The 56,928-nt window shown below is 66.8% G+C and carries 52 protein-coding genes and 2 pseudogenes (2 of these 54 running past the window's edge); 34 read left to right on the forward strand and 20 right to left on the reverse strand.

All coding sequences use genetic code 11. From position 1 onward, the window contains the following. Positions 1 to 159 carry the end of a hypothetical protein gene (locus NL1_RS02375; protein ID WP_156094611.1) on the forward strand. 225 nt of this gene lie to the left of the window's left edge, so the window shows 159 of its 384 coding nt (coding positions 226-384); its start codon lies off the left edge, out of view; it ends in the stop codon at positions 157 to 159. 217 nt (positions 160 to 376) lie between these two features. Here NL1_RS02375 and NL1_RS02380 read toward each other — a convergent pair whose 3' ends face one another. Beyond that, entirely contained in the window at positions 377 to 1,297 is a 921-nt protein-coding gene (locus tag NL1_RS02380) for a universal stress protein (protein ID WP_067833718.1), read from the reverse strand. Between the two features lie 363 nt (positions 1,298 to 1,660). Here NL1_RS02380 and NL1_RS02385 point away from each other — a divergent pair, with 363 nt between their 5' ends. Next, positions 1,661 to 1,903 carry a hypothetical protein gene (locus NL1_RS02385; protein WP_067833720.1) on the forward strand — a complete coding sequence of 81 codons (243 nt, stop codon included), beginning with the start codon at positions 1,661 to 1,663 and terminating at the stop codon, positions 1,901 to 1,903. A gap of 71 nt (positions 1,904 to 1,974) precedes the next feature. On the opposite strand, the gene NL1_RS02390 is transcribed toward NL1_RS02385, so the two are convergent. Beyond that, positions 1,975 to 2,442, reverse strand: coding sequence for a pyridoxamine 5'-phosphate oxidase family protein (locus tag NL1_RS02390; RefSeq protein WP_067833723.1), 468 nt, complete (start codon positions 2,440 to 2,442; stop codon positions 1,975 to 1,977). 368 nt (positions 2,443 to 2,810) lie between these two features. On the opposite strand from NL1_RS02390, the gene NL1_RS02395 reads away from it, so the two are divergent. Together NL1_RS02395 and NL1_RS02400 are read left to right on the forward strand one after the other, a co-directional pair. Then, positions 2,811 to 3,707: a universal stress protein gene (locus tag NL1_RS02395; protein WP_084510243.1), complete on the forward strand. Its 897-nt coding sequence runs from the start codon at positions 2,811 to 2,813 to the stop codon at positions 3,705 to 3,707. Positions 3,708 to 4,001: 294 nt separating this feature from the next. Then, the gene (locus NL1_RS02400) at positions 4,002 to 5,036 is read left to right on the forward strand and encodes a hypothetical protein (RefSeq protein ID WP_067833728.1); all 1,035 of its coding nucleotides are present in this window, start codon (positions 4,002 to 4,004) and stop codon (positions 5,034 to 5,036) included. Positions 5,037 to 5,173: 137 nt separating this feature from the next. On the opposite strand, the gene NL1_RS02405 is transcribed toward NL1_RS02400, so the two are convergent. The 3 genes from NL1_RS02405 to NL1_RS02420 form a co-directional block, all read right to left on the reverse strand. Then, the gene (locus tag NL1_RS02405; protein WP_067833731.1) at positions 5,174 to 6,514 is read right to left on the reverse strand and encodes a wax ester/triacylglycerol synthase family O-acyltransferase; all 1,341 of its coding nucleotides are present in this window, start codon (positions 6,512 to 6,514) and stop codon (positions 5,174 to 5,176) included. Then, the gene (locus tag NL1_RS02410; protein WP_162272675.1) at positions 6,511 to 6,882 is read right to left on the reverse strand and encodes a hypothetical protein; all 372 of its coding nucleotides are present in this window, start codon (positions 6,880 to 6,882) and stop codon (positions 6,511 to 6,513) included. Before NL1_RS02410 ends, NL1_RS02405 begins: the two co-directional genes overlap by 4 nt. A gap of 743 nt (positions 6,883 to 7,625) precedes the next feature. Beyond that, a complete protein-coding gene (locus tag NL1_RS02420; protein WP_067833737.1) occupies positions 7,626 to 8,201 on the reverse strand; it encodes a TetR-like C-terminal domain-containing protein in 576 nt (191 codons plus the stop codon). Positions 8,202 to 8,251: 50 nt separating this feature from the next. Between NL1_RS02420 and NL1_RS02425 the strand changes: the two genes are divergently transcribed. From NL1_RS02425 to NL1_RS02445, 5 genes and pseudogenes are all read left to right on the forward strand, one after another. After that, entirely contained in the window at positions 8,252 to 9,586 is a 1,335-nt protein-coding gene (locus tag NL1_RS02425; protein WP_245673054.1) for a carboxylesterase family protein, read from the forward strand. Positions 9,587 to 9,876: 290 nt separating this feature from the next. Then, a pseudogene (locus NL1_RS40105) lies at positions 9,877 to 10,505 on the forward strand (ubiquinone/menaquinone biosynthesis methyltransferase). A 267-nt stretch (positions 10,506 to 10,772) separates the two neighbouring features. Further along, positions 10,773 to 12,578, forward strand: coding sequence for a sensor histidine kinase (locus NL1_RS02435; protein WP_067833963.1), 1,806 nt, complete (start codon positions 10,773 to 10,775; stop codon positions 12,576 to 12,578). Positions 12,579 to 12,755: 177 nt separating this feature from the next. After that, positions 12,756 to 13,076 (forward strand): hypothetical protein, encoded by a 321-nt coding sequence (locus tag NL1_RS02440; RefSeq protein ID WP_156094612.1) that lies wholly within the window; start codon positions 12,756 to 12,758, stop codon positions 13,074 to 13,076. A 309-nt stretch (positions 13,077 to 13,385) separates the two neighbouring features. Beyond that, entirely contained in the window at positions 13,386 to 14,252 is an 867-nt protein-coding gene (locus NL1_RS02445; protein WP_245673055.1) for an IS5 family transposase, read from the forward strand. Between the two features lie 46 nt (positions 14,253 to 14,298). Here NL1_RS02445 and NL1_RS02450 read toward each other — a convergent pair whose 3' ends face one another. After that, positions 14,299 to 14,931, reverse strand: a complete 633-nt coding sequence (locus NL1_RS02450; protein ID WP_067833965.1) for a TetR/AcrR family transcriptional regulator C-terminal domain-containing protein — start codon at positions 14,929 to 14,931, stop codon at positions 14,299 to 14,301. Between the two features lie 78 nt (positions 14,932 to 15,009). Between NL1_RS02450 and NL1_RS02455 the strand changes: the two genes are divergently transcribed. The 3 genes from NL1_RS02455 to NL1_RS02465 all read left to right on the forward strand — a co-directional run bounded on the left by NL1_RS02455 (position 15,010) and on the right by NL1_RS02465 (position 19,245). Beyond that, positions 15,010 to 15,915, forward strand: coding sequence for an alpha/beta hydrolase (locus tag NL1_RS02455; protein WP_067833749.1), 906 nt, complete (start codon positions 15,010 to 15,012; stop codon positions 15,913 to 15,915). Beyond that, complete coding sequence (locus tag NL1_RS02460) at positions 15,912 to 17,459, forward strand: class I adenylate-forming enzyme family protein (RefSeq protein WP_067833752.1); 1,548 nt, start codon at positions 15,912 to 15,914, stop codon at positions 17,457 to 17,459. The genes NL1_RS02455 and NL1_RS02460 overlap by 4 nt, the downstream gene beginning before the upstream one ends. 337 nt (positions 17,460 to 17,796) lie before the next feature. Continuing rightward, positions 17,797 to 19,245 (forward strand): serine hydrolase domain-containing protein, encoded by a 1,449-nt coding sequence (locus tag NL1_RS02465; protein WP_245673056.1) that lies wholly within the window; start codon positions 17,797 to 17,799, stop codon positions 19,243 to 19,245. A gap of 179 nt (positions 19,246 to 19,424) precedes the next feature. Here the strand turns inward: NL1_RS02465 and NL1_RS02470 are convergent, their stop codons facing one another. Further along, complete coding sequence (locus tag NL1_RS02470) at positions 19,425 to 20,429, reverse strand: Acg family FMN-binding oxidoreductase (RefSeq protein WP_067833755.1); 1,005 nt, start codon at positions 20,427 to 20,429, stop codon at positions 19,425 to 19,427. A gap of 142 nt (positions 20,430 to 20,571) precedes the next feature. Between NL1_RS02470 and otsB the strand changes: the two genes are divergently transcribed. The 3 genes from otsB (at position 20,572) to NL1_RS02485 (ending at position 25,764) form a co-directional block, all read left to right on the forward strand. Next, the gene (gene otsB / locus NL1_RS02475) at positions 20,572 to 24,552 is read left to right on the forward strand and encodes a trehalose-phosphatase (protein ID WP_281180763.1); all 3,981 of its coding nucleotides are present in this window, start codon (positions 20,572 to 20,574) and stop codon (positions 24,550 to 24,552) included. A 79-nt stretch (positions 24,553 to 24,631) separates the two neighbouring features. Then, a complete protein-coding gene (locus NL1_RS02480; protein WP_067833758.1) occupies positions 24,632 to 25,108 on the forward strand; it encodes a hypothetical protein in 477 nt (158 codons plus the stop codon). A 161-nt stretch (positions 25,109 to 25,269) separates the two neighbouring features. Further along, positions 25,270 to 25,764, forward strand: coding sequence for a hypothetical protein (locus NL1_RS02485; protein ID WP_156094613.1), 495 nt, complete (start codon positions 25,270 to 25,272; stop codon positions 25,762 to 25,764). A 127-nt stretch (positions 25,765 to 25,891) separates the two neighbouring features. Here NL1_RS02485 and NL1_RS02490 read toward each other — a convergent pair whose 3' ends face one another. The 4 genes from NL1_RS02490 to NL1_RS02505 all read right to left on the reverse strand — a co-directional run bounded on the left by NL1_RS02490 (position 25,892) and on the right by NL1_RS02505 (position 29,832). After that, positions 25,892 to 26,884 carry an Acg family FMN-binding oxidoreductase gene (locus NL1_RS02490; protein WP_245673057.1) on the reverse strand — a complete coding sequence of 331 codons (993 nt, stop codon included), beginning with the start codon at positions 26,882 to 26,884 and terminating at the stop codon, positions 25,892 to 25,894. 316 nt (positions 26,885 to 27,200) lie between these two features. Next, a complete protein-coding gene (locus NL1_RS02495) occupies positions 27,201 to 27,404 on the reverse strand; it encodes a hypothetical protein (protein WP_156094614.1) in 204 nt (67 codons plus the stop codon). Positions 27,405 to 27,426: 22 nt separating this feature from the next. Then, positions 27,427 to 28,230: a ribosome hibernation promotion factor gene (locus tag NL1_RS02500; RefSeq protein WP_084510246.1), complete on the reverse strand. Its 804-nt coding sequence runs from the start codon at positions 28,228 to 28,230 to the stop codon at positions 27,427 to 27,429. A 192-nt stretch (positions 28,231 to 28,422) separates the two neighbouring features. Then, the gene (locus NL1_RS02505) at positions 28,423 to 29,832 is read right to left on the reverse strand and encodes a wax ester/triacylglycerol synthase domain-containing protein (protein WP_084510247.1); all 1,410 of its coding nucleotides are present in this window, start codon (positions 29,830 to 29,832) and stop codon (positions 28,423 to 28,425) included. Positions 29,833 to 30,210: 378 nt separating this feature from the next. Here NL1_RS02505 and NL1_RS02510 point away from each other — a divergent pair, with 378 nt between their 5' ends. From NL1_RS02510 to NL1_RS02530, 5 genes are all read left to right on the forward strand, one after another. Then, a complete protein-coding gene (locus NL1_RS02510) occupies positions 30,211 to 30,471 on the forward strand; it encodes an SHOCT domain-containing protein (protein WP_067833774.1) in 261 nt (86 codons plus the stop codon). Between the two features lie 152 nt (positions 30,472 to 30,623). Continuing rightward, on the forward strand, positions 30,624 to 31,949 hold the full coding sequence (locus NL1_RS02515; RefSeq protein WP_067833777.1) for a phosphoribosyltransferase family protein: 1,326 nt from the start codon (positions 30,624 to 30,626) through the stop codon (positions 31,947 to 31,949). A gap of 183 nt (positions 31,950 to 32,132) precedes the next feature. After that, positions 32,133 to 32,387: a DUF1918 domain-containing protein gene (locus NL1_RS02520; protein ID WP_067833780.1), complete on the forward strand. Its 255-nt coding sequence runs from the start codon at positions 32,133 to 32,135 to the stop codon at positions 32,385 to 32,387. 14 nt (positions 32,388 to 32,401) lie between these two features. After that, positions 32,402 to 33,934 carry a bifunctional aminoglycoside phosphotransferase/ATP-binding protein gene (locus NL1_RS02525; protein WP_067833972.1) on the forward strand — a complete coding sequence of 511 codons (1,533 nt, stop codon included), beginning with the start codon at positions 32,402 to 32,404 and terminating at the stop codon, positions 33,932 to 33,934. A 27-nt stretch (positions 33,935 to 33,961) separates the two neighbouring features. Continuing rightward, positions 33,962 to 34,609, forward strand: coding sequence for a response regulator transcription factor (locus NL1_RS02530; RefSeq protein ID WP_067833974.1), 648 nt, complete (start codon positions 33,962 to 33,964; stop codon positions 34,607 to 34,609). Between the two features lie 508 nt (positions 34,610 to 35,117). On the opposite strand, the gene NL1_RS02535 is transcribed toward NL1_RS02530, so the two are convergent. Beyond that, entirely contained in the window at positions 35,118 to 35,987 is an 870-nt protein-coding gene (locus NL1_RS02535) for a nitroreductase family protein (protein WP_245673058.1), read from the reverse strand. Between the two features lie 142 nt (positions 35,988 to 36,129). On the opposite strand from NL1_RS02535, the gene NL1_RS38050 reads away from it, so the two are divergent. The 4 genes and pseudogenes from NL1_RS38050 (at position 36,130) to NL1_RS36130 (ending at position 40,279) form a co-directional block, all read left to right on the forward strand. Further along, positions 36,130 to 36,276: a DUF5313 family protein gene (locus tag NL1_RS38050; RefSeq protein WP_373862515.1), complete on the forward strand. Its 147-nt coding sequence runs from the start codon at positions 36,130 to 36,132 to the stop codon at positions 36,274 to 36,276. A 238-nt stretch (positions 36,277 to 36,514) separates the two neighbouring features. Beyond that, positions 36,515 to 38,905 carry a phosphoketolase family protein gene (locus NL1_RS02540; protein ID WP_067833978.1) on the forward strand — a complete coding sequence of 797 codons (2,391 nt, stop codon included), beginning with the start codon at positions 36,515 to 36,517 and terminating at the stop codon, positions 38,903 to 38,905. A 229-nt stretch (positions 38,906 to 39,134) separates the two neighbouring features. Beyond that, positions 39,135 to 39,533, forward strand: a pseudogene (locus NL1_RS40110) (DUF6924 domain-containing protein); the annotation flags it as partial. A gap of 65 nt (positions 39,534 to 39,598) precedes the next feature. Next, on the forward strand, positions 39,599 to 40,279 hold the full coding sequence (locus NL1_RS36130; RefSeq protein ID WP_245673062.1) for a DUF1963 domain-containing protein: 681 nt from the start codon (positions 39,599 to 39,601) through the stop codon (positions 40,277 to 40,279). Between the two features lie 8 nt (positions 40,280 to 40,287). Here NL1_RS36130 and narI read toward each other — a convergent pair whose 3' ends face one another. Genes narI through NL1_RS02575 form a run of 5 tightly spaced genes read right to left on the reverse strand, consistent with a single transcriptional unit; the run spans position 40,288 to position 48,349 of the window. After that, positions 40,288 to 41,028 carry a respiratory nitrate reductase subunit gamma gene (gene narI, locus NL1_RS02555; protein ID WP_067833788.1) on the reverse strand — a complete coding sequence of 247 codons (741 nt, stop codon included), beginning with the start codon at positions 41,026 to 41,028 and terminating at the stop codon, positions 40,288 to 40,290. Then, complete coding sequence (narJ, locus tag NL1_RS02560) at positions 41,025 to 41,660, reverse strand: nitrate reductase molybdenum cofactor assembly chaperone (RefSeq protein WP_067833791.1); 636 nt, start codon at positions 41,658 to 41,660, stop codon at positions 41,025 to 41,027. The genes narI and narJ overlap by 4 nt, the downstream gene beginning before the upstream one ends. Then, on the reverse strand, positions 41,657 to 43,342 hold the full coding sequence (narH, locus tag NL1_RS02565; RefSeq protein ID WP_067833793.1) for a nitrate reductase subunit beta: 1,686 nt from the start codon (positions 43,340 to 43,342) through the stop codon (positions 41,657 to 41,659). Before narH ends, narJ begins: the two co-directional genes overlap by 4 nt. Beyond that, complete coding sequence (locus tag NL1_RS02570) at positions 43,342 to 47,040, reverse strand: nitrate reductase subunit alpha (RefSeq protein ID WP_373862514.1); 3,699 nt, start codon at positions 47,038 to 47,040, stop codon at positions 43,342 to 43,344. The genes narH and NL1_RS02570 overlap by 1 nt, the downstream gene beginning before the upstream one ends. 46 nt (positions 47,041 to 47,086) lie before the next feature. Further along, entirely contained in the window at positions 47,087 to 48,349 is a 1,263-nt protein-coding gene (locus NL1_RS02575) for an MFS transporter (RefSeq protein WP_084510251.1), read from the reverse strand. A 563-nt stretch (positions 48,350 to 48,912) separates the two neighbouring features. Here NL1_RS02575 and NL1_RS38885 point away from each other — a divergent pair. From NL1_RS38885 to NL1_RS02630, 10 genes are all read left to right on the forward strand, one after another. Further along, a complete protein-coding gene (locus NL1_RS38885; protein WP_067833802.1) occupies positions 48,913 to 49,110 on the forward strand; it encodes a hypothetical protein in 198 nt (65 codons plus the stop codon). A 46-nt stretch (positions 49,111 to 49,156) separates the two neighbouring features. Beyond that, positions 49,157 to 49,792, forward strand: a complete 636-nt coding sequence (locus tag NL1_RS02585) for an Rv1733c family protein (RefSeq protein WP_067833805.1) — start codon at positions 49,157 to 49,159, stop codon at positions 49,790 to 49,792. Positions 49,793 to 50,093: 301 nt separating this feature from the next. Beyond that, positions 50,094 to 50,996 carry a universal stress protein gene (locus NL1_RS02595; RefSeq protein ID WP_067833811.1) on the forward strand — a complete coding sequence of 301 codons (903 nt, stop codon included), beginning with the start codon at positions 50,094 to 50,096 and terminating at the stop codon, positions 50,994 to 50,996. A 346-nt stretch (positions 50,997 to 51,342) separates the two neighbouring features. After that, on the forward strand, positions 51,343 to 51,804 hold the full coding sequence (locus NL1_RS02600) for a DUF2267 domain-containing protein (protein WP_067833814.1): 462 nt from the start codon (positions 51,343 to 51,345) through the stop codon (positions 51,802 to 51,804). Positions 51,805 to 52,022: 218 nt separating this feature from the next. After that, the gene (locus NL1_RS02605) at positions 52,023 to 52,607 is read left to right on the forward strand and encodes a TetR/AcrR family transcriptional regulator (protein ID WP_067833817.1); all 585 of its coding nucleotides are present in this window, start codon (positions 52,023 to 52,025) and stop codon (positions 52,605 to 52,607) included. Beyond that, complete coding sequence (locus NL1_RS02610; protein WP_067833819.1) at positions 52,604 to 52,981, forward strand: hypothetical protein; 378 nt, start codon at positions 52,604 to 52,606, stop codon at positions 52,979 to 52,981. The genes NL1_RS02605 and NL1_RS02610 overlap by 4 nt, the downstream gene beginning before the upstream one ends. Further along, entirely contained in the window at positions 52,978 to 53,193 is a 216-nt protein-coding gene (locus NL1_RS02615; RefSeq protein ID WP_067833823.1) for a hypothetical protein, read from the forward strand. Before NL1_RS02610 ends, NL1_RS02615 begins: the two co-directional genes overlap by 4 nt. A gap of 228 nt (positions 53,194 to 53,421) precedes the next feature. After that, positions 53,422 to 53,853, forward strand: a complete 432-nt coding sequence (locus tag NL1_RS02620; protein WP_067833826.1) for an Hsp20/alpha crystallin family protein — start codon at positions 53,422 to 53,424, stop codon at positions 53,851 to 53,853. A 76-nt stretch (positions 53,854 to 53,929) separates the two neighbouring features. Then, on the forward strand, positions 53,930 to 54,397 hold the full coding sequence (locus NL1_RS02625; protein ID WP_067833829.1) for a CBS domain-containing protein: 468 nt from the start codon (positions 53,930 to 53,932) through the stop codon (positions 54,395 to 54,397). A 66-nt stretch (positions 54,398 to 54,463) separates the two neighbouring features. Next, a complete protein-coding gene (locus NL1_RS02630) occupies positions 54,464 to 55,141 on the forward strand; it encodes a DUF2267 domain-containing protein (RefSeq protein ID WP_067833832.1) in 678 nt (225 codons plus the stop codon). A 340-nt stretch (positions 55,142 to 55,481) separates the two neighbouring features. Here NL1_RS02630 and NL1_RS02635 read toward each other — a convergent pair whose 3' ends face one another. From NL1_RS02635 to NL1_RS02640, 3 genes are all read right to left on the reverse strand, one after another. Further along, a complete protein-coding gene (locus NL1_RS02635; RefSeq protein ID WP_174553385.1) occupies positions 55,482 to 56,252 on the reverse strand; it encodes an SRPBCC family protein in 771 nt (256 codons plus the stop codon). A gap of 116 nt (positions 56,253 to 56,368) precedes the next feature. Next, the gene (locus NL1_RS37165) at positions 56,369 to 56,533 is read right to left on the reverse strand and encodes a hypothetical protein (RefSeq protein ID WP_156094615.1); all 165 of its coding nucleotides are present in this window, start codon (positions 56,531 to 56,533) and stop codon (positions 56,369 to 56,371) included. A gap of 364 nt (positions 56,534 to 56,897) precedes the next feature. Then, a protein-coding gene (locus NL1_RS02640) for a hypothetical protein (protein ID WP_067833838.1) crosses the window boundary here: on the reverse strand, positions 56,898 to 56,928 show its final stretch. Its footprint extends 626 nt past the window's final position; only the last 31 of its 657 coding nucleotides appear in the window; the start codon falls outside the window, past its right edge — the gene reads right to left on this strand; its stop codon occupies positions 56,898 to 56,900.

Here is a 56,928-nt window from a genome sequence, read left to right on the forward strand (position 1 = left end):
CGTCCCGAACCCGACCTCGCTACCACCGTAATCGCACTCGCGATCACCGGGCCGATCTTGGCCTTCGCCGAGGAAATTGGATGGCGCGGTTACTTGTTGCCCCGCATGACCTGGCTCGGGCGGCGACCAAGACGCCGCCGCCCGCAACCGTGCAGGTGATCCGGTGAGATCCTCCAGACGACGTGTCGTCGGCGAGAGCCCGAGGCTGGTGCTGCCGGGGCGGTCACCCTCACGAAGTTGCCCAGGCGGTCGCGTCGCTGGTGCCGGAGACCGCCTCCTACGCGACGGGCAGCTTCCTCGATTTCGCGGGCGGCCGCTGAAACCGGGCACGCATTCCGAGGGGGCGACAAATGCTGATCGATCCCGAGCGCGTTGGTCAGTCGGGGTGGACGACCATGACCGGGCAATGGGCGTGTTGGACAAGGTGATTGCTGGTCGAGCTGAGCAGCATTCCGCGGAATCCGCCCCGGCCACGGCTGCCGACGACGACGAGTTGTGCGGTCTTGGACCATTCGATCAAGTGTTTGCGGGCTCCGGACAGGTAGACGCGGCGGGTGACCGCGACGGTGGGGTATTTCTTCTGCCAGCCGGCCAATCGTTCCGAGAGCAGCGCGTGTTCGGCGGTTTCCAGTTCGGCGATCGGGATCTGGAGATAGCTGGTTCCGGCGAACTGGCCTTCTGACAGGTCGCTCCAGGCGTGCACCACGATCAGTTCGGCGCCACGCTCACACGCTTCGTCGAACGCGGCTTGGATCGCGGGTTCACCGACGGGACTGCCGTCCATGCCGAGCACCACCGGGCCGCTGCGACGCAGTTGCTGTTGAGTGCCGGTGTGCCGTGCCACCACGATGCGTCCCTGGCCCTGACTGGCCACCGCCAGGAGTGTCGAGCCCAGATGGGCGAAGGACCCGACCCCAGGGGTGGCGCCAAGGACGACCAGATGCGCTGTCGAGGACAGCTCGATGAGCAATGCGGCGGGGTTGCGGTCGGACAGCTCTGTGACGACCTCGAGGTCAGGGTGGTTCTCGTGGGCGATGCGCTGTGCGCTTTCCAAAGCCTGGTGCCCGTGGTCGCGGAGGGTCTCGACGACCGAGGGCACGAACACCTCGGCCGAACCCAGCACCGCGCGGGTGGCGGCAAGGTCGTAGCCGTGGATGATGATCAGCCGGCGTCGCCGGTCGGCCGCGGTCTGGGCGGCCCATACCACGGCGTGTGAGCTGGCGGGTGAGCCGTCGGTCCCGACCACCACCGCTGCCGAGGCCGAGTCGTGTAGGTGGGGAAGGTGTTCTGCGGTCATTGCTGGTGCCTTTCAGTGAGGGCTCATCGCCGACGCGCCCCGCACACCGGCGGGGTAGAGAAAGTCGGAGCCTCGGCGTGCTCGGGCCGCCGCGCTGGACATCAGTATCGATCGCCGCGGTTCGGTGAACCCAGGGCCAATGGGCCTTGGCCGAAAGGCTCAATGTCCCACGCGATCACGGGTCGACCGACCCCAGCGCGGTTGCAGCCGCCGGGTGTGGGGACTTGGGCGCGGCTGGATGCAACCGGTGCGGTTGCTGTGAAACACCAACGCGCAGAACGTAGTCGCGGAGATACTGCTATCAGCAGGTCGGTCGCCTGCGGGGGTGGGCCTGCAGCCGGTCCCGGGCTGGGAGGACCGATCGTGCTGCTGCTCGGTGACCTGCCCCGTGATACCACTGTCGTCGTCGAGGATTTCGACGTGTTCCGCTACTACCTCGACCGATTCTCCCACGACGAGGTGCGGTGGCGCAGCGATCAGGTTGCCGCGGCCATCGATGAGCTCGGACTTTCCGACCTCTACAACGGTCGCCACCAGTTGGCCCGCGCGCTCGGTGAAATCAGGCGCCACTCAACTCATCACACGATCACCGACGGGCCGTTCTAGCCGACGCACGCCCCTACTCGCAAACTCGGATTCCGGAGTCGTGCGTAGTCAGCATGCCGCTCGGTGTGCGGCTACGAGCTGGCGGTGCCTGCGCCATCGGCGGTGTGGTTGCCGATGATTCTGATACCGGAGACGAGCGTGGGCTCGATCTCGATCACACCGTCCATCGGCGAACCGATCCACGGCTGGAGGAGTCGCTCGTAGCGGGCGATCCGCGCGGGATCGGTTACCGGGCGGGCGATCCCGGTGACTACCACCGACCAGCCGGTTCGGCGGTCGACGTCGATGTCGTCGGCCTCGTAGGCCACCACGACCCCGGATCGGCTCTGCACGGCGGTGGAGAACTGCGAGGCGAGCCGGGTGCGCACGATGACCAAGCCGTCGTCGAGCAGGTGGTTGACCGGACGGATCGCGGGCAGCGCGTCGCGGGTGTAGACCACACGGCCGAACGGTGCCTGTGCGAGCAGCGCCAAGGCATGCTCTCGCTCCAATTCGACTACGTTGCAGTCGGTTCGGCCGACAGCGGGGGAGCCGCTCACCGTCGCGCGCCTTGTCCGATGTCGCGGTGACCGGTGAGGCGGGAACGCCGGTTGGCGAATCCCGCTGTGGCGGTCGGTTCGCAAGGTCCCACGTGATGCCCTATCCGTTCGCGCGTGTGCTTACCTCAATGCTGGTCGATCCACCTCACCAGCTTTGCCGAGCCTTGATTAGGGCCGAAGGTCGCCAGTGGAGGGGACCAATCGCTCCTCGCTGCCGGTGTCGCGTCGGTGACCGATCGTGTTGGACGACAACACCGTCGCGCCAGGTGCGCTGAGGTTGCCGCCGGAATGTTGGTGTGCCGAAGGTCCTTCGGCTTGGAGTATCGAGGCCCTGCCAGCGTCGGGGTGGGTTCCCTCATCCTTCAACCATGGGATCTGAGACTTGCGGTGTACCCGCCGAAAGCGTCGTCGGCACCCAGGAGGTGCAGGCGCCGGTCATTGCTGGCATCGACGGATCGGAGGTGGCGGTGCGAGCGGCGTACTGGGCCGCTATCGAAGCCGACGCGCGGGGCGTGCCGCTGCAGCTGGTGCATGTCGCCATGCACGACGAGGTCAGCTTGGAAGGTCTGGAACTGGTGCTGACCGCTCGTCAGACCGTGATCGACAGGTGGGGACGCACCTGCGAGCGTCCGGCGCCGGCGATCGAGCCGCTGGTACTGGCCGGAGACCCCGCTGCCCGGCTGGCCGAGTTGTCCGCGGCCGCGACCCTGCTGGTGCTTGGCGACAACCAGGCCGGTCCGCTGGCCGGACTGTTGTGTGGCTCGGTGGCTGTCACCCTGGCGGGTGCCGCGCGGTGTCCGGTCGCGTTGATAAGGCCGTTGCACAACGCCGCGTCGGCAGTCGGTCCGGTGCTCGTCGCTGTCGAGGAGACCGAATCGCCAGCGCTGCCCGCGGCGTTCCATGCCGCCGCGACCCGCCACAGCACACTGTTGGTGGCCGACATCCGCCGCCGCGCCGTGGCCGACGGCTACCTGGAAGACCTGGTCGTCCGCTACCAACGACAGTTCCCGACCGTGACGGTGCGGTCAGTGACGGTCGCCGGTGATCGCCACACGGCGCTGGAACGCTTCAGCGCCACCGCCCAGCTGCTGGTCATCGCCCGCGACGGGCACCGGAAACTCCGGACACCCCTGAACCCGACGCTGCATTTGGCCCTGCACCACACGCACTGCCCAGTGCTGGTGCAGCCCGAAGCCAAACCAGCCGCGGCCGGAAGCGACCACGTTGACAGCCATCGCACCAGCGCATTACCCGCCTTCGGGTAGCCCGGGCAGGTAGCCCCGCAACCACTGCGAGTGCGCACCGCCCCTGCCGCACCCTGGAGTGCTTCCACACCCATTGGTTCTCGTTGTGGGCCAACGGAGTTCCGCACGGATTCCTGCCCACCACCCGTGAACTCGGCGGCCACGATATGTGGCCCGCCGAGCTAGGCGGTGAATCCGATAAACCTGCCCGAATTCGGTGAGCCGCGAATTTGTCGGTCGGACATGGGAACCTCGAGGCATCGGATCGAGCACATTGATCGCTCGAAAGTTGCACCGGCACAAAGGGGTTCCACCATGGGATACGTCTACGGGTTCCGTCACGGCACCGAGAACCTGTTCGAGATCGGCCAGACCACAGCGACTCCGGAGAGGCACAAAGCCACGTTGCAGACCAACTGCATACACCCGTTGTCGCTGTTCGACGCCATCGAGACCGACGAGTACGAGGCACTCGGAAAGTACGTCGAGGACACCTGGGCCGATCGGCGCGGCGAGGAAGGCGGATCGGAGATCTACCGCCTCACCGAGGACGAGGCCGCGCAGCTGTTCGCGCAGTGCTGGGCCTGGCTCACCGAGGAGCTGCCCAAACTTCGGCAGGTCGAACAGCTCGAGGATGTCGAGCCGGAGACCACCGTGCTGCCACGTGAGCAGACCGCGGAGCGACTGCGACAGCCGTGGATCGAATTGCGGGACCAGGAACGGGATCTACGGGCCGCCTGCGATTGTGTCACCACTGAGAAGCTGCTGGTCGAGACCGAACTCGAACTCAGCGCTGATCTGTTGCTCGATGAACTCCACCCGGTTCCCGGGGCGTCCTTGCGAGGCCAGCTGCGTGATAACCCATCTATCGGCCCTGCTCCGGCACTCACCTGGTTACTGGAAATTCCGGGCTGGCCGGACGGGAACTCCGCGGTGAACGTCATGATCGACCGGATCCCGCTGAATGTACCCTCCTGGCGCGAACTCGAAGGCGCACAGGTCGAATGCACTGAAGCCGACGAGCCGATCGCGGCATACGCCTACGACGGTTGCTGGTTCCAGTTCGAGTATGTGCGCATTCAGGTTCTACGTCAGGTCGGCACAGTGGCACGGTTTGCCATCGAGCTGGACTACAGCGACGAGATGTTCTGGATCGAGCTGGCCGATGGCGAGAAATTCGAAACCGACCGGCTCTGCGCGATAGTGGATGTCGAGTTCGAAGGCATTCGAGTGGAACTGGACGCCGACCGGCAATTGGCCGAGTTCACCGACCCTGCCGATTTGGTGTTCGACGCCGCCTCCGACTTGTACAGGCCGGTGGTGGAGCCTGCGCAACGCGAACGCCCGTGAACAGGCGCACCATCGTCAAGCGCGTTGACATGAAATCACCAGCACAACAACGTGATTCAGCTTGCCCGCTGAGCCCGACATGGTCCGATCGGAGGAGTGGTTGCCGCGCATCTGGCGGCCCGTCGGCTATCGGATGCCTAGTTTTGGGGACAGCGATCCAGGAGCCGGTCGATGGTGGTGGTGATGGTGTCGGCGAGCAGGTCGAGGTCGGGGGTGGTGTCGTAGTCGCCGGTGATGCCGAAGCCGAGGTGGTCGCGGTAGCTCAGGATCGCGATGGAGGTGCGTAGCCGCATCGCGATCGGGGCGTAGGGCAGGATTTCGAGGACCTTGTGGCCCTGCAGCCGCAGGGTGCGGGTAGGGCCGGGGATGTTGGTGGCCAGTCCGGCGATGCTGTGCTGGGGGAACCGCAATGCGGTGCGCACCGCCCACGCCAGGGGTGCGAAGGGTACCCATTTGGCCAGCGACAGGATCGAATTCGCCGCGCCCGCTTCGCCGCTGGCCTTGTGCTTGTTCAGGCGTGCGTGCACGGTACGTAGTTGGTCCACGGGGTCGTCGAGTTCGGTCGGCAGCTGCGGCAGCATCGCCGAGACCCGGTTGTCGAGCACCCGGTTGGCGTCGGTCGTGCGTACCGATACCGGCGCCAGGATCCGTACCGTCTCGGTGTCGGGTTCTTCGTTGCGGGCGAGCAGCATCGCCCGGAATGCGGCGGTCACTGCGGCGAGTGCGACGTCGTTGACGGTCACGTCGAACGCGGCGCCGATCTGTTTGACCTGTGCCAGCGATACCCGTGCGACGGTGTAGCGGCGTTGGCGCCCGATCGGCCCGGTCAGTGAGGACCTGCTCTCGGGGACGATCGCGTTCCACGCCAGCGGTGCTGCGGCGCGCACTGTGCGCAGCAGCGCGGCCGGTGCCTGAACCGGCAGTCGCAGCCCGTCGGCGAGCATCGCCCGCCAATCCCAGCCACTGGCACCGCCGCTGTCCGGTTCGTGGCGGGTCGCCGCGGTGTCGGAGGTCGGGTCGCAGAAGCGTTGGAACAGGGAAATGCCGGAGACGCCGTCGAGCATGCTGTGGTGGGCGGTGACGATCAGCGCCCACCGCTCACCGGCCAGATGCTCGACCACGGTGCAGTGCCACAGTGGGTGGTCGCGGTCGAGGCGCTGCTCCATCACGGTGGCCACCATCTCCCACAGTGCCGGCTCGTCGCACGGTTGCGGCAGCGCTGCCCAGCGCAGATGATGCCCGAGATCGAAGTGCGGGTCATCGACCCACTGCGGTGCGCTCAGATCCCAGAGTGCGCGCCGCAGTTTCTGGTGCAGTCGCGCCTCCACGCTGATCCGCTGGGCCATGCGGGCGGTGAATTCCGCACGCGTGCCGGGGTTTCCGTCGAGGATGGCCACCGCGCCGATACCGGCGTTGACGTGTTGATCGCTGTCTTCGAGTTCCATGAATCCCGAATCCAACGGACCGAGCTCGCTCATCCGCTCATCCCATCTCGAATTCGATTCTCGGGTTGGTGTGGTTGGGCACGCAGCAACCACACCAGGAAGGTTCCGGTGACCGCGGCCATGGTCGCGGCCATGCCCAATCCGCCGAGCACACCGATGGCGACGGTGAGGGCAGCATGCTGACCGGGCTGCCACAACGGTGTGGTCACAGCGGTCAGGACCGTGAGTCCGGCGAGCCATGCCACGGCGGTCGCCTCGATCCAGCCTCCGGCGTCGGCGAGGTGGCGGCGCAATACCAGCCACTGGGCCGCGCCGATCGCCGTCACCATCACTGCTGCTCCGGCGCCGATCGCGGGCACGACCAGCAGCGGTGGCCACCCGGCCAAGCCGTTGGTGACCATCGGGACCATACCCAGCGACCACGCACCACCGCGCCCAGCACGGTCGCCAGAATCCAGTCTCGCCGCGCCAATCCAGGTATTACGGACTCGAGCACATGTCCCTGGAACCAGCCCAGTACTGCTCCTTCGGCAGCTCCTGCAACGAGTAGGGCAGCGGCTGTGAGCAGTGTGGTGGTTTGTGCGGCCGCGACACCGGCCACGGCGGGCATGGCGAATCCCAGCAGTTCACCGGCGGTGACCAGGGTGAACCAGCGCCACCACAACCGTCGACCCGCCGCCGAAGCGGCCGGTGGAGGATCGGCGGCTTCATCCAGGGTGATCACGACCAGGGGGACCATAGCTACTGATACTCCTGCTACTGGGTTGGGCGCGACAGAAGACAAAGCAATCACCTGCCAGGACTTTCGGACACCGAACATGTCGCACACCCAAGCAGTCGCCCCAGCGTCGGCGAGCCCGAACGCCAACCTGCCGCATGGCGCTCCCCGTGGTTTCTGGGTGCATGAACTGTCGGGGTTCACCCCCGGTCGGATCTCCGCCTTCTCCGGACTCCCGCGCTCGACCGCGTACCGGTTCATCGACCCCGAGAACAACACCCTGCCCACGAGCCGCGGCTAGGTCGAAGCGTTCCTGCTGGCCTGTCGGCTGGCTCCCCCGACCCACACCAGTCGGCGACAAGCCAGTTCATGGTCGGTGGGCGAGCGAGTTTCCGGAGTGCCCGGCGGGTGCTCGCCGGCAGTCGGTCAGCGCGGAGTGAGGCCGGCCATGAGCAGGTCGACGGAGGTTTCGGCCAGGTCGTCGGGGATGTCGCCGTTGAGCTGGGTCGTGTATATGTGCACCAGTCCGCCCAGCGTCAGCATGGTGAGCCGTGGGTCGACCGTCGCGGCGATCTCGCCGCGCTCGATTCCGCGCTCGACGATCTGCTGCGAGGCGGTCAGCCGCACCGCCCAGAACTCGCGCCGAACCGCCTCGGCGTCGGAATCAGTGACCGTGGAGCGGATCAGTGCCGCCCCGGCCGGGGTGCGCGCGAAGCCGATGAGCACGGCCATGAATTCCAGCAGGTCCGTGCGGACGGAGCCGGTGTCCGGGATCGGAATCTGGGACTCCATACGGGAGAGCAGTGCGTCCAGCACCAGCCGGGGCAAGGTTTTCCAGCGGCGGTAGATGGAGGTCTCGTGCACTCCCGCAGCGGCGGCGACATCGATGACGCGCACGCCGTCGATGCCGACGGCGTCGATGCGGGCGAGTGTCGCGCACAGCACGGCTCGCCGCAGCCGGGCACCGCGTAGTTGCGGGGCGTGGTTCACCTCTTCGACCATGCGACCAATTATCGCAAGTCTTCTTGCGTTGGCCGGGCAAGGGGCTTAGCGTGGCGATAACGCAAGTCAACTTGCGATATTGGCACGGTAGGAGGAGCGGCATGAACGGCAACGGCGTCGTGGTGTCCCGAGGTATCCCGTTCGCCCGGGCGCGGCGGTTCGGCATACCCGAGCGGGTGCCGTACGCGGGCCCGGACTCGCACCGGCAGCCGGTCGCAGCGCCGCAGCTGCCGGGTCGCCTCGAACCGGTGATGGGTGCGCCCGTGCGGCTGCCGCAATCAGAAGACTGTCTGGAGCTGACCGTCACCGCGCCCGCTGCGGCCGAACCCGGTGGGCGGCCCGTGATGGTGTGGATCCACGGCGGCGCGTATCTGGCTGGTAGCGGCGCGTGGAATCTGTACGACGCGGCACAGCTGGTCCGCGAGACCGGCATCGTGGTCGTATCGATCAACTACCGGCTCGGCGTACTCGGCTATCTACGGCTGCCGGGCGTCTCGCCGGGCAATCTCGGACTCCTCGACCAGATCGCGGCTCTGGAATGGGTGCGCGATCACATCGGCGCATTCGGCGGTGATCCCACCCGGGTCACTGTGGCCGGTCAATCGGCGGGCGCGCATTCGGTCGTTGCGATGCTCGGTATCGAATCCACGCGCGGTCTTTTCGGCCGCGCCATCGTGCAGAGTTCGCCATTCGGGGTCGGCTTCCAGAGCCCGGCGAAGGCGCAGCGGGCGGCGCGGACATTTCTCGCCGCGCTCGGCGCTGACCCACGCGACGCGTCGGTGGCCGATGTGCTGGCGGCACAGGCGGGGGCGGTGAAGAAGCTCGCAGGGCCCGGTGGACTCAACTCGGCACCTGCCTTTCTGCCGATCGCGGGCGTCGATCCGCTACCGGCACAACCGCATTGGCGTGACGCAGTCGTCGACCGTGCCAACGAGCTACAGGTGGTGATCGGAGCGACTGCCGATGAGATGGGCGCGTTCTACGGCGGGCCGCACCCGGTGTTCTCCCGTATCCGATCGGTGCCCGGAGTCGGTCCGCGCCTCGTCTCGAGTGTGCAGAAGCTGGTCGGGCGCAAGGCGTTCGAAGACGGCGCCACCGACTTCGCCGACCTGCTCGCCGCACACGGTGCCGACGTCTACCGCTACCGGGTGAACACGGTGCACCCGGACAACCCGTTCGGTGCCTGCCATTGCCTCGAACTGCCGCTGTTGTTCGGCGACGCCTCCGCCTGGCATGACGCCGCGATGCTTCGCCCCCTCACGCCTGCCCAGGTCCGTGCGCGCGGTGTGCCGACCCGGAACCGCTGGGGCGCGTTCGTCCGTTCCGGCGAACCGGGGTGGTCTCGGCATATGCCGGGTTCGACGGTCATCCACCAGTTTCCGTAGCGCGAATGCTGACCGCTCAGGCCGCGATGCCGAACAGCGCTGATACCTCAGAGCAGGCGCGGCCGCGGCGCGCAGCACCCGCGTTCACAGCCGAGTGCCTGCCTCGATACGCTGTATGCGCCAGGCGTCGGCTCCGACGACTTCGCTTGCGTAGCGCCATGTTTCAGCTACGCCGACAGGTCGGGGACCGGGTCCGAAAGATCACCAGTGGAGACCGAGTGACCATCGATAAGAGCAAAGGCGCCGAAGTACACGGGATCTTCGAGAAGGTCGCCGGATACTACGACCGGATGAACTTCCTCATGACGCTCGGAAGTCACGGACGATGGTGCCGCGAAGTGGCTGCACGCGCCGCACCGCCCGCGGGTGGACAGCTTTTGGATATCGCCACCGGGACCGGTGTGATCGCCTTGGAAGCCGCACGGCGGTACCCCTCCGTCACCGTGACGGGCGTCGACTTCTCGGAGGAGATGCTGACGCGCGCCCGGACCAAGCCCGGTGCACAGTCGGTTCGATGGCAACATGCGGACGCGGCCCGCCTGCCGTTCGACGACGAGTCTTTCGACGGGATCACCCAAGGCTATCTGCTCAGAACGTCGAAGACCTGCAGGGCGTACTCCGCGAACAACACCGGGTTCTCAAGCCCGGCGGCCGGATCGTCGTCCTCGAAACGTGTCCTCCGAGCGGGCCGGTGAAGCCGGTCGTGGAGTGGGGAATGCGCCTCGTCGTTCCGCTGCTCGGCCAGATCGTTGCTCGCGACCGGTCGTCCTACACCTACCTCGAATCCAGCACGCTCGCCTTCGTCACACCGGAGCGCGTCGCCGAAATCCTCCGTGGGCTCGGTTTCCAAGACATCGGGTGGAGTAAGAAGTTCTTCGGCACGAACGTCATTCTGTGGGCCACCAAGTCGGTGCAGTGAGTATTCGCGAATCGCCTCTGCTGGACCAGTGGTCAGAGCGGTCACGGGCGCGGGATGATGTGCTCGGTTCATCGACACACACTTGACACCCGCCCGGCACGAAAGCTGTTGCGTCTGCCGCAGCACGCAAGCCGTGCATGCGCGCACCGTGGAGCCGCGAGCGAACAGCGGCTGGGCCCTAACGCGAGAGCCTCGGCGACCGGCGGCGCTCTTGTACGGGCGGGTATCGCGCTGCCGGGGTAGTGCGGGGATGCCAGAATGCTGGGTATGCAAGGTCCATCGCCCGACTTCGGCCCAGATGCCAGGCCTCCGGTGCTCGGAACGCTGGCTCAGTCTCGTTTGCGGGAGCTGCTGGCCGAGGTTCAAGATCGCATCGCGGAGATCGTTGGTGTGCGTGATCAGATGGATCGGCTCATCGAGGCGATGTTGGTGGTCACCGCTGGTCTGGATCTGGACAACACGCTGCGGACGATCGTTCACACCGCGATCGAGTTGGTCGATGCCCGCTACGGTGCGCTCGGTGTACGGGAAGCCGACAAGAGTTCCAAGCAGCTGGCCGAGTTCGTGTACGAGGGCATCGATGACCGCACTCGGGTGATGATCGGTGATCTGCCTCGTGGGCATGGTGTGCTGGGGCTTTTGTTCGAGCAACCCAAACCGATCCGGCTGGCGGACATGTCCGCGCATCCGTCGTCGGTCGGTTTCCCTCCCAACCACCCGCCGATGAAGACGTTCCTCGGTGTGCCTGTGCAGGTGCGTGACGAGATCTTCGGCAATCTGTATTTGACGGAGAAGTCCGGCGGTCAGGAATTCACCGAAGACGACGAGGTCGTCGTGCAGGCATTGGCTGCGGCCGCTGGTATCGCCATCGCCAACGCTCGCCTGTACGAAGAATCCCGGATCCGCCAGCAGTGGTTGCAAGCCACGCAGGATGTGGCGACAGTCGTGCTGGCCGGCGGGGACCCCGACGAAGCACTCGAACTGATCACCGCGCGCGCGTTGACTGTGACCGGGTCGGCGTGTGCTTATCTCGCCTTGCCCGAGGACCCTGATATGCCTTCGGAGGAAGTCAGCGAACTGGTTGTGGTCTCGGCGGCCGGCCTCGACGCCCGACAGATCATCGGACAGCGGATCCCCGTCCACGGTTCCGGAACCGGCGCGGCGTTCCGCGACGAGCAGCACGTCCCCGCTGACGAACCGAGCACTGCACAGGAGCTGGATTTACCGGGCAAGTACGGCCCAGCGCTGACTTCGCCGCTGCGGGCGGGGCAGTCGGTCATCGGTGTGCTGGTCACGATGCGCTCGGCCGAGATGCCCGCGGTGGATGCCGCGGGGCAAATGATGATGACAGGTTTCGCCAATCAAGCGGCGCTGGCGTTGCAGTTGGCGAACACCCAGCGCCGCATGCGCGAACTCGACGTGGTCTCCGAACGCGACCGCATCGCCCGCGACCTGCACGACCATGTCATCCAGCGGTTGTTCGCGGTCGGACTGTCGCTGCAGGGGACCGCGCAGCGCACCCGAGCCCCAGAGATCAAGTCCCGGCTCATCGACACCATCAACGACGTGCAAACCATCGTCCAAGACATCCGGCACTCGATCTTCGATCTGCACTCCAGCACCGCCGCCGAAGCTCCGGTGCTGCGCAAGCGCCTGCACGCCGTGGTCGCGGAAATGACCGCCGACACCGACCTGCGCACCTCCATCCGCCTGGCCGGACCGGTCTCGGTGCTCAGCCCTGCCATGTTCGACGATCTCGAAGCGGTGCTGCGCGAGGCATTGAGCAATGTGGTGCGCCACGCCCAAGCCACCGCGGTCTCGGTCAAACTGACCATCGGCGACGACGTCGTCCTCGAAGTCACCGACAACGGCATCGGCCTGCCCGAGCACCTCACCCGCCGCAGCGGACTGGCCAACATGGCCGCCCGCACTCACGAAACCGGCGGCAGCTTTCACGCCGGTGCCGACCCCAGCGGAGGCACCGTCATCCGATGGTCGGTACCGCTGCCTTCGGTGAACGGCACCCGTACTCCTCACCCCACGACACCGGACGTCACCACCGATCAGAGCTAGAGATCGCCTGTCGGGTCCTGCGGGGTCGTGGTCGGTTCGTCGCGCCATGCTCAGTGCCTGTGAACAAACTGATCGAATAGCGGCGCTGGCGGTTTGAACTGCGAAAATGCTTGAGGCACTGTCGGGGTGGTTGCTGGCGGTTTATCGCCGGGGCCGGGGGCGATGGAGGCGATTGATGTGTCCTGGCGTGAGGAGTTGGCTCGGCGTGAGGTCTGGCTGGCCGAAGATGTGGCGCGGTTGCGTGGGCAGATCGATGAGTTGACCGATCAGCTGGCCGCCCGTGAGCTGGCGTTGTCGAGGCTGGCGATCACTCGGGAGACGATGGCCGAGTTGCTCGCCGAGGACGGACCCGTCGGTCCCGGCGAGCTGGACGGGGCTGATGTGGGTGCAAATACCGTTGCGGGGCAGCCTGTTTCGGGTTCGGGTAGGCCGTTCGGGTTGGTGCTGGTGCCGCAGCGGGGCCCGGGTATGGACGCGGTCGGCGGTGTTGCCGGGTGACTACTGCGACATTCTGGCGGTGCTGGCTGAGGCAGGTGACGGTTTTGCGGGCCGGGCAGGTCGGCGCGGAGTTGGGGATCGCGGCGACGGATCGATCGAAGGTGGAAGCGTTGCGGTCGAAACTGAAACGCCTGGTCGCGCGGGGGTGGGCGCAGCAGGCGCCGTCGGGGGGTGTTCACGATCGCCGAATGATGGTGGTGTCACCGGTGATTGACGGCCGCTCCGTCGTGCGGTGTGGCAGCGCAGTGGGGGCGGGATCAGGTGGTAGCCAAGGGTCACCACAACTCCTGCGCCCACGAGGTCCCGCCTATGCCGTTCTACCCTGCAACGCTTTTCGCTGGCGCCGATATCGCCGAAAACGGGTGCGTGTGTGTGGCGTGCCGGTTCGGGCACGGCCGCACCCGTGCGGCTCGGGTTCGCCGATATACCTCCGACACCACCGATGCCCAATGGGAGCAACTGGCGGCGGTGTTGCCGTGGCCGGTGTGGCTCGACGGCGGCGGGGGCCGGCCCGAGGAATACTGCCGCCGCCAGATCATCGACGCGATCTTTAATCTGGCCGACAACGGCTGCAAATGGCGTAATTTGCCGTGCGATTTTCCGCCCTGGCGCACCGTCTACGGCTTGTTCCACCGCTGGTGGCACAGCGGAGACGTTCTCGCCGTGCACAATGATCTGCGAGATAGATTGCGCGTCAACACCTCTCGCGATCCGGACCCGACCGCGGCGATCATCGATTCTCAAACCGTGCGCGCCGCCGAAACCGTCGGTACCGACACCCGCGGATGGGACGGCGGGAAGAAGATGAACGGGCGTAAACGCCACATCATCGTCGACACCCTCGGGCTGCTGCTGATCTGCCACGTCACCGCCGCCAGCGTCCAAGACCGCGACGGAGCCCGCACCGCCCTGCGCCAACTGCGTGAACTGTTCACCACCCTGGCGCTGGTCTGGGCCGACGGCGTCTACTCCGGCAAACTCGTCGGATGGGCCCGCCAACAACTCGGCATCAACCTCGATATCGTCCGGCGCAGCGACAAAGGCCCGGATTCGTTGTCCTGCCGCGACGTTGGGTCGTCGAACGCACCCTCGCCTGGATCACCCAACGCCGCCGATGCGTTCGCGACTACGAACGCCTACCCGAACACCACGAAGCCATGGTCACCTGGTCGATGATCATCGGTGTCAGCGTGTGGTCTTCGGCCGCGATTGTGATCAGGAATCACTCTTTCAGCCCTTTCAGGATGATGCGCAGACCAGAGCGGAATTCTTCTTCGGGGTCGCTATCAGTTGCGGCGCGGGCGATCTCGACCAACTTGGCGAAGCGGTCGGGCGACAAAGCTGCGACCCGCTCAGTGATGGCCGTGGGGTCCGGGTCGCGAGCCAGAGAAAGTGGTCCGGCGAGTTCGGCTTGTGCGAACCCGGTAATGAATCCGGATACCGCACGGAAAGCGATCAGCAGGTCAGCACCGGATCTGCCGCTGCGAGCAAGAGCCTGCAGCAGCGCCTCGGCGATCACGAGGGTGGGTAGGTCGAGGGTGCGGCGGGTGAGAATCAGGGGAATGGCATGTGGGTGGGAGCGGATAGCGCGCCACATGCCCTCGGCCACTGCGAGGATCTCGTCGGTCCAGTCGCCGGATGGTTCGACCGTCCACTGCGCTTCGGCCGCGACAGCTCCAGTGATCAGCTGCTCGAGTCCCTCTTTCCCGTTGACGTAGTTGTAAATCGTCATCGGCCCGGTGCCGAGCGCGGCCGCGAGGTTACGCATCGTCAGCCCGGCCGGGCCATGCCCGTCGACCAAGGCCAACGCGGCGGCCTGAAGTTGCTCAGTGGTGAACTTTTTCGACGCGGGCATGAACCTCCCCTTGTTTAAGTACAACGTACGTGTTTGACTGACCCTTGTTCACGTACAACGTACCTAAAGAGAGGTGTCATGACTATTCGCACGAACTTCCCGTCCGGTGATGACGTGTGCGCCGCATGGCTGACGCTGCCGACCGGTCCTGCGCCGCATCCCGTGGTGGTGCTGGTGCACGGTGGCGGCGCGACCCACGAGATGATGCTCGGCCAGTACGAAAAATGGTTCTCGGAGGCGGGCTTGGCGGTGCTGGCCTTCGACTTCCGCTACCTCGGAGAATCAGGCGGCCAACCGCGCCAGTTGGTGAGCAAACGCCGCTACGCCGCCGATGTCGACGCCGCGCTGGCATTCGTCCGCTCACATCCAGAACTCGACTCCGGACGCGTGGCGTTGTGGGGGACCTCGTTCGGAGCCAGCCACGTAGTAGCGGCGGCGGCTCGCCACCCTGAGATCAGTGCAGCGATCGTCCAGTGTCCGGTGCTGAGCGGACGCGCGATTGTCGCCCGGGCCGGGGTTCGGCACTTGCTGCGGTTCACCGGGCCGATCATCTCCGATCTGGTGCGCGCGACGCTGGGCTTGCCCCGCCGATACGTGCAATTCGTCGGTCGCCCGGGTGAGCCGGCCTTCGTCAACCAGCCCGGCGCGCTCGAGGGCTGGAAGTCGGTCTGCCCACCCGGGTACGAATTCGACAACCGCATCACCGCAGCCTCGGGGCTGGGAATGCTGTTCTACAACGCTGCGGCACAGGCGTCACGCGTACGGTGCCCGCTGCTGATATGCGCCTGCGACCTCGAGAATCTCATCGCTCCCGCAATTGTGGAGAAGGTCGGGGCCGATGCGCCTCGCGCCATCGTGAAGCACTACGACGCCGACCATTTCACGATCTACCATCCGCCGATCGTTGAGCGAGCCATTGCCGATCAGATCGACTTTCTGACCGAACACCTTGCACCGACTGCGTCCCGAGGGGGACTCCTGTGATTCGCATTCACGACTTCCTGCAGAGCGCGGCGCAAGACGAAGGGGACCGCGTCGGCTGGACCATCGACAGCGACGACATCTGTTTCGCGGCGATGGACGAACGTTCGGACCGGATCGCCGCAGGGCTGCTGCATCGCGGCGTCCGGCATGGCGACCGCATCGCGATCAACGTACCCACCTCACCCGACTGGCTTGCGGTCTACTTCGCGGCGGCCAAGATCGGCGCCGTCGTGGTGGGACTCAGCGTGCGATACCGCGAGAACGAATTCGCCCATATTCTCGGCGATTCCAAGGCGCGACTGGTGGTCACCGTACCCTCCAGCGAGAACGTCGACTTCCTGGCACTCCTGGAAAGCCTGCGAAGTCGCCTTCCCGACCTCGAGGTGGTGGTGAGCATCGGTGGAAGCGGTATCGGCACTCTCGACGAGTTGGAGCGCCTTCCGGCGGACAATGATCTTCTCAGCAAAGCGAAGGCCCTGGTCACCGAGCACGACCCTGTCATGATCATCTACACCTCGGGGACGACCGGGCAACCGAAAGGCGCGACACTCACTCACCGCAGTCAGCTCGCGGCGGCTATCGCACAAGCCCGCCATATGCGGCTCACAACCAGTGATGTTGTGCCGGTCGCTGTTCCACTCAACCATGTCAGCGGGATCACCTGCGGTGCGCTCGCCGCACTGGTCGCACGAGCCCGCGTGATCCTGCTGCCGACGTTCACCGCCGGCTCCGCGGTGAATCTGTTGAGCAGCATCGAGATCACTATCTGGTCCGGTGTGCCCACCATGCACACCTTGTTGCTGAATCATCCCGGATTACGCGGTGTCGATACGTCATCGGTTCGACTCGTGGTTACCGGTGGCGCCAATGCCGATCCCGCCTTGTTGGAACGCCTTACCACCGCATTCCCGAACGCCACTGTGATGAATCTCTATGGCCTCAGCGAAGTGTCCGGCGCGGCCATCATGACCCCGTGGGACAGTGATGCCGATGCGACCGCACGCGCCATCGGGCAGCCACTACCTGGAGTCGAGGCCAAGATCGTCGACATCGACAACGTGGCCGTGCCCGTCGGACAGACCGGGGAATTGCTACTGCAAGCCGATTCGATCATGGCCGGCTACCACAACATGCCCACCGCGACCGCCGCTGTCATCGACAACGCGGGCTGGCTGCACACCGGCGATATGGCATGGCGGGATGCCGATGGATTCATCACCCTTCGCGGCCGAGCCAAGGAGATGTTCATTCAAGGCGGGTTCAATATCTACCCGATCGAGATCGAGAACGTCCTTGCCGAACACCCAGACGTCGTCTTGGCGGCAGGTATCGGCGTACCGGATTCCGTCCTCGGCGAGATCGGCCGCTACTACGTAACCCTTACATCGGACGCACGAGTAACCGAATCCGACCTCAAGGACTACTGCGCGGGCAAGATCGCCGATTACAAAGTCCCAAAGGAGATCATCATCACGGCAAACTTGCCCATGACGCCTGCGGGCAAAGTTCAGAAGGCGAGGTTGCTCGACCGCGACTCAGGGTAGGCGTGCCCAGCAACGTCCGCATCACGCTCATCGAGGCACTCAGAGGTTGCGGGTCAGAGCCCTGCAGCCAATCGGTCGGGGCTGCCGCGTACCTGATGAGGGGTTGTAGTCGAGAGAGCTGGCCTAACACCGTGTTTCGGTGCCGCTGTGGTCGACAGGCGCTGCCTGACGACCACATCGAGGCTGATCGCCGCCACAGTCGAATGGCCGTCTCGCGGAACGCGGGTGTGACGTTGGGCCTCGGACTTCGAGCCGATGTCCTCCTGCGGCCGTGGTTGTTTGCACCGCACGCTGATAGCTGCGGTTGCTGGACGGGCGAGAAGCGAACGGAGGAGCCGTGGACGTAGCCGAAGACACCGAGTTGGCGGTCCGGATCGCCGCGATGTTGAACCGCCATGCGGTGGTCGGTGCCGCGGTCGGTGTGGTGCGTGCTGGGCGGATGGAATTCGCCGGGCACGGCTGGGCCGATATCGCCGCGCACCGACCGGTCACCGAGGACACGGTCTTTCGGATCGCCTCGATCACGAAGACGTTCACGGCGATCGCGGTGATGCAGTTGTGGGAACGGGGCCTGATCGATCTCGACGGTCCGGCAAGTGACTATCTGCGTGCCTACCGCCTGGCACCCACCGACCCGCGGTTCGGTCCGGTGACGATTCGCCACCTGCTGACCCACACCTCCGGCATCGGGGAGACGGCCCATCCACTGCGGGTGCTCGGACCCAATTTCGGCGAAAGCGTCGCACCGGGAACACCGGTTCCGTCGCTGAGCGAGTACTACCGGCGCGGGCTTCGGGTCGGCGCCGAACCGGGCACTCGGTGGACTTATACCAACCACGGCTTCGCCACCCTGGGGCAGATCGTCGCCGACGTCTCCGGCACAACATTGGCCGACTACCTGCGCGAGCACATCTTCGTGCCGCTGGGCATGACCGCCACGACCCTCACCCCACCCAGCTCGGCGTCGCTGGACCGGGCCACCGGGTACACCCTGCGAGCACACGGCCCCGAAGCGGTCACCCACCGCGAGATGATCACCGTCGGCGCGGCGTCGATCTACTCCACCCCGCGTGACATGGGCCGGTATCTGACCGCGCTGCTCGACGGCGGCCGCAACGAGTTCGGGATGGTCCTCGAACCTGACACTCTGGCAGCGATGTTCGCCCCGCAGTACCAGCCCGATCCCCGTATTCCGGGTATGGGCTTGGGGTTCTTCCGCGGGTCCGCAGCGGGCCACCGCGTGGTCGAGCATCAGGGCATCCTGCCCGGGTTCAACTCCCAGATTTGGCTGGCGCCGGACGACGGCCTGGGGCTGATGATGTTGGTCACCGGCGGCCACCAGGGGATGCTGTGGCTGCCTGCCGAGACCTCTTCGCTGCTGCACGGACTGCTCGGCGTCGCGGAACCGGCGATCCGCCACGATGTTGCCCACCAGGCGCAGACCTGGTCGGAGATCTGCGGCTACTACGCGCTGCCGGGATCGCTGACCGACGTTCGCGCGCGGTCGATGATCGGAGCCGGAGTCGAAGTGCGGATCCGCGGTGGCTTGCCGGTGCTGCGGGTACTGACCCCGATTCCCGCCCTGCTGCACGGGCTACGGCTATATCCCGACGACCCCGACGATCCCCTGGCCTTCCGTATCGATCTGAACCGGTGGGGTTTGGGTACCGGCAGGATCGTGTTCGCCCGCGAGATGCGCACCGGGAGGATGGCGATGCACTTCGATCTGACTCCACTGACGCTGCGGAAGTCGGGCCCGAGGTGGAGGCGCCGTGCGATCGGGTGAGCCCCGGCATTCGACCCGCATCACCATCACCGTCGAAACCACCGAACAGCTACGGATCTGGACGCGGTGGACGGGGTGCACGATCTGATCCGCAACGGCACGCGAGCCAGGTTCGCCGTCGACGCCGCCCACTTCGGCGCTGTCATGCGAGTACCCGCTGAACTGGGTGTGCGCAGCCTCTAGTTTTGGCCGCTGGTGGTTGCGGGGCCGTCGAACTGGAGAATCTCGGACAGCGGTAGCCGGGGTGTCGCCGGGCGCTCGTCCTCGGGTTGCGGGGCGCTGCCGACTCGGATGAGTACCTGCGGCCACTGGCTCCGGTCGGTGAGTTCCCGCACGACCGCGCGGCTGCGGGCCAACTCGGTCACGTGAGTGAGAGGGCAGGTGGCGTAGCCGGCGAGGGTGCATTCGAGCAGAACTGTGGACAGGACTTCTCCGCAGCGCAGCACCTCTTGCTGGGTGTCGCCGTCGGTGGACAGGACCAGGATCGCGGAGTGGTCGGCGCTGAGTTCGGGTCGGCGGGCAGGCCCGGTAGAGGTCGGAAGCTTGCGGCCGACATCGACGCGAGTCTGTTCCTCCTGGGTGATCAGGGCTTCTCGCGGGACGCCTGCGTCCGCGACGGTGTGCCCGGTCCACCAGTGCAGTTCGGCATGGTAGCCGGAGTCGTAGCGACGCAGCGACGCCGTCATTTCCGAGGCGTGGGCCAAAGCGGGACGGCTGTCGTCCCACAACACATCCAGCACCGCGTCGGTGGGATCGAACGTGGCCCGGAGCACGGGTTCGAAGTCGCTCCAGCCCGCGGGTGCGGCGAAGGGTAGCCGGTCGGTGTGGCGGCGCAGGATTGCCTCGGCGCGGTCTCGATCGCCGTCGGTCACGATCTGGGCGGGCTGGAAGGTGATCGTGGCCAGATGATCGAGATTGTTGGGATTGGGGAATCGGGCGACGGAAATTCGCCAGCCCGCGGCGGCCATCGCCACGCGCAGGTGATCGAGGGCGATACCGCAGCTGAGCAGGAGTTGGCGCCCGGAGGTGTCGGTCGCCGAGAGCAGGCGATCGGGTACGGCAAACAACCGCAGCGCGCTGCCGTCGAACGTCCAGCGCCACGGCTGGCTATTGTGCAGCGACGGCGCCCGCCCGGCCAGGAACACGGCTTTTTCGATGGTTTCGCCGGTGGGAGCAGTGGTCATGTCGTCAACCGTAGTTTTGCGAGGTTGCTGAGGCAGGAGTCGTTGGTCCTCGATCCGCCGCCGCTCGGCCGTATTGGGGTGCGGGTTTTCCGACGACTTTCAGCTCTTGCCGCTGGTGGTGGGCTCGGTCCACCCTGGGGAGGTGGCCGACAGCGACACCGCGGTATTGATTGATTCCCGCCGATACGACGCGGTGATCTTCGATATGGATGGAGTGGTCACCGACAGCGCATCCATCCATGCGGCGGCGTGGGCGCACCTGTTCAACTCCTTTCTGGCGCGACGTGCGGCCGCTGAGAACGCGGAGCCTTCTCCGTTCACCGACAGCGACTACCTGCGCTATGTCGACGGCAAGCCTCGCTACGACGGTGTCGCTGATTTCCTTGCCTCACGGGGTATTTCGTTGCCCTGGGGTGAGGCGATCGATTCCGGGGAGGCGGAGACGGTGTGCGGCTTGGCCAACCGCAAGGATCGCTTCTTCCAGGACCGGCTCGCCCGCGACGGGGTTCGAGTCTTCGAATCCACGGTCGCGCTGGTCGGGAGGCTGCGTGCGGCGGGGATCGGCGTCGCGATCTTCTCGGCCAGCCGCAATTGCCTTCAGGTGCTGACGGCCGCTGGGATCGGGGATTTGTTCGAGGTCCGGGTCGACGGTCTCGTCGCCGAGGAGCTCGGGCTGGCGGGGAAACCGGATCCGGCGATGCTCGTTGAGGCGGCGCACCGGCTAGGGGCCACGCCGGATCGGACGGTCGTGGTTGAGGATGCCGAGGCAGGGGTGGCGGCCGGACATCGGGGCGGGTTCGCGCTGGTGATCGGCATCGATCGGGGTGGGCATGCCGAGCGCCTGCGTGCCGGCGGTGCCGATGTCGTCATCGACGATGCGGCGCGGGTGGCGTTGCGCAGCGGGTTTCGGCGGATGTCACAGCTGCCGGATGTGCTGCGGTCCTGGACGCGTCTGGTCGATGTGCTCGACACCGAAACACCCGCGGTGCTCCTGGATTTCGACGGGACGCTGTCCGACATCGTCGCCGACCCGGCGGCCGCGGCCGTGGCCGAGGGGGCCGACGATGCGCTGGCGAAGCTCGCCGCGGTGTGCCCGGTCGCCGTGATCAGCGGGCGTGACCTGGAGGATGTACGTGATCGGGTTGGTGTGGAGGGGATCTGGTACGCCGGAAGCCACGGCTTCGAGCTACTGGCTCCTGACGGCACCCGGCACGTGCACGATGCCGCCGCACCGGGTACCGAGCAGGCGCTCGAGCGGGCTGCGGCGCGACTGCGTGAACGGGTGCGGTCGGTCCCGGGAATTATGGTGGAGCACAAGCGATTCGCTGTCGCTGTCCACCATCGGAATGCCGACCCCGACGATGTCGGGCCTGTCGTGGCGGCGGTGCACGAGATCGCGCAGGAGGCCGGTTTGCGGGTGAGCACCGGGCGCAGAGTCACCGAGTTGCGTCCGGATGTGGACTGGGACAAGGGTTCTGCGCTGCGATGGATCCTGGAGCGGCTCACCCTAGCGGTGCTGCCGATCTACCTCGGCGACGACCTGACCGACGAAGACGCTTTCGACGCCGTCGAATCCGATGGACTCGGCATCGTGGTGGGCCACGGCGAGAACGGCGATCGACACACCGCCGCGCGATTCGCCGTAACCGACCCGGCGGCGGTCGGTGTCTTCCTCGACCGTCTGGCCGGCCAGTTGAGCGCCGCCGCGGATTCCGCGGCATCCGATGCCTGGTTGTTCACCTTCGACGGGTACGACCCCCGGCGCGAGAAGTGGCGTGAGGCGCTGTGCACCCTCGGCAACGGCTATTTCGCGGTCCGCGGGGCAGCGCCGGAATCCCGGGCCGGAGAACACCACTACCCCGGCACGTACATCGCCGGCGTCTACAACCGGCTGCACGACGAGATCGACGGGCGCACAATCGACAACGAGAGTTCGGTGAACCTGCCGAACTGGCTGCCGGTGACCTTCCGAATCGAAGACAGCGACTGGTTCGACATCGATTCCACCGACATCCTGTTCTACCGCCAGCAACTCGATCTGCGACGCGCCGAACTGATCCGCCGGTTCCGGGTCCGTGACAACGCTGGGCGCATCACGTCGGTGACCCAAAGGCGGTTCGTCGCCATGCATCGTCCGCATGTGGGCGCGCTGGAGACAACGATCGCCGCCGAGAACTGGTCGGGGCGTCTGATCATCCGATCAGCCATCGATGGCAGCGTCCGCAATCGTCTGGTCGAGCGTTATCGCGATCTGTCCGACGAGCATCTCACGGCGGTGCGGACACAACCGTTGTCGCCGGACTCGGTACTGCTGGTGGTCCGCACCAATCAGTCCGATGTGTCGGTGGCGATGGCGGCGCGCACTTCGCTGCGCGAAACAATTTGTGTGGCACGAGAACTCGTGGACCGAGAGGGCCTCGTAGGGCACGATCTGACCGTCGAAATCGACGCCGGTGCTTCTGTCGTGCTGGAAAAGATCGTCACGGTCTTCACCGGACGTGACCGCGCGATCTCCTCACCCGAGGACGCCGCCACACGCTGGCTCGCCACCGCTGGCGGGTTCGCGCAACTGCGCGCGGGCCACGCCGATGCGTGGAAACAGCTGTGGCGTCGGTTGCGTTTCGACCTCGACGACCGCGAGCACGCGGCTCGGGTCCTGAGGTTGCATCTGCTGCACTTGGTCCAAACCCTCTCGCCCAACACCACCGAGCTCGATGTGGGCGTCCCCGCTCGCGGTCTGCACGGTGAGGCCTATCGCGGACATGTGTTCTGGGACGAGCTGTTCGTCTTCCCGGTGCTGAATCTGCGGTTCCCGGCCATAACCAAAGCGCTGCTGGGCTACCGATACCGACGCCTGCCGGCGGCGCGACAGGCAGCCGCCGAAGCTGGACTCAGTGGAGCGTTGTTTCCCTGGCAGTCGGGCAGCGACGGGCGCGAAGAAAGCCAGCGGATGCACCTGAACCCGCTGTCGGGACATTGGAATCCGGACCCGAGCCAGCGCGCGCACCATAGCGGAATCGCGATCGCCTACAACGTCTGGCAGTACTACCAAGCCACCGCGGACCTCGAGTTCCTCACCGACTGCGGCGCCGAACTCCTGGTGGAGATCGCCCGCTTCTGGGCGAGCCTGGCGACCTACGACGCCGCGCGCGAGCGCTACACGATCCGCGGCGTGATCGGCCCCGACGAATTCCATTCCGGATACCCGCACGCACCCGAGGCGGGCATCGACAACAACGCCTACACCAATGTCATGGCGGCCTGGGTGATCCTGCGGGCGATCGACGCACTGGATGCGCTTGCCCCACGCACGCGCGCCGAACTGCTGCAAACACTGTCCGTGCAGGCCTGGGAGCCGCCGCGCTGGCACGACGTCGCCCGCCGCATGGTCGTGCCGTTTCACGATGGCGTCATCAGCCAGTTCGAAGGCTACGAGCAGCTGGCCGAACTGGATTGGGACCATTACCGGCAGCGCTACGGCAACATCCAGCGGCTGGACCGGATACTGGAGGCCGAAGGCGACAACATCAACCGCTACCGCGCGGGCAAACAAGCCGACGTGCTGATGCTGTTCTACCTGCTCTCCGCCGACGAATTGCGAGAACTGCTGGCCCATCTCGGCTACGAGCTACCCGGAGAGATGATCCCCCGGACCATCGACTACTACCTGTCGCGCACCTCCCACGGCTCGACGCTCAGCGCGCTGGTGCATGCGTGGGTGCTTGCCCGCGCCAACCGCGACCGCGCGGTGGAGTTCTTCGAGCTCGTCCTGGAATCCGATGTCGCCGACATTCAGGGCGGCACCACCGCGGAAGGGATTCATCTCGGGGCAATGGCCGGCAGCATCGATCTGCTGCAGCGCTGCTTCGCCGGACTGGAAATCCGCAGCGACCGGCTGATCTTCTGCCCACACTGGCCCGCCTCGCTCGGTGCACTGTCGTTCCCGATCGTGTATCGCGGACACCGCCTGACGGTGCACATCAGCGGCGACAGCATCGAAGTCGGCTCCGATCCCGGCCCGTCACCACCGATCGAGATCGACTGCCGCGGCCAGATCGCACACCTTGCGGCGGGGGAGACGCTTCGTCTGCCACCAGAACCAGCGGCCGGACGAAAACAGTGACCTCAGAGCGAAATCCGCTGGTTGCCCTGCGGGCAGCCTGCTGCGCAAAGCTACGGAACAACCTCCGAGGAGTACGCCCATGCGGGGATATGACAACTACCTGCGCTGGCTCTACCGCAACGGCAGGCCGAATCTCTTCGCCCGAATTCAGAATCGCTGCTCGGCATGGCTTTTCGCGATCGGCGTCGCGCCGCGCAGGGTCGCGACGTTGGGTATTCGCGGACGGCGCAGCGGGCGGATGATCTGGTTCCCAGTGGTGCTCGCAGAAGTCGACGGCGAACGGTATCTGGTATCGATGCTGGGCGGGAATGCGAACTGGGTACGCAACCTCGCCGCCGCCGACGGTCACGCCGTGCTACGGCACGGCACCAGCGAGACCGTCCACCTCACGCAGGTCGTGCCTGCTCGACGGGCCCCGATCTTGCGGCAGTACCTCCGCGTGGCGCCCGGAGCGCGTCCGCACATACCGGTCGACCCGAATGCCCCACTTGCCGACTACGAACGAATCGCCGCGGACTACCCGGTGTTCCGGATCGAACACGAATCGGCTGGTTGAGCAGCATCTCCGAAACGCGGTTGTGCGACGAGGTTCGATACCCAGCCGCGAGCGCTGCCGCATCGAATGCCCAGTGGTTGCTGGGTTGTGTGCGTTTCGTTCCTGCGGCGCCGAGGTGCACGGTGCCGTCGGCGGGGACCGAAGGTATGCGATCGGATCCCATGGTGGTCGAAGTGTCACACCGTTCAGGAAAGGAAGGGGCCGACACGGTGGGAAATCACACGAAGCGAATGAGCGAGCGTCCAGCGCCGATGCCCTCGGCGCGCACGGTCTCGCGGTTGATTGTCCGACGGCTGCTCGGCTTTACCGGCAAGCGCCCAGCCTTGACACTTCTGATCGTGTTCTGCCCGATACTGGCGGCGGCATGGGTGCTATCGATTCTCACCCCGACGAGTTTCCAGAGATGGCATCTGGCGGTCGAGATCACCTCGACAGCCACGACCTGTGTTCTCATCGGTGTGCTGTATGGCATGCTGCGTCGCTCCAACGAGGACGCCCAGCACAAACTCGACGAAATCGCGATTGCCCTGGCCGAGGTGATCGACGTCCTCGACTCGAGTCATGGGGGACGCACTCGCCACAGCCATCGGTTCTCCAGCCCAGTCGGACAGCACACTCAGACACCACCCCACGCCGACAGCGGCCGCCGCACCTAGTGTGCGGGCAGCGGTGCACTTTGGCGCCGCGGCGGGGAGGCGGCCGTTCGATACTCCATCAGCCCGTGTCGAGGGATGGTGGTCGGTGTAGCTGCGCAACTGCGCCCCAGATCTGGCGGCGGCCGGGTCACAAGCGATGTACCACGTCATCCAGCGCCCGGCGTGGGCTCATCGGGACCTGTGCGGCGCTGGTAGCTGCCCAGCCCATCCTGACCAGGAGCTGAGGGAAACCGCTGCCGGACAACAGATCTGTCCCCACGAGCGCGCGAGTGCCTGGCAGCTCCAGCGGTTCGGTCAGCGGACAGGTCGCCAATCCGATCGCGGTGGCGGCCAGCAGCACCGCACTGGTCGCCTCCCCGGCGCGTAGCCGCGACAGCGGATCGTCGGAGCTGGTGTGCACCAGCACCAGCACGCCACGAACATCGAGATCGTGCAGCACCGCCTCGGTCAGGGTCGGGTAGTGGAACTCGCGGGTCAGCGGATCGGCCGCGGCCACAGTGCTGCGCGAGGGAACCCCTTCTTCGGCCGCGTGGCGTCCGCTCCAGGCGGCCAGCTCGGCTTGATAAGCAGGGTCGATGTGATGCTGCTGCGCGGCCTCCTGGAACGCCCGCACCAGACGGATCCGGGTGGAGCCCCCGGGAACCTCGCTGACCAGCGCGCCCTCGGCGGTACCCGCCGCGACGATCTTGGCAAGCAGCGCCTCGGGGACCTCCCAAGAGGTGGCCCGCCGCCGATCGGTGCGTCGGAGGTTGATCTCGCGCGCCGCTTCGATTACGTCATCGGTGGGGGTGGTCGCGGTGAACTCGATCGCCGCGAGATGCGTCGGCTCGGCCGGATTGGGGAACCTGTGTACGACTGTCTCCCATCCCAACGACCGCGCCGCTACCCGGAAATGGTGCAATGCGGCACCACAGCTGATCAGCAGATCACGGCCATCCGGGTCGGCCTGCGGCAGTCTGCGGCTCTCGTCGGCGTACAGGTGCACGGTGGTGTCGCCGACGCGCCACTGCCACGGTTGGGTGTTGTGCACCGACGGCGCGCGCACGGCCAGCGCCAACGCGGCCCGCACGCTGTCGGCATCGGGATGCTTCCTGGCCATTTCCTTTGCCTCACTTTCCATGACGATGCCTTTCTCGCCTACGGTCGCATGCGGCTGGCGGCTCGCCGAAGGGGACAAAGGCCACAACTCGAGGGCCCGGCGACCTCTGCGCGAACCACGAAGCACCCATCGGCACCACCGCTGAGTCGACGTGATCGACGCCGTCACCACACCCGCCACTGCCTCGCGCACCCTGCCGAACGGGGACCAACCCACCTACCGGGACCTCGCCCACATCAGGACACCAATACGCCAACCCAGGCAACATCTTTCGACCCGCCAATACCGGAAGCGCCGGGCAGCTGCACTTCTCACAGCCACCACGTCGAAACACGGCCTAACCGCCGTGAGCGTGCTGTGCTGCTCGATTTCGCGGCGCGGCGTCGCGTCCGCTGCTGCCGATCAGGACCAGCACCAGCAGCGGGCAGGCCACAGCGATCTGGAGCAGCAGGAGGATGGCGACCGGCAGACCGGCGAGGACCAGTGCGGTGACCAGGACAGTCACCGCGAGCACGTACAGCGGTGCGTAACGGATGTTCATCATGCTTCCTCGAGCCGCACTCTCACTGCTGTGTTGGCGGCGTGATCAGTCCGTAGTCACCGTCGTACCGGTGATAGAGCACGCTGCCCCGGTTCGATGCTCGGTCGCGGAAGAAGACGAACGGCAGGCCGGTCAGCTCGAGACGCGCAATGGCGTCCTGGACTTGCAGTGCCGGTGCCGGCGTCGGACTGACGGTGAACGGCACAGCGCTGTGAGTCACGGACTCGGGATGCGGATCCAGCTGCGCGAGCCGGTAACCGCGGTCGCCGACGCGGTACAGCACGCTGTCGGCGTCGGTGCCGGATTCGGTGAACAGGTGGAAGTCGTAGTCCATGACTTCCATGTCGAACACGGCCTCGTCGCACGTTTCACCGACCAGTGCATACGACTTTCGCCGCACGATCTGTCGCTGCTCAGCGGCGTCGTGAGTGCGTGGCAGCAGGTAGTCCACGGCGTCACCGTGCCGCCATTCATGGGGCCGCACACGAGACCTTCCGCCGCGCACCGCTTCCCAGTGACGCCCGAGCCGCTCGAGGCGCGTCTTCAACCGGGCAGTGAGAAGATCGATGGCCTCCCTGGCTGTCGCGGCGGCGACCTGGACCCGGACCGGGCGTCCGTTCATATTCACGTTCGCCTGCGCGATGATCGGTCGCGCAACCGCGGGGTCGGCGTGCCCGGTCAGCCGAACTCGCACCCCCAGCAGCGGCTCGGACGCATGATCCAAAGCGGCGTTGAGCTTTTCCCGTGCGTAGTCGGCCGCTGCCGCCGAGACATGGTGCCCGATCGATATCCGAAGTGCCGCATCCGTTGCGGTGCCTTTGCTCATGCAAACGACTCTGGCACCGCTGACACTGCGCGGTGAGAGCCGAAAGACCCGTCCGGCACCCGCCGATGGACCCCTTCGTACACGCCGACCGACTGCTATGGGTGTGTACGAATGTCACTCCCGCACGGCATCTTTCGTGAGCAGGTTGCCCAAGCCACGTCATCCGTCGATGATGCGGGGGATGGAGCCCGGTCACGGATCGCAGCGATGCCGACCGTTGGGTTCGGCCGTGACGTCGCCACCGTCTGGTCGGTGGCCTACGCGGCCGAGCCGAAGCACGGTGGCGAATCCCGCGGCGAGACAGTCGGTCAGGGTTGTGATGTCGGGGATTGCGTCGGCATCGGCGTTGACGGCGATGTAGCAGGTTCCGGCGTGCGAGGTCAGCGTCACGTTGACGGCCGTGCCGATGGTGGGACCGAAGGCGTACAACCGATCGATGCGCGCCCCGGCAATGTACAAGGGCACCGGGGAACCAGGAACGTTGGACGCGACGAAGTCCACATGCTTGAGCATCTCGGTGACCACGCCGACCGGCAGCCGGTTGAACGCCGCCGCGACGGCCCCGGACAGCGGTATCGCCGGCTCGCGGCGCCAACTCCCGACCGTGCCGTTCACGGCCCGCATCAATTCTCCGGGAGCGGAGATGCCGACCGGCAACGCGAAACGCGCGAGAGTGATCCGGTTGCCGCCGAGGGGATCATCGGCGGTGCGAAGACTGATCGGCATGGTCAGCCGCAACCGGTCGACCGTCGCCGCGTGCTGGTCGTGATATCGGCGTAGTCCGATGACCACCGCGGTCAGGAAGGCATCGTTCATCGTGCAGCCCGACGACCGCGCCGCGCGTTGCAGTTGCTCGACGGGCGCCTCGAGCGTCGCCAGTTGGCGATCGAGTCCGCGCTCGGTCATCACCGGCGACATTGTCGCGGTGACGGGCTTGACCAGACGAGCCAGCGAAGTCGCCAGTGCCGCGCCGTCGCGTACCGTGCGCGCCGGATGGGCGAGGACTCGTCGCGCGGTCTGTCGTGTTGCCCGAATGCCGCCGCGGAGAAGATCCGAGCCCACTGACCAGTTCCACTCCACGATGTCGCGCAGCGCGCCGTCACCGTCGGCCGCGGGCTCGGGAAGCTGGCCGGGATCGGTTTCCGAACGATCGACATCCAGCAGTGCCGTCGCGATCTGAATGCCGCCTATGCCATCGGTGAGACTGTGGTGCAGCGTCATCACCAGCGCACACCGCGCCCCGGCCAAACCGCTGAGCAGCGTAGAGCGCCACAGCGGACGGGCCGGATCGAAGGCCGTCATCGCCTCGGTGCGCGCGAACTCGAGGACCGCGGACATGTCCGCGGGTTTCGGCAATGCGGCCCGCCGCAGGTGCCAGGACAGGTCGAAACCCGGATCGAGTGCCCACCGGGGTGGGGCCAAGCCGAGCGGCGCAGTGACCAGTCGATGCCGCAGTCTCGGAACGAGGCGGGTGCCCCGATCGATTGTGCGCACGAGCCGATCCCAGTCAGGGTCGGTATCGAGGACCATGACCGAGACGATCGTCGAACGCAGGACCGGATCGCGCTCCATGTTCCACGAGAACAGGTCCGATTGCGACATGTGGGATTCACGGGAGCCCATCACCTGCCGCCTTCGTGTTGCCGTAGTTTCGTCGTCACCGCTTCCTGAAGCCAGCGGTATCCACACCGTCAAGTGTGGTCGATCCCGCCCGGAGGACAACCGATCACGAAGGCCCTTCTGGCGAGGCCCTTCGTCCTCTCATCGACCACCAGCCGGGAAACCTTGCTGCACGGTCCGGTGGCGAGTACCTGAGGTGGGTTGGCGCCCGTGCGCGACGTCCGTCTCCTGGTCGGGGGCGTTGGTCATCTGCTGTTGGTGTCGATCGCCTCTGCCGCGGCGGGTGATGTGCGACGCACAGTGGTTATCGGCCGGGCATCTGCCCGGAAGCGCCCCTGATGCACGTGAGGAGACAGTGCCATGATGGTGTGGTACGGCAACGACATGCATGGGTGGGGGTATGCGTGGATGAGCCTCGGCATGGTGTTGTTCTGGGGTCTGCTGATCACCGCCTTGGTGGTGGTCGTCCGTGTCGCTACTCGTCCCGACCTGGATCGCCGCGCGGAGCCGCCTGCGGTGGAACGTTTGCTGGCGGAACGGTTCGCGCGTGGGGAGATCGATGGCAAGGAGTACGTGAGCCGGCTCGAGACCCTGCGTGAGCAGGGTGCGGGCCACGCTTGAACTGCGAGCCCGGTCATCGCGGGCGGCATGCGTGTCGCGCGCGTCGTCGTCTCGCGTAGTCGAGACCCGCCGCTCTCGACTCGGCGGCGATCGGAATCGCGGCCACACAGTCGCCGACGCTCACGCTGAGGATCGCCTGAAGGGGTGCTGCGATGTTGTTCGATGATCGCCGTGACGCCGGGCGCCGGCTGGCTCGGCGGCTAGAGCGTCTGCGGGGCGAGGACGTCGTCGTGGTCGGCCTGCCGCGGGGCGGTGTCGCTGTGGCCTACGAGGTCGCGCGGGCATTGGATGCGCCCCTGGATGTGATCGTGGTGCGTAAGCTCGGCGTCCCGCGCCAACCGGAACTCGCCTTCGGCGCGATCGGTGAGGACGAGGTCCTCGTGATCAACGACGAGATCGTCGCCTACGCGAAACTCACGCGCGAGGAAATGGCGACGGTGGAGCGCCGCGAACGCGGCGAACTGTCGCGGCGTGCCGGGCTGCTGCGGCGGACACGCTCGCGTGTCCCGCTGGTGGGTCGCACCGTGGTCGTGGTCGATGACGGCATCGCGACCGGTGCGACAGCGCGGGCCGCCTGCCAGGTGGCGTGGGCACACGGTGCGCGCCGCGTTGTGCTGGCCGTGCCGGTCGCGCCCGCTGACTCGCCGGCGATGCTGAAGGGCGACGCCGATGAGGTGGTGTGCCTGCATGCACCGACACTGTTCGGCGCTGTCGGCTCTTGGTATCGGCACTTCGGCCAGGTCTGTGACGCCGAGGTCACCGAGCTGCTGGGCTCGTTGCCTGGCGATATGCGGGAGCCCCAGGCGGATCCCGCGAGCGATCCGCCGCTGCGCGACGACGAGGTGCAGTTCCGGGCTGGAGAGGTCGAGCTGGCCGGGAATCTGACGATTCCGGAGAACCCGATCGGGATGGTGGTGTTCGTTCACGGCAGCGGCAGCAGCCGTCACAGCGCGCGCAACCGTTCTGTGGCCGAGGTGCTGAACCGAGCTGGGCTGGGCACGCTGCTGTTCGACCTGCTCACCGTAGACGAGGAGAACTCTCGGGCACGGGTTTTCGATATCGAGCTGCTGTCACGGCGGCTTCTCGCCGCCACCGACTGGCTGACCTGTCGAGACGAGGTCAACGGCCTGCGGATCGGGTACTTCGGAGCCAGCACGGGTGCGGCCGCGGCGTTGCGCGCGGCAGCCGATCCCAGCGTGGAGATCGCGGCGGTGGTATCGCGTGGCGGCCGACCGGAGCTTGCCGGTCCGGCGCTGGCCGCGGTGCGCGCACCGACGCTGCTGATCGTGGGTGGTCACGACCTTCGCGTGCTGGAGCTCAACCGCCTTGCGGCGCAGGAGATGTCGTGTGAGACCGTGTTGGCGGTGGTGCCTGGAGCGACTCACCTGTTCGTCGAGCCAGGTGCATTGGAGAAGGTCGCCGAACTGGCCCGCGACTGGTTTGTCAACCAGCTGACGCCCGCACCGGGCGGTCGATGAACTGCGGTTTTGCTGCTCCGATCGGTCGGTTCGGATCCGGTGCCATGGGTGGCTCGAGGTTGTCCTCGGTGCCCACCCTCCGCGTCAGGCGTGTGGTCCTTCGCAGCGACCAATGGCCCTACTGGCGTGGCACGCCCCAGAGCGAGGATGGACTTTGCCCGGAATACAGGAGGTTGAGGTCACATGCAGGCCAAAGCAGGGGACTGGCTGATCGTCGAAGGGCGCAGTGTCGGCGGGACGGTGCGGCACGGACTCATCGAGGAGGTGCACGGCAAGGACGGGGCACCGCCCTACGTGGTGCATTGGAGCGATAGCGGGCACCGAGCCCTGACGTTCCCGGGTCCGGACGCGCACGTCGTCACCAGCGATGAGCTCCGCGCCCAGGAAGAGATCTCGGCCCATCACCTGTCCTCGAAGCACTACCGGCCGGCCCAGTAGTGCTCGCGAGCGTCATGGCCGGAAATACGGGGCCCGGCGAGGTGCGGGAAACGCACGCCGGGCTGGTGCTGTTGTACGGCGAGCGCGCCTACAAAGTGAAGAAGGCTGTTCGCACCGATTTCCTGGACTTCAGCACGCCGCAGCTACGCGAGCGCGCCTGCGCGAGGGAGCTGGAACTCAACCGCCGGCTCGCGCCGGACGTCTATCTCGGCTTGGCGCATCTCAGCGACCCCGAGGGCGGTCCCGGCGAACCGGTCCTGGTGATGCGCCGTATGCCCGAAAGCAGCCGCCTGTCCAACCTCCTGGCCGATCCGGCCAAAAGCGTCGCCGAACTGTCGGCGCTGGTGCGGGTAGTGGCCGAGTTCCACCGCGGCGCCCGCCGCGGACCGGACATCGATGCCGAAGGCACCCCCGATGCGCTGCGCCGACGGTGGCAGGCGTTGGTGAGCAGCCTCGCCGAACAGCCCGCAGAGGTGGCCGACCCCGAACTCGTCGCCCGGACCAGCAGGCTCGCGATGCGCTATCTGGATGGCCGGGCACCCTTGCTGGCTGCCAGGATCGCCGAGGGGTGCGTCCTCGACGGTCACGGCGACCTGCAAGCCGAGGACATCTTCGAGTTGGCTGACGGTTTCCGAGTGCTGGACTGCCTGGATTTCGACGACCGGCTGCGCTACGTCGACCGCTTGGACGACATTGCGTTCCTGGCCATGGATCTGGAGTTCCGTGGGCATCCGGAGCTGGCCCGGCGCCTGCTGGATGACTACCAGCAGCTCACCACCGACACCGCACCGGCATCGCTGCGCGACCATTACGTGGCCTACCGGGCGCTGGTGCGGGCGAAGGTCGACACGATCCGTTTCGAGCAGGGTGAGCAGAACGCCCGCGAACGCTTGCACCGACACTTGCTGCTGGCACTGCAGCACCTACAGCGGGCGGCGGTTCGTCTGGTGTTGATCGGCGGACTACCCGGCACCGGGAAATCGACCGTCAGCCGGGAGCTCTCGGCGGCGACCGGAGCGGTCGTCATATCCAGCGACCAGGTGCGCAAGCAACTACTCGCCGCAGGCGAAATCACCGGCGAGATCGGAACCTTCGGGGTGGGCGCGTACTCCGCCGCCGGGAAAGCCCGCGTCTACGCCGAGCTGCGCACCCGAGCCAGAGAACTGCTGGCCGCGGGGCGTTCGGTGATCCTGGACGCGAGCTGGACCGACTCCACCGAACAGCGACAGGCTGCCGCGTTGGCGGCCGAGGCTCGCGCCGATCTGGTGCAACTGGTGTGTCACTGCCCGCCCTCGGTGGCCGGTCGCCGCATCGACTGTCGGCCTCGAGGTGATTCCGACGCGACCCGGCAGATCGCCGCCGCCATGGCGGGGCAGGCGGCAGAATGGCCGGACGCGACGGTGATCGACACCGCGCTGTCGCTGCCCGACACTGTGGCAGCGGCACGTCGGGAGTGGGACAACACCGATGGTCAGCGGTCAAGGGGCTTCGGTCATCAGTCAGAGGCCCAACTCCGGCCCGATTCGGCGAATACCTTCGTACGCTGAGAACATGGCTGACGGAGGTGCATGGACATGATCAAGGTGTTCTTGGTGGACGACCACCACATCGTGCGGCGTGGGGTGGCCGACCTGATCGATGCCGAGTCCGATATGGACGTCGTCGGTGAAGCGGGCAGCATCTCGCAGGCGTTGGCGCGCATCCCCGCGCTGCAACCGGATGTTGCGGTGCTGGATGTGCGGTTGCCCGACGGCAACGGCATCGAGCTGTGCCGCGAGCTGCTCAACCAGCTGCCCGAGCTGCGCTGCCTGATCCTGACCTCGTTCACCGACGAGCAGGCCATGCTGGATGCAATCCTGGCCGGTGCCAGCGGCTATGTGGTCAAAGACATCGGAACGACCGACCTCGTCGACGCGATCCGCGATGTCGGCTCGGGCAAATCACTGTTGGACAACCGAGCCGCGGCCGCGCTGATGGCAAAGCTGCGGGAAGAGGCCGAGGCCAAGACAGGTCCGCTGGCCACGCTCACCGACCAAGAACGAGTTCTGCTGGGACTGCTCGGTGAAGGATTGACCAACCGGCAAATCGCGCAGCGAATGTTCTTGGCGGAGAAGACGGTGAAGAACTACGTGTCCCGGCTGCTGACGAAACTCGGCGTGGAACGGCGCACTCAGGCCGCAGTGCTGGCATCGAAGCTGAACACCTCCGACAACCGGGACTGAGAGTCGAGCGGCACCGCCAGCGAGAAAATGCGCAGCGCAATGACGCTGCCGCGGACGACTTTTCGAGGTGGCCGGTAGCCGCAGGTCTGTCTACCCGAACAGGCCATCGAGAACGCGGCCTCTCAGTCACCAGGTGGTGCACGAGGCTCTTGTTCTCGGCTGCGGCTACATGCCGCGAAGGTTGAGGGCGTGGGGATACCGCGAGAACTTCACGCCGTGGGTGGGTGAAAGGCCAAGGGGCGAAGGTGCTTTGGTCCCTCTGATCGGGGACCAATGACCGGCGCGTGCAGGCGGGCGTAGTTCCTGGGTGCTCTTCGCCGCGTTGACGCGGCGGCGCAGGTTCGCGAACTGCCGCGCCTGCATGATCAGGTGGGCGCCAAGCCGGTCGGGGTGTATGTGCTGCCAACCGGGCGAATTCGGCGCGGTTCGCACGGTGCTGTCGTGGCGCGGGTGCCACCGTTTCGGGCTGGTGCGCAACCGGCTCGGGGGATGCTGCGCGGCAATGGTGTCAGGCGTGGGCGGGGGACAGCATCTCGGCGAGTGATCGGCGCGGGGTGCGTTGCGGCTGATCGGGGGTGTCGGGAGCTTGACCCACTCGCAGGATGACTTGGGGGTGGGCGGTGTCGTCGAGGACGTCGCGGCGCAGGTGAAGGCGTTGGTCGGCGCTGTCGAGCGGCGCTGAGAGCGGGCAGGTGGCCAGTCCGATGTTGGTCGCGGTCAACAGCACGGCGCTCATCGCCTCGCCGGCACGCAGGTGCGCGAGCCGGTCATTGTTGGGGGTGGCCAGCAGAAGCAGGTCGGCGTGGTCGGGCTCGCCTGCCCAGCCTTGGGCGGCGGATCGTGTCTCGAGGGCCTGTCGGTCCCCGCTCCGGTCGCGGAGCGGGCGTATCAGTGCGCCCAGGGCCGCGGCACGCTCGGTCAACAGCCCGAGGTACCCCGGTGGGGCGGTCCAGTCGCTGTAGTGCCTGCGGTCGCTCCGGCGGCGGGTGATCGCGGCGCTCATGGCGATGTCCTGGGTGGTGGGTCGCCGTGCCACCGCCGCCACGGCGGCCAGATGGTCGGGGTCACCCGGACTCGGCATCCGATGCACGATCGTCGCCCATCCGAGCGCGGCGAAGGCCACCGACAAGTGGTGTAGTGCCGCTCCGCAGCCGAGCAGCACGTCACGCTGATCGCCCGCGGTCACGGGCAGCGATCGAGTCCGATCCAGATACAGGTCGATGCTGCCCGGGTGGATCTGCCAGCGCCACGGCTGCATGTTGCCTCTCGACGGCGCGCGCAGGGCCAGGGCCAGGGCGGTGGCGACGGTGTCGTCGTCCGGCAGTGCGCGGTCGTCCATGGTGTCGTTGCCCTTCGTGGTCGAACTGTTCTTCTCCACGATCCCCCTGCCGCGGTGTCGGAGGGCAGGGCATGAGGACCCTTGATCAGCGGACTTCCGGTGCCGATGCGGCCGGGACGTCGATACGCGCCGGGGATCCGAGGGCCACTCGGGCTCAGGACCTTCGCCCTATCTGCCGCTGATCTACTTCACGGTCGCGCTGATGTACGTCTACCGCCGCCACCACCTCGCCGGCCACGGACTCGACCCCGCACTTGCTGGCGCCCGCGAAAGGCAGAAAGCCGCCGCCGAACGCGACGCGTACGAACGCCGCCACGGCCGGCGCTGAAAAGCGAGCCCAACACAGTGTTCCGCACCGCAGCCGATACGCGCCGGTCGCTGCAGCAGCTCGTGCAACCGGTAGCGGCCCGGTTGTTTCTCGATGGGATGGTCGGTGTAGATGTTCCAGAACCCGATGGTCCTTCGGCCTGCCGCCGGGTGACGATCGGCCGCATCCCGCGCGCCGGGGCGGTTCCTATCGTTGATTCGGCATGACCGCCGAGGTAGCACGCGAAGGAGTCAGCGCGATGACCGCAGTAGTTTCCGAAGACGCCGAAACCGCCTGCGACCTAGCGGATCTCGACGCGTGGTGGCGGGCCGCGAACTATCTGTCGGCTGGGCAGATCTATCTGCTGGACAATCCGCTGCTCGCCGAACCGCTGCGGCCCGCACATATCAAACCCCGGTTGATCGGTCACTGGGGGAGCGTGCCGGGAGCGACGCTGACCTATGCTCACCTCAACCGGGTGATCATGCGGTTGGGGCAGTCGATGCTGTACGTGCTCGGGCCGGGACATGGTGCCGCCGCGCTGAACGCGGCGGCCTGGCTGGAGGGCACCTATTCACAGCGCCACCCAGCGGTTGGCCGCGATCTGGCTGGTATGCGAGAACTGTTCCGCCAGTTCTCGTTTCCCGGGGGAGTGCCCAGCCACGCCTCACCGCACCTGCCGGGCTCGATCCACGAGGGCGGCGAGCTGGGCTATTCACTCGCGCACGCGACGGGGGCGGCGCTGGACAATCCGGATCTGGTGGTCGCCTGCTTGATCGGGGACGGTGAGGCCGAGACCGGTGCGTTGGCGACCAGCTGGCATGCGCCGTCGTTCCTGAATCCGGTCACCGATGGCAGTGTGCTGCCGATCCTGCACCTGAACGGATACAAGATCGCGAATCCGGCTCTGCTGGCCCGGATTCCGCGCAGCGATCTGGATGCGCTGCTGAAAGGCCACGGATGGGAGCCCTTCCATGTCGAGGGCAGCGAGCCGATGGAGGTGCACGAGCGCTTCGCGGCGGTCCTCGACGAAGTGTTCGACCGCATCCGGGAGATCCGCGACGACGCCCGCCGCGGTATCGGACCGCACGATCCGCGCCTGCCTGCGATCGTGCTGGCCACGCCGAAGGGCTGGACGGGGCCCGCAACAGTCGACGGGATCCCGGTGGCGGGTACCTTCCGTGCCCATCAGGTGCCGCTGGCCGGCGTCCGCGACAATCCCGAACACCTCGAGCTGCTCGAACAGTGGCTGCGCTCGTATCGGCCCGAGGAGTTGTTCAGGCCGGACGGCCATCCAGCCGACCGGATCGCGGACCTGCACCCACGAGCCGAACTGCGCATGAGCGCGAATCCGGTGGCGCACGGCCGTACTCAGGTCGACCTGCGTCTGCCACCCGTGGGCGAGCACGCACTCACGATCGCGTCCCCAGGCGCCACACGGGGTGAGGCCACCCGCGTCCTGGGCGGCTATCTGCGCGACGCGTTGGTGGCGAATCCACACAACCTGCTGTTCTTCTCACCCGACGAGCACACTTCCAACCGGTTGGACGCCGTGCTGGAGGTGACCGGTCGGCGGTGGCGGGCATCGCGGTGCGACGGCGACGACCGCCTGTCCCCGGACGGACGCGTGTTCGAGGTGCTGTCGGAGCATCTGTGCCAAGGCTGGCTGGAGGGCTATCTGCTCACCGGGCGGCACGGGGTGTTCTCCACCTACGAGGCATTCGCGCACATCATCGACTCGATGGTGGTGCAGCACGCCAAATGGCTGCACATGTCCGCCGAATTCCCGTGGCGGGAACCGATTCCGAGCCTGAACTACCTAATCACCTCGCATGTGTGGCGGCAGGACCACAACGGCGCCTCACACCAGGATCCGGGCTTCATCGACCACGTGCTGAGCAAGCGACCGGAGGTGAGCCGCGTGTACCTGCCGCCGGACGCGAACTGTCTGCTCCACGTCTTCGACCACTGTCTGCGCAGCCGCGGCCGGGTCAACGTTGTGGTGGCAGGCAAGCAGCCGGCGCTGCAGTATCTGAATGATCACGACGCCCGGGTCCACTGCGAACGTGGCCTTGGCATCTGGGGCTGGGCCAGTTCCGATCTCGACCGCGACACCGATATCGTGCTGGCCTGCGCCGGTGACGTCCCCACTCGAGAGACGCTCGCGGCCAGTGCGCTGCTGCGGGAACTGGCACCGGAGGTGGCGGTCCGCGTTGTGAACGTGGTGGACCTGGCCCGGTTGTTCCCACCCGACCGGCATCCACACGGCATCTCCGACAACGAATACGAGCAGATCTTCACCGCGACGGCACCGGTGATCTTCGCCTTCCACGGCTACCCTTGGCTCATCCACACCCTCAGCTACCGCCGGCCCGGCCACGACCGGATGCACGTGCGCGGATTCGTCGACAATGGCACCACCACAACGCCTTTCGACATGTGCATGATGAACGGAATCGACCGCTTCCAACTGGCCTTGGCGGCGCTGGCTCGAGTGCCGCGCCTGAGCCGGCGGATCGGTCACCTTCGCGACCATCTGCTCGCCGAGGTCGACCGGGCACGCGCCCACGCCCGCCGCGTCGGGGAGGATCCGCCGGAGATAACCGAATGGTGCTGGCCGAGTTCTGGCGAGCAGGCGGCCATCCGATAAGGACGAGCCGCAACCGGTAAATCGCTGAGCCGCAAAGTAAGTAGTGGTGACTGGCGACGACTCGTCCGACACCGGCATCGGGCACTGTGGTTCTATCGGTGATCTGTGGCGTCACCCATCGGTGGAAGCTGACGTCGCCTCGGATCTGAGGATTTCCGTATCGGCGAATCTTGACGTCGTGATGCTGGTTGCGCAGGGTGTTCGGCTGCCGTAGCGCACAATCGGGCGCATGGCACGATCTCTGCCCCAGGGCGAATCGCTTCTGGTGCGTACGGACTTCACCGACGACGCGGCCTGGGCCCAAACCCTCGCGGCGGTCCTCGCGTCCTACGACGAAGACACGATGACAGAGCTGACACCCGTCGACGACGTGACCTTCGACGGGCTGAACCCCGCCGACCTAGGTGATCTGGTCGATGGCCAGACCTATGTGTTCCTCGCCGACACCACCACGATGACCGACCCCGAGCACCCACTGCTGGCAGTCGATACCAGCGACGAGGATGTCCGAGGGGACGGCGACCCGGTGTTCCGGATCGCGCCGATCGCGATGGCCGAGGTCGAGGTCAACTTCTTCCTCTCCACCATGGACTTCGAGGACTACGCCAGCAGCGTCGACGACGACGGTGTTTTCCGCGGCTGCCGAGGGGAATCGACTGGCCGACCGGCCCCGAGGGTGCGCCGCTGGCCTTCATCGCGGCGCTGGACTGCGCGGCCCTCCCATTCGGGTGGCTCGACATCCCCCTGCCGGCCGAGGGCGTGCTCGCGTTCTTCGCCTCCACGCCGCTCGGCGAGGGACCGGAGGGCCGGTACCGGGCGGGACGCTGCGGCCCGACGCACGGCCGAGTCTTCTATCTCCCTGCTGGCACGCCCTGCGGCGTCCGCGCGGCCCCGCCGGGGGTTGCGGTGTTTCCCGGCATGCGGCTGATCGCCCGGAGGGACCCCACCGCGCCGTTTCCCGACCATCCGCGCGTACGGCACGCGTTCGCGTTGCACACGCGAGAGGAGCTATACGACCACCCCTTGTACGACCAGAGCTTCCTCGACGAACTCGCCGAGCAGGGGACCCGGTTCGAGCACCGGGTCGGCGGGTACGCGAGCGCGGGTGCCGTCGAGTACGAAGCCGCTCTCGGCCGCGCCGAGAGCGTGGGTGGATCACACCCGCGAGAGGCCGGCCCACACGACACCGAGCGCGCGCTGGAGTGGGTGATGCTGGCGCAGTTCCAGTGCGACCCCGCAGAGGGAATGCTGGCCTGCGACAGCCAGGACGGACAGCCGGGCAGCAGTCGGCGGGGTGTTCTGGTGTGGCTGATCCGCCGCGATGACCTCGCACGGGAGTCGTTCACCGAAGCTGTCCTGCTGCGCGATTTTTGAAAGTACGACTAGCGGACTTGTTCCCACCCGGGTCGTGGTGCGCGGGAACCGAGTTGGGTGTCGCGGCTGCGGTAGACGATGTAGGGGCGGGTGAGGTAGCCCAGCGGCATGGAGAACACGTGTACGAGGCGGCTGAACGGCCAGAACGCGAACAGCGCCCACGCGCTGAGCACGTGGAGTTGGAAGCCGAGGGGAGCGGCGGCCATGAGTTCGGGTTGGGGTTGGAGGTAGAAGATGGACCGGAACCAGGGGGAGACGGTTTCGCGGTAGTCGTGGGGGTGGTCGGTGAGGTTGCCCAGAACTGTGGTTCCCAACCCGAGCAGAATGGTGCCGATCAGCAGCACGTACATGATCTTGTCGTTGCGGGTGGTGGCGGAGAAGACCGGCCCGACGGTGCGGCGACGGTAGATCAGGATCGCGGCGCCGGTCAGGGTCGCGGCGCCGGCGAGGACACCGAGCCCGACGGCGAGCAGGTGGTAGGTGTGTTCGCTGATCCCGACGGCCTCGGTCCAGGACTTCGGGATCAGCAGTCCGCCAATGTGTCCGAGGACGACCAGCAGGATTCCGTAGTGGAACAGCGGGCTGCCCCAGCGCAGCAGCCGGTTCTCGTACAGCTGAGACGAGCGGGTGGTCCACCCGAACTTGTCGTAGCGGTAGCGCCAGATGTGGCCGACGACGAAGCAGGCGATCGAGGCGTAGGGGATCGCGACCCACAGCAGGATCTCGCCGGTGCTGGGTTGGCCGTTCATCGTGCTCCTCCGTGGGGCATGTACTCGCGTGGGGCGAAGGGGGCCAGTCCGACTTCTTCTTCGGGTGGGCCCTGCGCGGCCAGTGCGGCGATGGCGTCGTGTTCGTTTCTGCCCAGGCTCGGCAGGGTGGCCGACACCGAGTCCAAGACATGCGCCCACACCGATCCGATGTCGTGCAGGCCCAGACGCAGCAGCTCGAGGCCGGCGCGGTGTTCGACGAGCAGGCGAGCCCCGGCGGTGGGGTCGGCGGTGGCGGCGAATTCGAGCACGACGGCGAGGTGATCGGGCAGTTCGTCGTCGTGCAGGATCATCCCGGCGGCGCGATAGGTGTGTTTGAACCGCAGCAGCGCCACTCCGCGTTTGCGGGTGTCGCCGTAGGCGAAGTAGGTCAGATACGGGCTGAATCGTTTGTGGTGGTCGAAGGTGGCGACGTAGTCGGCGGCCAGATCCAGCGGGTCGCGGTGGGCGGCCTTGTCGCAGAACATCTGTAGCGGTTCCCCGAGCGCCGGTGGCAGGGCGGCGCTGGTTTCACGCAGCAGCGGCCATTGACCGGTGAGGTGTTCACCGGGGTAGGCGATCAGCAGGGATTGGGCTTTCCAGGCCAGGATCCGGTCGGTGTCGGTGATCGTCATGGCCGGGGCTCTCCTCGGTCGTCGCGTTCGGGTTGGTCGGCGGGTCCGAAGAGTCCGGGTGGGTGTCCTTTGCCGTCCCAGTTGAGCAGGTTGACGCGGCTGCCTTTGTCCACCGGTGCGGCCAGGGTGTCGGTGGTTTGCCGGTCGCGCAGCATTCGGTAGTTCTCGACCGCGATGGGGGAGACCCCGCCGGATGCTTCCCCGAACGGACCCGACCCGCCCATGCCTGGGCCGCCTTCGTAGTCGAGGCTGCATTCGGTGGCGAGTTCTTCCAGGCCGTGGGCTTGTTCGGCGTGGGCGGGTGGAATCACGTAGCGCTCATCGTATTTGGCCAATGCCAGCAGCCGGTACATGTCGTAGATCTGCTCGCCGGTCATGCCGACCTTGGTCGCGATCTGCTCCTGAGGTTCGCGGCCGAGGTTGATATCGCGCATGTAGCTGCGCATCGCGGCCAGCCGCCGCAGCACCGCGTCGACCGGTGCGGTGTCCCCGGCGGTGAACAGCCGCGCCAGGTAGTCCACGGGGATGCGCAGGGCGTCGATGGCGGCGAAGAGGTTGCCGTGGTCTTCGGCGTCGTGGCCGGTGTCGCGGACGATGTCGACCACCGGCGACAGCGGCGGGATGTACCAGACCATCGGCATCGTGCGGTATTCCGGATGCAGCGGCAACGCCACCTGGAAGGTGTTGATCAGGGCGTAGATCGGGGAGCGTTGCGCGGCGCTGATCCAGTCGGCGGGGATGCCGTCACGTTCGGCGGCGGCGATGACGGCCGGGTCGCGAGGGTCGAGCAGGATCTCCCGTTGGGCGTCGTAGAGGTCGGTGTCCTTCGGCGTGGAGGCAGCGTCGAGGACACGGTCGGCGTCGTAGAGCACCAGCCCGATGTAGCGCAGCCGGCCCACGCAGGTTTCCGCGCACACCGTCGGCATGCCGACTTCGACGCGGGGGAAACAGAAGGTGCATTTCTCGGCTTTACCGGTGCGGTGGTTGAAATACACCTTCTTGTAAGGGCATCCGGACACACACATCCGCCATCCGCGGCAGCGGTCGGAGTCGACGAGCACGATGCCGTCCTCGCTGCGTTTGTAGATCGCCCCGGACGGACACGACGCCGCGCACGACGGGTTGAGGCAGTGCTCGCAGATCCGCGGCAGATAGAACATGAAGGTCTGTTCGAATTCGAAGCGGACCTTGTCTTCGATGCCGCGGCGCATCGGATCGGCGCTGCCGTGTTCGGGTGCGCCACCGAGGTTGTCGTCCCAGTTGGCCGACCAGGTGATCTTGGTGGGTTGGCCGGTGATGAGCGAGCGCGGGCGGGCCACGGGGGTGTGTTCCTGCGGGCCTGCGGTGAGCAGGTTGGCGTAGTCGTAGGTCCAGGGCTCGTAGTAGTCGGCCAGGCGAGGCAGTTTGGGGTTGGAGAAGATGGTGGCCAACTTGCGCCACCGCCCACCCCCGGCCAGCCGCAACCGGCCGCGCCGACCCAGCTTCCACCCGCCGCGCCAACGTTGCTGGTCTTCGTAGGTGCGTGGATATCCCTGTCCCGGGCGGGTTTCGACGTTGTTGAACCACACGTACTCCACCCCTGAACGGTTGGTCCAGGCTTGTTTGCAGGTCACCGAGCAGGTGTGGCATCCGATGCATTTGTCGAGGTTCATCACCATCGCCATCTGAGCCATGACACGCATCAGTAGGTCACCTCCTGGCTGCGGCGCCGGATAACGGTCACCTCGTCGCGTTGGTTGCCGGTGGGGCCGAGATAGTTGAACGCGAACGACAATTGGGCATAGCCGCCGATGAGGTGGCTGGGTTTGATCAGCAGCCGCGTCAGCGAGTTGTGGATGCCGCCGCGTTTGCCGGAGGTCTCCGCGCGGGGGACGTCGATGAGGCGGTCCTGGGCGTGGTGCATGTACACCGTGCCCTCGGGCATGCGGTGGGAGACGACCGCGCGGGCGACCACGACACCGTTGCGGTTGACCGCTTCGATCCAATCATTGTCGGCGACACCGATTTTCGCGGCGTCCAGATTCGACATCCAGATCGTGGGCCCGCCGCGGGAGAGGCTGAGCATGAACAGGTTGTCCTGGTACTCGGAATGGATCGACCACTTGTTGTGCGGGGTCAGGTAGCGCACGGTCAGGCCGAGTTCGCCGCGCGCGCCGATGGCGGGTTCGTCGAACAGGGCGGTCATGTTCAGGGGTGGGCGGAACACCGGCAGCTGCTCGCCGAGCTCGATCATCCAGTCGTGGTCGAGGAAGAAATGCTGGCGTCCGGTCAGGGTGTGCCAGGGCTTGAGGCGTTCGACGTTGATGGTGAACGGAGAGTAGCGGCGCCCGCCGGTTTCGCTGCCCGACCATTCCGGGGAGGTGATGACCGGTACGGGCGCGGCTTGGGTGTCGGCGAAGGTGATCTGTTTGCCCTCGTGCTCGGCGGCCAAGTCGGCCAACCGGGTGCCGGTGCGCTGTTCGAGGGTGCGGAACCCTTGGGTGGCCAGGTGGCCGTTCGTGGTGCCGGACAAGGCGAGGATCGCCTCACACGCATGCAGATCCTTGGCCAGCGAGGGCCGCCCGTCGGCGGGTCCGCCGCGCACGGCGCCGTTCTTGTGGCGCAGGTAGTCCACTTCCCGGTCGAGGCGGTAGGTGATGGCTTTGGTGGTCGCACCCAATTTCTCGGCCAGCGGCCCCAACGCCGCCATCTTCGCTGCGATCGCGGTGTAGTCGCGTTCGACCACAGTCAGCCGCGGCATCGTCACACCCGGAATCGGTTCGCACTCACCGTGTTTCCAGTCCCGCACTCGTCCGTGCGGGGTGGCCAGCTCGTCGGGGGTGTCGTGCAACAGCGGGGTGGCGACCACGTCGTGGCGCACGCCGAGATGATCGGCGGCCAGCTTGCTGAACGCCTCGGCGATGGTTTGGAAGGACGCCCAATCGGTGCGGGTCTGCCAGGGTGGGGCGATCGCGGGGTTGAACGAATGGATGAACGGATGCATGTCGGTGGTATTGAGATCGTGCTTCTCGTACCAGGTCGCCGCAGGCAGCACGACATCGGAGAACATCGTGGTGCTGGTCATCCGGAAGTCCAGCGACAGCAGCAGATCCAGCTTCCCGACCGGTGCCTGCTCATGCCAGACAATCTCTTTCGGGCGGGCATGCGGGGGTGCTTGTTCGGCGCGCAGTGAGGAGTCGGTGCCGAGCAGGTGTTTAAGGAAGTACTCGTTGCCCTTGGCCGAGGAACCCAGCAGGTTGGCCCGCCACACGCTCAGGATCCGCGGGAAGTTGGCCGGGGAATCGGGGTCTTCGCAGGCGAAGCGCAACTGCCCGGCCTTCAGCTGCCCCACCACGTGCTCGGCGATGTCGGTGCCCGCGGCGGCGGCTTCGTCGGCCAGGTCGAGGGGGTTGCGGTCGAAGGTCGGATACGACGGCATCCACCCCATCCGGGCGGCTTGGGCGATGAGGTCGGCGGTGGTTTTGCCTGCCAGCTGTCCACCGGCTTCGGGGGCGGCGGCGAGGGTGTCGGCGCTGAAATGGTCGTAGCGGAACTGGTCGGTGTGCAGGTACCAGTAGGCGGTCTGGATCATCTGTCGCGGGGGGCGTGACCAGTCCAACCCGAACGCCAGCTGCGACCAGCCCGTGATCGGACGGCATTTCTCCTGACCCACGTAGTGGGCCCAACCGCCGCCGTTGACGCCTTGACAGCCGGTGAGAGTGGTCAACGCCAGAAACGCCCGGTAGATGGTGTCGGAGTGGAACCAATGGTTGGTGCCTGCGCCCATGATGATCATCGACCGGCCCTTGGATTCCTCGGCGTTGGCGGCGAATTCGCGCGCGATACGCGCCGCGGCCACCGCGGGCACCCCGGTGATCGCCTCCTGCCAGGCCGGAGTGTAGGGCTGGGTCGCGTCGTCGTAGCCGGTGGGCCAATCGCCGGGCAACCCGTCGCGGTGCACCCCGTACTGGGCCAGCAGCAGGTCGAACACCGTGGTCACCACATGATCACCGACCCGGCGCACCGGCACCCCGCGGCGCAGCATGGCGGACTCGGGTGAGTCGAAGCGCGGCAACGTCACCTCGACACTGTCGGCGCCGACCATCGACAGCAGCGGCTGTACCTGCCCGAGGTCGAGGTTCCACTTCCCGGCGCCTTGCTCGCCGTAGCGGAACCCCAGCGATCCACCGGGCACCACCGGCTCGCCGGTCACGGCATCGATCAGCACGGTTTTGAATTCGGCGTGCTCGACATCGCGGTGGGTTTCCAGGTCGGCAGCGGTGAGGAACTTGCCCGGCACGAACCCGTCCTCGCGCACGTCGAGGGTCACCAGGAACGGCAGATCGGTAAAGCGGGTGACGTAGTCGGTGAAGTAGGGCACCTGCCGGTCGGCGAAGAACTCGCGCAACACCACATGGCCCATCGCCATCGCCAAAGCCCCGTCGGTGCCGGGTACCGCCGCGAGCCATTCGTCGGCGAACTTGACGTTGTCGGCGTAGTCCGGAGAGACTGCCACGACCTTCTGGCCGCGGTAGCGGGCTTCGGCCATCCAGTGCGCATCCGGGGTGCGGGTCACCGGCAGGTTCGATCCCCACATGATCAGATATCCGGCATCCCACCAGTCGCCGGATTCCGGGACGTCGGTCTGGTCGCCGAATACCTGCGGGGAGGCCACCGGAAGGTCGGCATACCAGTCGTAGAACGACAGCATCGTGCCTCCCAGCAGCGACACGAACCGCGCGCCGGAGGCATGGGAGACCATCGACATCGCCGGGATCGGGGAGAATCCGGCCACCCGGTCGGGACCGTAGCGTTTGATGGTGTGCACATGCGCGGCGGCGACGAGTTCGGCCGCTTCCTCCCACGTGGCGCGCACCAGCCCGCCCTTGCCGCGCGCGGCCTTGTAGGTGCGGGCTCGTTCGGGGTCTTCGACGATGCTGGCCCACGCGGTGACCGGGTCGCCGGTGGCGGCTTTGGCGGCCCGATACATCTGCAGCAGTACCGCCCGCACATACGGGTAGCGCACGCGGGTGGGGGAATAGGTGTACCAGGAGAACGCGGCACCGCGCGGGCAGCCGCGCGGCTCGTACTCCGGGCTGTCCGGCCCGACGGAGGGGTAGTCGGTCTGCTGGGTTTCCCAGGTGATGATGCCGTCTTTGACATAGATCTTCCACGAGCACGACCCGGTGCAGTTCACCCCGTGGGTCGAGCGCACCACCTTGTCGTGGCTCCACCTGTCTCGGTAGAACTGATCGGCGCCACGGCCACCGATCTGATACAGCGCCCGGTTGTCGGCGGAAATCTCGGCGCGGGTGAAGAACCTGCGGGCTCCCACCAGCGCGTCGGTCAACTCGCTGTCCAATCCCGCACGAGGGGAATGGGTTTCGGCGTCGGTACTCACTGGGTGATTCCTCCTGAGGTGGTGCTCGATCAGGGCAGAGGGCAGTTCAAGCGGGAGTGTGGGCGCGCACCGAGCGGCGCACGATGGTCACGGTGAATGCGAGGGTGGCCGCGGCAACGGCCGCCAGTGCCGCCAAGCCGAGCGCATACGACCCCAGCGCGCCGAAGAGGGCGCCCATGATCAGTGGCGGCACGAACCCGCCGAGCCCTCCGGCGGCGCCGACGACACCGGTCACCGACCCGACCTTGTCTGCCGGGGCGAGCAGCGCGACCAAGGCGAACACCGCGCCGCTGCCCGCGCCCAGCGCCGCAGCCATGGACAGAAACGCCATCGTGGCCACCGGCATCAGAGCGGGGGAGAACGCCTGCACGGCTGCGGCGGCGGTCACCACCGCCAACCCCACTGCCAGCACCCGGACCGGTCCGACGTGGTCGGACAGCCAGCCACCGACCGGGCGCATCACCACCGCCAGCAGCACGAATCCGGCCATGCGGTTGGCGGCGTCGGCTTGGGTGAGCCCGTAGACGGCTTTCAGATAGGTGGGCAGATACACCGAAAACGCCACGTACCCACCGAAAGCCACCGCATACAACGCCGAGGCCTGCCACGTCAGCGGCAATCGCACGGTACCGGCGAGACGACGACCCAACGATTGCGCAGGCACCGACCGGCCCGGGGCATCGCGCAACCACAACCCGGCCGCCAGCGCGTAGATCGCCAGCACCGCCGCGGTCACCAGGAACGGCGTCGCCGTGGTGCCCCAGTCGACCAGCCGGACAGTGGTCAGGGCGCTGATCGCGGTGCCGCCCATGCCGGCGCCGAAGATCCCGATCGCCAACCCGCGCCGTTGCGGCGGAAACCAGGCGTTGACGAACGGCACACCGATGGCGAAGGTGGTGCCGCCCAGGCCGAGGAAGAATCCGCCGATCAGCAGCGCCGCCAACGAGGAGTGCCCGATCAGCCCGATGAACAACACGGGAACGATCGTGATCACCGAGATCAGCGGAAACATGACCCGCCCGCCGAACCGATCGGTCAACGCGCCCACCGGGATTCGGCCTACCGACCCGACCACCACCGGCACCGCGACCAGTAACGCCTGCTCGAAGGAGCTCAGCCCCAGCGCATCCTGAAACATCGGCCCCAATGGGCTCAACAACGCCCACGCCCAGAAATTGACCGCGAACCCGATCGTGGCCAAGGCCAACATCAGCGCACGTTGCCTACCGGGGTTGGCCTCTGCACGGGCGTTGCGGGGCTCGTTGGCGGCGGTGGAATCGGACTGGGCTGTAGAAGGTGTTGAAGTCATCGTCGCCGGACCTGTCACTCGTGTCGTCTCGAGCTCGACCGCACGGAGCCGATCGAGCATCCTGAGCGTGCGTCACACACCTGTCGACCGGCTAGGTCCACCGGTCACCGAACACGGGGCCGGAGGGCCCTAACAAGGTCAACAGTAATGGCCTTCCCCAATCCGGACGGGGTGAAATGACCGTGCCACCCCACGACGACATGCGGCGATGGCGCAGACCTGGGGACGGCGTTCGAGGGACCAGCGCATCCGGTCGCGCGGCAGGGTCGTGGCGGCCGGGGCAGGGGCCGGTCAGGAGGGTCCTGATTGGTCACGCTGCTCGCGCATCCGCTCATCCTGCTCGCGCTGCTCAGAGAGTCGTTGCCACTCCTCGCGTTGCCAGCGCTCGTTCATCAAAGCCCCCGTACCAGTTCGAACATCGGCTCATATCGAGGGTAAGTCGGACTACGAGACTCGGTCCACAACCGGACGTGCTGAGCCGCAGCAAGTCTCACGGCAGCAACCCGCATAGTCCCCGCCGCCTCGCTCACCAGCCACTACATCGTGATTCCTCCGCTATCGGGGTGGTGGCCAGGCGGTCCCCGGCATCGCTCGCCTACGCGGCCGGCAATGCCCCGGGCGATGCGCACGACATCGCGGTACTCCGCCTGCCCACCCGCGTGCCCGGCGCGGTCGACACCCTGGAGTCGCATGCGATGGCCCAGGTCCGCACCGCGCGCTGGCGGGTCGGCCGCAGAGCCGGTCGGCCCCGGGCTCAATGACCTTCTGCCCTGCCCGATGAACTCGCCGGCGGGTGATGCTCGACCCATGGGCTACAGCACCAGGGACAAGCGAACGACGGTGACCCGGTTCGAGTCGTTAGCCTGGGATCGCTGCCGGATCGGTGTGGCGGGTCTGTGGGCGCGACGGCCATGGAATCCCAACCCTTTGCTGCGCGCCGGCGACCGGCTCGACACCACAATCAGGGTCCTCGCCGTGCTCGCAGGGCTGTTCGCCGTACCTCTTGCGGGTGCGCTGGCCACCATCACCTACACCGACAGCGCTGGCCAGATCGCAGCGCAACGCGCAATTCTGGCGCGCGTCGACGCGATGGTCATCACCGATCCGGTGCAGACCGGGCCCACTCGCTGCGAGGCGACTGTGCAATGGGTTTCCCGCGGCGCCGCGGCAAACGCCCGAATCGCGGTGCCGCGCAGCGTGGCGCGAGGCGATCACCTCACCGTCTGGCTCGGACCCGACGGGACTCCCACCACGGAACCCCGCAGCTCCGAGGCCGCAGCGGTGACCGGGATAGGCGTCGGTGCGCTCGTGCTGATAGGCAGCTGGTTGGGCGCCTGGGCGCTGGTCACCACTACGGGAAGGCTGCTGGCGCGGCGCCGCAGTCGGGATTGGGCCATCCGCTGGCGGCAGATGAACCGTCGGGTAGGGGAGGACGGCCAGTGAGGCAATGGAGTGGCGGCGGTCGGCCGTGGTGGATGCCGGCGCTGATGGCATTGTTCGTGGTCCCGTTGTGGGTCGCGGTTGCGGCAACCGTCGTCGCCGTGGTCGACCGCATCTGGCAGCAAGGCTGCGCCCGGTTGCCGCTACCCAGACGCTCGGTGCCGATCGAGGTCCGCGACACTCGCAGCGTCGAGCAACCCGATCTCGCGCAACGATCTGCGGGGTGCACCGGCGGTGTCGACACCGGGGTATCGGGTATTTCTCCGCGAGCTCATCGATGATCGTGGCGTCGAAAGGACAGGTCATGGTAGAAGGCACTTCCACACACGCACCTCAGTCCAACGCGCCGGTGCTCGTCGCCGTCGACGGGTCGGCCAGTTCCCATCAGGCCGCGGCATGGGCCGCGGTAAAAGCGACCCTGCACGGCTGCCGGCTGCGCCTCTTCACCTCGATGGCGACCCCTGGCGGGTACGGTCCGGCACCCACCGTGACCGAAACCCATCTGGAGTCGCTGCGCGCCGAGGGGCAACGCATCGTGGAGGCGGCCACGCGGATCGCTCGCGCCGCCGCGCCCGGCAAATACCTGCTCATCGATACCGAGGTCAGTTTCGATCCGGTCATCCCGACCCTGATCGAACGCTCGCGACAGGCCAGGATGCTGGTGGTGGGCAGCCGCGGCATCGGCGCGTTCCAGCGCGGAATTCTCGGCTCGGTCAGTACCGCGCTCACCCACCACGCCCATTGTCCGGTCACGGTCATCCACACCAGCGCCGCGATCGACCCCGTCTCGGCCGAACAGCCCGTCCTGGTCGGCGTCGACGGCACCGAAAACAGCATGCCCGCCCTGGAACTGGCCTTCGAAGAAGCCGCCCGTCGCGAGGTCGAGCTCATCGCCCTGCACGCGTGGAGCGACACCAGCGGCCCGTCGCTGCCGGTCAATGGATGGGACGCCGCCCGCGAGTCGGCGGCCGCCGTGCTCGCCGAGAGCCTGGCAGGCACCAGCGAACGCCACCCCGAGGTCAAGGTCCACCGGATCGTGACCGCCGACCGGCCCGTGCGGTCCTTGCTCGACGAATCCGCCCGCGCCCAACTCGTTGTCGTCGGCAGCCACGGCCGCGGCGGCTTCGCCGGCATGCTCCTCGGCTCCACCAGCAACGCCCTGCTGCACTCGGTCGAAACCCCCTTGATCGTCGTCCGTGACCACTGAGCACCCGGATCCCGAGGCTGCGCCGGTCACCGAAACACCACAGTGCGAGGACCTCAGGCTTGGTCACGGGTGTTCCGTAGAAGGTTCCGGTGATCCGCGCCTTTCTGTATGGAGCACTCCGCCGCCCTCACCACATCGTGATCATGGGAATCGGTCGACGCCTCGAGCAGCGCGCGAACCAGCCGATCCAACACAACGATTCGACGCCAGTGGCCGCCTGTCGGCGCTGAGCAGTGACGAGCACCGGTACCCACGAACGGTCGTTGGACCCAACGGGTCGAGGACCTTCGACAGGCGCGTGCAGCGTCCACCGTCTCCTAGCCTTGGCCGAAACGAAGGACACATCATGGCGCACCCGCACGACCCTTTCGCTCCCGCATTGCACACCGCGCACGTATGGCTACGGCGGATCACAGAGGACCTGGCCACCGAAGACCGCGCATTCGCATACCGACTGACGCGAGCGTGGCTGCATACCGTCCGCGATCGGCTCGACGTGGGAAGCGCGGCACACGTGAGCGCGCAACTGCCGGAGTTGTTGCGCGGCATCTTCTTCGAGGGGTGGGTGCCCGCCCACGTACCGGTCGCACACGATCCTTCGTCGTTTCTCCGGCAATTCGGGCAGGCAGCCGGGGTGAGTGAGGACGAGGCATACGGGTTGGTGTGGTTGGTGTCGGACGCCATGCGCGAGCTGCTCTCTCCCGGTGAGCTGGAACATGTGTGCACCCCCTTCCCCGACGCCCTGCGTGTGCTGCTTCTGGGTGCCTCCACTGGGCCGTCCGGGGAGGAGCCGGACGACGCCCGCTGATCGAGAGGCAGGCGCGTGCCGCGGCTCCGCCGTACTGGGCGTCGGGGAGACTGCCCAAGCCTGTGATCACGCCGATCGCCAGCCCATAGCGTGCCCATTGCACCGGATGGCGGCTGATCGACTCGCGTATCGGCCCCAGGAGCGGTTCTCGTGGCTGCTCGTCGAGGTGGGACAGGACACCATTGCTTACAAAACGGGTAGACCCGTATTGTATTTGTATGAGCACGCAGACCTCAGCCGGGCGGCCGCGCGACCAGCGCACGCACCGTGCGATTCTCGATGCAGCCGAAGGGCTGGTGATCGAACTCGGATATGCCGCGGCCTCGGTGACCGCGATCGCGACGCGGGCGGGGGTGGGTAAGGACGCGATCTATCGCCGCTGGTCCGGCAAACCGGAACTGATCTATGAGGCGCTGTTCACGACCGTCGACACGGGCCCGGTGCCCGACACCGGGACGTTGCGCGGCGATGTCACCGCCGTAGCTGCGGCGTTGATCGCGGAGTTCAGCACACCGGCCGCGGTGGCCGCGCTGCCGGGGTTGCTGGCCGATTTCGCCGCCGATCCGCAGCTGCGTGCGCAGGTGCGTAGCGCGTTCCTGGCCCCGGCCAAGGGGCGAATGGTGGAGATCTTCGATCGGGCCCGAGCGCGCGGGGAGCTCGATGGCGAGGTCGATGTCGAGTTGGTGCTCGACACGTTGGCCGGTGCGGTGTTCTTTCACCTGGGGCTGCTCGGTGAGCCGGTGACCGAGGCATTGGCCGAGCAGCTCGGCCGCATCGTGACCGCTGGGATCGGTGCGCGATGAACGTCTGGTTGATGGCTGCGGGCGTCGCCGCGGCCGCGGTGGCGGCAGTGCACGTCGTCGCCGGACACGTCGACCCGGTGCGTCCGCTGCTGGACAGCGCGCTGCCGGACGTCCCCAAGCGGACACTGCACGTCGTATGGCATTGGGTCAGTGTCGATCTCGTGCTCGCCGCGCTCACCCTGATCGTATTGGCGGCGGCCGAACCGGTGGGCACCGAGCTGGTCGCGCTGCTGACCGCCATCCACTTCGCCGCCTACACAGTGGTGTTCGTGGTCATCGCGGCCGTGCTGCCGGGACCGTGGCGGCTGCTGCGACTTCCGCAGTGGATGCTGTTGGCTCCGATCGCCGTGCTGTCGTTGGCCGGTGCCGCATGAACGCCGCCGAGCGGACGAGCCACGCCCGGTCGGCGGTGGGCAGCCAGGCGTCGTCGGGAATCGTCGTCGACCCGGGCCGGGCGAGCCGGTTGACGATCGAGTCGGGGACGCGTCGCCGCCACATCGCCGCCCAGGCGAACACCGGCGTAGGCGCGACGATCGGGACGACGCGCAGGTGGCGATCGCCCGGCGGCGGCATGCGCAGCCCGTAGAACGTCGCGGTGGTGGGATCGTCGGCGGTCTGGTCGAGGAAATGGTCGAAGCCCAGATTCGACCCGGCCCGATCAACCACGATGCCGAAGGTGGCCGTCAACTCGTCGACGAGGCGGCGTCGGCAATGGCGGACGAACGGCCCTTTCAGTCGGGTCGGCAGTCCCTAGTGCCGACCATCGGAGACCTGGTCGAATCGGAGGGTCCGAACTCGAGCACAGGAGCCGATCATGAGCCTGCTTCCTGCACATCGTCCTCACTCGCTGTTTCCCGACCTGACCGAGTGGCTGACCGGGTTCCCCGCGGTGGAGAACCTGCGCCCGCTCGTCGGGGGTCACCTGATCAAGGTCGAAGACGAACTCACCGAGGGCAAGTACCTGGTACGCGCGGAGTTGCCCGGTCTCGATCCCGACAAGGACGTCGAGGTCGTCGTGCGCGACGGCGTGCTCACCATCAAAGCCGAGCGCAGTGAGCGCCACGAGACCAAGGGCCGCACCGAATTCAGCTACGGCTCGTTCGCCCGTTCGGTGTCGCTGCCCGCGGGCGCGAACGAAGACGGCACCACCGCCACCTACGACAAGGGCATTCTCACCGTCTCGGTCCCGGTCACCACGACGCAGGCCCCGCAGGGAAAGCGTGTGTCCATCACCTCGGGCGAGTGACCACAGACACCACGCCGGGCGGTGTCCTTGTTCGACCACCCGGCTGCACTCGAGGCGAACAGAGAGGAGACCTGCCGTGACCACAGCTCAGATGATCATGCATTCCGAGGTGGCCTGTCTCAGCGTGCGCGACACCATGCAGACCGCGGCACAGCGGATGCATCAATTGGATGTGGGCGCACTGCCGATCTGCGATGGGGAAGGGCATCCGGTCGGCATAGTCACCGACCGCGACATCGTCGTCAAATGCATTGCCCTGGGCCATACTCCGCACACCACCACGGCCGGTGAGCTGGCTCAAGGCGCGGAAGGACTGCACACCGTCGACGCCGGTGACGATATCGGCGACGCGTTGGCGCTGATGCGGCGCTATCAGATCCGGCGGCTGCCGGTGACCGATCATGGACGCCTCGTCGGCATCATCACCGAAGCCGATCTAGCGCGCGAAATGCCCGATAAGACGGTGGGGGAGTTCGTCGAAGCAGTGTGCGCACAGCACCTTCCGGCCGCAGCCTCCGAGACCACCGACCCTGGCACGCCCTGACGACCGCCGCAAACGGCCCTCGGCGCGCCTCTCGAAGCGGGCCCGCCCCAGAGCCGAGGAGGATATATGTCCCAACACGAAGATCCACTTGCTGGCTGCGTGCAAACCGCGCATATATGGCTGCGCGCCATCGCCGAGCACCTCGACACCGACGATCGCTTCTATGCATTGCGGGCAATGCGGGCGTGGATGCACACCGTGCGCGACCGGATCGGCGTCGGCAGCTCGGCGCATCTATCGGCCCAGCTACCCGAGATCCTGCGGGGCACCTATTACGAGGGCTGGGTGCCGAGCCACGTACCGGTGCACCACTCGGCGAGTGAGTTCGTCGCACAGTTCGCCCGCGAGGCGGGAATCGAACCCGACAAGGTTCCGCAAGTCGCCGGGGCGGTCACCGCCGCTCTGGAGGAGCTGTTCTCACCAGGGATGCTCGGCCGCATCTTCTCAGCCCTGCCGATGCCGTTGCGCCACTTGCTGCGCGGGGCGGGCGAGATCAGAGGCGGCGACGGTGACGGCAGCGCGCCGCAGGCGCAAGGCCGCCCGCGGTCATCTGAGGCCAGCCGGGTCGGCGAACTCGAGGAGCGCGTGCGTGTACTGGCCGACGCGGTCGCCGTGCTTGCCGGCGGGATCGAACGCCTGCCGATCGATGAAACCGACGACCTTCGCATGACTGCCGCCGCACAACAAGCACACCGCATGCTCTTGGCCGAAGGCATGCTCGGCGGCACCGCCGGGCAGCGGTGAGCCCTGCGACGGCCGTCGGGTTGCCACTGCTCAGCCGCGGTATCGGCAGGGCTCTTTCGGGTCGTTCGATGATCAGGGGACCGGCTCGGGGCGCTGACCTGCGCTGGTGCCGCGGTCGATGGGATGGTCGCAGCCTTCGACTGAAGTCCCGGGCGCTCCGTTGACCTTCCTTGCGCTGAACCGGCGGCACCCTGGGAGGTGGCCGGGCGTGCATGTCCTCGTCTGCACCCGTCGCGGTAGCGACCGGCGCGACCTCGATCTCGGTGCCAGGGCTTGTACGGAGCATGTCGAGCCAGTTGTCGCGCTCAGTGATCCGACACTGCCCGCGGAAGTCACCGCGTCAGGGTTGCTCGACGCTCGGTGCGAGCAACCCGGCTCCCGGCTCGGTTGCGGCCGAATCGGGGGCACTGGTTTCCCCGATGGGGTGTGCGTGGTTTTCCACGCGTTGCTTGATGCCGTAGAGCATTTTTCGTTCCATGACCAAGCTGGCGGGCTCCATGAGCAGCTGATAGGCCCACCGGCCCATTAGGGAGCGGTTCGCGGTGGTGATTCTGTTGCGGCTGACCAGCCGCGTGCCTGCTCGATCGGGGTACAGGCCGAAAGCCCATACCCAGTTGCCGTCCTCGGAAGCGAACACGAGCGCGCTTGCTCGGTCGCAGACCGCAACCCGCATCTGCGGTCCACTCGGGCTGAGCGGCAAACTTTCCCCGACACTGAGGTTTTGGTACTGCGGCAGGATCGTATCGGCGCTGTGCATGTCCAATCCGAGCAGGTTCTCGACCCAATCGTAGGTGTATGCGCCGCCACGGCCGGGTCCGATCTGAACCAGCCACGGCCAAATCTGCTCAGGCGCGGCGGAAATGGTGATCGCGCGGGTGGCTACGAGATCGGGTTGGGGCATCAATTCGTCGCCGGGCATACCGCGCTGCACCTCGGTGGTGCTGGCACCCCAGTGCAGACAACGCTCCCGGCCCAGCAGCCGGTAACCGGCGATCATCGCGGCAAGCCCGGCTCCAGCACCCGCCAACGTCGCGACTGCCGTGCGTGCGCGCATCCGCAATGGATGGACCGGCCCTGCCATAGCGCAGGTCGTCATCGAAAACGGCTTCATACAGCGAGCCTGCCGTGAATGCACGCGCGCCAGCCAGGGTCTTTCGCCTTCAGCGTTGTTGACTTTCGCCGAGGACCAGCTACCGGGGAACCTAAACCCGAGGCCTGAGGCAGCGTTCAGCCAGCAGATTCGCTGCTGGAACTGCGAGTGAGTTCGTCGGCTCCCTCCTTGCGGCACGGTCCGCAGAACAATTGCGGCATCTGCGGAGTCCACGGATCAGGGATGTTGAACGCCGCGAGCCGCCGCAATTCGGAACCATCGACGTCGAGGATCACCGTCATGACGTGCCGGTCCTTGTCGGTGGCTCCGCAACCCTGTCTATTGGACCGACAGCGGGCTCGAGCACGGCCGACCTGGAAGGCGGTGCGCGGAATCCGATTGGCATTGAGCCGAAATGACCCCCGCCGCCCTGCCTTCGGTGTGGCGCTGTACGTCGATTTCGCTGCGACACCGGCGGATTGGGCCACCTACCGCCGCGAGTGGTGCGGCCCTCTGCAGTAGCAGCGTGGACTCCGGCCGCGACCGCGGCGACGGACTGGATCTCCACCAGGTGTACCCGTGCGGCCGATGTGCTTGATGACTGCAAGGCAGCCGACGGGCCTATAGCCGCACAATTCGATTGGTGGCGAGCTTGTCGACGCATCGTCAGGAGCTCGGCCCGGCGGGTGTTTGCACG

Source organism: Nocardia lijiangensis NBRC 108240 (assembly GCF_001613045.1).
GTDB lineage: Bacteria > Actinomycetota > Actinomycetes > Mycobacteriales > Mycobacteriaceae > Nocardia > Nocardia lijiangensis.

What these genes read in the sequence shown, in the direction of transcription:
- NL1_RS02380 (WP_067833718.1), bottom strand. Translation starts at nt 1,297, where the DNA reads ATGACCGCAGAACACCTTCCCCACCTACACGACTCGGCCTCGGCAGCG.
- NL1_RS02395 (WP_084510243.1), top strand. Translation starts at nt 2,811, where the DNA reads ATGGGATCTGAGACTTGCGGTGTACCCGCCGAAAGCGTCGTCGGCACC.
- NL1_RS02400 (WP_067833728.1), top strand. Translation starts at nt 4,002, where the DNA reads ATGGGATACGTCTACGGGTTCCGTCACGGCACCGAGAACCTGTTCGAG.
- NL1_RS02405 (WP_067833731.1), bottom strand. Translation starts at nt 6,514, where the DNA reads ATGAGCGAGCTCGGTCCGTTGGATTCGGGATTCATGGAACTCGAAGAC.
- NL1_RS02410 (WP_162272675.1), bottom strand. Translation starts at nt 6,882, where the DNA reads ATGGTCACCAACGGCTTGGCCGGGTGGCCACCGCTGCTGGTCGTGCCC.
- NL1_RS02420 (WP_067833737.1), bottom strand. Translation starts at nt 8,201, where the DNA reads ATGGTCGAAGAGGTGAACCACGCCCCGCAACTACGCGGTGCCCGGCTG.
- NL1_RS02435 (WP_067833963.1), top strand. Translation starts at nt 10,773, where the DNA reads ATGCAAGGTCCATCGCCCGACTTCGGCCCAGATGCCAGGCCTCCGGTG.
- NL1_RS02445 (WP_245673055.1), top strand. Translation starts at nt 13,386, where the DNA reads ATGCCGTTCTACCCTGCAACGCTTTTCGCTGGCGCCGATATCGCCGAA.
- NL1_RS02450 (WP_067833965.1), bottom strand. Translation starts at nt 14,931, where the DNA reads ATGCCCGCGTCGAAAAAGTTCACCACTGAGCAACTTCAGGCCGCCGCG.
- NL1_RS02455 (WP_067833749.1), top strand. Translation starts at nt 15,010, where the DNA reads ATGACTATTCGCACGAACTTCCCGTCCGGTGATGACGTGTGCGCCGCA.
- NL1_RS02470 (WP_067833755.1), bottom strand. Translation starts at nt 20,429, where the DNA reads ATGACCACTGCTCCCACCGGCGAAACCATCGAAAAAGCCGTGTTCCTG.
- NL1_RS02480 (WP_067833758.1), top strand. Translation starts at nt 24,632, where the DNA reads ATGCGGGGATATGACAACTACCTGCGCTGGCTCTACCGCAACGGCAGG.
- NL1_RS02485 (WP_156094613.1), top strand. Translation starts at nt 25,270, where the DNA reads ATGGTGGTCGAAGTGTCACACCGTTCAGGAAAGGAAGGGGCCGACACG.
- NL1_RS02490 (WP_245673057.1), bottom strand. Translation starts at nt 26,884, where the DNA reads ATGGAAAGTGAGGCAAAGGAAATGGCCAGGAAGCATCCCGATGCCGAC.
- NL1_RS02495 (WP_156094614.1), bottom strand. Translation starts at nt 27,404, where the DNA reads ATGAACATCCGTTACGCACCGCTGTACGTGCTCGCGGTGACTGTCCTG.
- NL1_RS02500 (WP_084510246.1), bottom strand. Translation starts at nt 28,230, where the DNA reads ATGAGCAAAGGCACCGCAACGGATGCGGCACTTCGGATATCGATCGGG.
- NL1_RS02505 (WP_084510247.1), bottom strand. Translation starts at nt 29,832, where the DNA reads ATGTCGCAATCGGACCTGTTCTCGTGGAACATGGAGCGCGATCCGGTC.
- NL1_RS02510 (WP_067833774.1), top strand. Translation starts at nt 30,211, where the DNA reads ATGATGGTGTGGTACGGCAACGACATGCATGGGTGGGGGTATGCGTGG.
- NL1_RS02515 (WP_067833777.1), top strand. Translation starts at nt 30,624, where the DNA reads ATGTTGTTCGATGATCGCCGTGACGCCGGGCGCCGGCTGGCTCGGCGG.
- NL1_RS02520 (WP_067833780.1), top strand. Translation starts at nt 32,133, where the DNA reads ATGCAGGCCAAAGCAGGGGACTGGCTGATCGTCGAAGGGCGCAGTGTC.
- NL1_RS02525 (WP_067833972.1), top strand. Translation starts at nt 32,402, where the DNA reads ATGGCCGGAAATACGGGGCCCGGCGAGGTGCGGGAAACGCACGCCGGG.
- NL1_RS02530 (WP_067833974.1), top strand. Translation starts at nt 33,962, where the DNA reads ATGATCAAGGTGTTCTTGGTGGACGACCACCACATCGTGCGGCGTGGG.
- NL1_RS02540 (WP_067833978.1), top strand. Translation starts at nt 36,515, where the DNA reads ATGACCGCAGTAGTTTCCGAAGACGCCGAAACCGCCTGCGACCTAGCG.
- narI (WP_067833788.1), bottom strand. Translation starts at nt 41,028, where the DNA reads ATGAACGGCCAACCCAGCACCGGCGAGATCCTGCTGTGGGTCGCGATC.
- narJ (WP_067833791.1), bottom strand. Translation starts at nt 41,660, where the DNA reads ATGACGATCACCGACACCGACCGGATCCTGGCCTGGAAAGCCCAATCC.
- narH (WP_067833793.1), bottom strand. Translation starts at nt 43,342, where the DNA reads ATGCGTGTCATGGCTCAGATGGCGATGGTGATGAACCTCGACAAATGC.
- NL1_RS02575 (WP_084510251.1), bottom strand. Translation starts at nt 48,349, where the DNA reads ATGACTTCAACACCTTCTACAGCCCAGTCCGATTCCACCGCCGCCAAC.
- NL1_RS02585 (WP_067833805.1), top strand. Translation starts at nt 49,157, where the DNA reads ATGGGCTACAGCACCAGGGACAAGCGAACGACGGTGACCCGGTTCGAG.
- NL1_RS02595 (WP_067833811.1), top strand. Translation starts at nt 50,094, where the DNA reads ATGGTAGAAGGCACTTCCACACACGCACCTCAGTCCAACGCGCCGGTG.
- NL1_RS02600 (WP_067833814.1), top strand. Translation starts at nt 51,343, where the DNA reads ATGGCGCACCCGCACGACCCTTTCGCTCCCGCATTGCACACCGCGCAC.
- NL1_RS02605 (WP_067833817.1), top strand. Translation starts at nt 52,023, where the DNA reads ATGAGCACGCAGACCTCAGCCGGGCGGCCGCGCGACCAGCGCACGCAC.
- NL1_RS02610 (WP_067833819.1), top strand. Translation starts at nt 52,604, where the DNA reads ATGAACGTCTGGTTGATGGCTGCGGGCGTCGCCGCGGCCGCGGTGGCG.
- NL1_RS02615 (WP_067833823.1), top strand. Translation starts at nt 52,978, where the DNA reads ATGAACGCCGCCGAGCGGACGAGCCACGCCCGGTCGGCGGTGGGCAGC.
- NL1_RS02620 (WP_067833826.1), top strand. Translation starts at nt 53,422, where the DNA reads ATGAGCCTGCTTCCTGCACATCGTCCTCACTCGCTGTTTCCCGACCTG.
- NL1_RS02630 (WP_067833832.1), top strand. Translation starts at nt 54,464, where the DNA reads ATGTCCCAACACGAAGATCCACTTGCTGGCTGCGTGCAAACCGCGCAT.
- NL1_RS02635 (WP_174553385.1), bottom strand. Translation starts at nt 56,252, where the DNA reads ATGAAGCCGTTTTCGATGACGACCTGCGCTATGGCAGGGCCGGTCCAT.
- NL1_RS37165 (WP_156094615.1), bottom strand. Translation starts at nt 56,533, where the DNA reads ATGACGGTGATCCTCGACGTCGATGGTTCCGAATTGCGGCGGCTCGCG.